The following is a 57671-nucleotide window of genomic DNA, read 5'->3' as shown; positions in this document are numbered from 1 at the left end:
ACGATGATCTTTTCGAAAATCTTCATTTTCGTGAGATTGCTCCGGGCATTTAAGTTGTCCTCCTTGGAAATATCCTGTTTCGACTGGAGTCGATAAAAAAGAATGTTCACGCTCTTGATCAGTATCCATCCTACGGTAAGGATCAGGAGGATATCATTGATATGCGAGAGTGTTTCTGCGAATGTGACATCCGACAGGAAAGAATAGGACGAGAATATCTTGAACAGTATCCAGAAACAGAGCCAAAGCAACGGGACTTTCAGTAAATCGATAATCATGTCGTCCGCCAGGCCCTTGGTTCTTTGGGCCCTTGCTTTCAACTTCCGGATAATGATTTTATAAAGGAGGTAGACGATTGCCAAAGCGGCGATAAAAAGGCCCGAGCTTAATAAGATACGTGAAAGTTCAATGTAGTAAGTATTTTCAAACATCTGCATATATTCTTTGAAGGTTTATACCGGGACTCAGATACCGATAGGCGCCGGGATAAAATTTATCCATAGGAAAAGGCAAACCCTATCTGAGCGAGCGCTATTTAGCAAGCGTTCCCTACAAAGTTAGGAAAAATGTGGGAAAATACAAATACCGGATATAAACGCAACTACTGATTCCAGATATTCCAGGCGGCAAAAGCCTGTAAAAGCAACATCTCCAGTCCGTTTTTCACGACTGCACCCCGTTCCTTCCCCTTTTTCATAAAAAGGGTTTCGTCCGGATTATAGAGCAGGTCATACAATAGATGATTCGGAGTCAATTCTTCGTAGGGAATGTTCGGAGCTTCTCCTACATTCGGATACATTCCCACAGGAGTCGTATTGACAATCACCGTATATTGGGACATGATGCGGGGAGTCAACTGCTCGTATGTAATGCAATAATCTTTCAGCTTGCGGGAGACAAAAGTCGAAGCGAGGCCTAATTGCTTCAAGCCTTGGAAGATGGCTTTCGAAGCGCCTCCGGTACCCAGAATCAACGCTTTCCGGTGGCTCTGGTTGAGCAAAGGCTCGATCGACTGCTTGAAACCGATAATGTCGGAGTTGTACCCCTTCAACTTTAACCGGCCGAACAATCCCCGTTCGAATTTGATGACGTTAACCGCACCGATCAGGCGGGCGTCATGATCCAACTCATCCAGAAAAGGGATTACCTGTGTCTTATAAGGCAGGGTAACATTCAGCCCGCAGAGACCCGGGTTCTCTCTGATCACCTTTTTTATTTCTTTAATATCCGGGATTTCAAAATTGACGTATTCCGCATCTATCTTTTCACTCTCAAACTTTTGATTAAAAAACCCCTTCGAAAAAGAGTGCCCTAACGGATAACCGATCAAACCATATTTTTTCATCTTTATTCTCCTTATTCTATTCTGCTTTTGTCCCTGTATACATGGAACAAGCGCCGAAGGTGAATGTTCGCGCCCGGGTTTCCTTAAATCCTTGGCGGGCTAACAGTTCTGTCATTTCTTTGCCTTGCGGCACCACTTTGATGGATTCAGGCAAATAGGTATAGGCCGCTTTTTCCCGCGAAAGAAAACCTCCGAGGAAAGGAATGACCGTACGTGAATAAAACCGGTACAGCGCTTTCATCGGCAAAGAGGTCGGTGTGGATAACTCGAGAATCATCACATGCCCGCCGGGTTTTAATACCCGGTACATCTCCTGCAATCCTTGTTCGATATGTTCGAAGTTGCGCACTCCGAAGGCGGCTGTTACCGCATCGAAAGAAGAATCCGGATAGGAGAGGGACATGCAGTCCTGGTACTCGAACAATACCTTGTCTCCGCATCCGGCTTCCATCGCTTTCTTCCGCCCGATCTCCATCATCCCTTCGGAAATATCGGCCCCGGTCACTTTTTCCGCCTGTAACCGTTGTTGCATCAGTATCGCCAGATCCCCCGTCCCAGAGGCGATATCCAGTATCGTCTTCGGTGCAAACGGGCGGAGAAAGGCGACTCCTTGCCGCCGCCATCCCCGGTCGAAGCCGAGGGACATCAAACGGTTCAGTTTATCATATGAATGTGCGATCGCATCAAACATCCGCCTGATTTGCGTCCCTTTATTCTCCTTTTTCTGATAAGGAAGTATCCTTTCCGAGCCTAATGCCATTCAACCGGTTATTTCTGAAGCAAATACTGGGTTACGTTCTTCTCGATACGGGAGAGCAGTTGATCCGTATCCGCCTTCACAAAAGTCTCGCCCGTAATATGTTCGAACAATTCGATATACCGGTTGCTGATGGCCTCTACGATTTCCGGCGTCATGGTCGGCACCTTCTGTCCGGCTTTTCCCTGGAATCCGTTTTCCATCAACCATTCGCGGACAAACTCTTTCGAGAGTTGTTTCTGCGGCTCCCCTTTCCTGAATCGTTCCTCGTAACCTTCCTGGTAGAAGTAACGGGAGGAGTCCGGCGTATGGATCTCATCGATCAGGTAGATTTTCCCGTCCCGGTGTCCGAATTCATATTTGGTATCGACCAGGATCAACCCGCGGGAGGCGGCAATCTCCGTACCCCGTTGGAACAATTCAGTCGTGTATTTCTCCAGCACCGCATAGTCGGCTTCCGAAACCAACCCCTGTTTCAGTATTTCTTCTTTTGAAATGTCTTCGTCATGCAATCCCTGGGCGGCCTTTGTGGTCGGGGTGATGATCGGCGTCGGGAATTTTTCGTTTTCTTTCATTCCGTCCGGTATCTTGACCCCACAAATTTCGCGTATGCCGCTTTTATAGGTCCGCCAGGCGCTTCCGCAAAGGTAACCGCGAACGATCATTTCTACCGGATAGCCCTCGCATCTTATGCCGGCCGTAACCATCGGGTCGGGGGTTGCCAACTTCCAGTTCGGGCAGATATCCGCCGTCGCATCCAGGAATTTGGCGGCAATCTGGTTCAACATCTGTCCTTTATAAGGGATGCCTTCCGGCAATATGACATCAAAAGCGGAGATACGATCTGTCGCTACCATGACCAACAGTTCGTCATTAATATTATATACATCACGCACCTTGCCGTGGTAAACATTCTTTTGCTTCGGAAAATGGAAATCCGTTTTAACTAATGCCTTTTTCATTTTAATCTTCTTTTATATCCGTTTGCTCTTTCTCTTTTTTTCTCAAAAGCCGCTCTTTCGCCTGCTTTTCGTCATTCTTTTCATAGGCTTCGACAATCCGCTGTACCAGCTTATGGCGTACGATATCCTTTTTACCGAATTTAACATACCCGATTCCCCGTACCTCTTTCAGCAGTGATATCGCGTGAACCAATCCGGATGTCGTCGCTGCCGGAAGGTCTATCTGCGTAACGTCGCCGGTGACAATCATCTTGGCGTTCATTCCCAAGCGGGTAAGGAACATCTTGATTTGCTGCGCCGTCGTGTTCTGCGCCTCGTCCAGGATGATGACCGCATCGCTTAGCGTACGTCCCCGCATATAAGCCAAAGGGGCGATCTGGATCACATTGTTTTCCATGTATTCCTTCAGCTTGACGCCGGGAATCATCTCCTGCAAAGCGTCATACAACGGCTGCAGGTAAGGGTCCAGCTTGTCTTTCATTTCGCCGGGAAGAAATCCGAGCTTCTCACCCGCTTCCACGGCCGGGCGGCTCAGGATGATTTTCTTCACCTGTTTGTTCTTCAACGCCTTTACGGCGAGCGCAATCGCCACGAATGTCTTCCCGGAGCCTGCAGGGCCTACGGCAAAGACCAGATCGTTCTCTTCAAAGGAATGCACCAGCAACTGCTGGTTTTCAGTCCGGGCGACGATCGCTTTCCCATTCATCCCGTGAATGATCAGGTTCACCTGATTCGTCCGTTTCACTTCATTTCCCTTAACCAGGTTCAAGATCACTTCTTCGGGCAATTCGTTGAATTCTTCGCAATACTTTTCAATTTCCCGTATTTTCCTGAGGAATAACTCCGATTCGTCTTCGTCGCCAATCACTTTCATTATATTTCCGCGTGCAACAATCCGCAATTTAGGAAACAGTGTTTTAATCAACTGCAGGTTGGCGTTGTTCACGCCATAGAAGATCACAGGATCTACGCTCTCAAGAATATATATTCGTTCTATCATTCATTTAATGGCATTGCTTCTCAATTCAATCTTTCTTCGGGAAAGCAAAAATACAAATATTCCCAATTTGTTGCTATCCTTTTATCCTTTTATTTCCATGGAGGGGTCATTCCGGGCCGTTGGCAAGCGGCAATGTTTTTTCCGGACGGATTCCCGGATAAAATTCCCATTTTATTGACCTTACGCATTGCCCGGAAGAAAAAAAGACGTATCTTTGCGACGCTTTTTTAAACCCAGGCATCGTGTGATGGGAAATTAGGGAGCAAACTAATTTTGAGTAACACAAATTAAAAGAAAATGAAAACATTCCAATTATCAGGAACTCCAAGAGAAGATCTTGGAAAAAAAGCGGCAAAAGCAATCCGCAAAGAGTCTCAAATCCCGGCGGTATTATACGGAAGCAGCCCGGTGGAATTACCCTATACCGGCAAGTTAAGCTCCGGCGATAAGCTGGTAGAGTTGGATCATGGAAAAGGTTTGATCGTAACCGATTTTACCATTACTTTCGACTCCATCCGCAAGTTAGTTTATTCTCCGGAAATCTTCCTCGTAGAGTTGGATTTGAAAGGAAATAAAAAAGTGAAGGCCATCGTAAAAGAGATACAGTTTCATCCGGTTTCCGATGCTATTCTGCATGTCGACTTCCTTGAAGTATTCGACGACAAACCAATCGTTATCGAAGTGCCGGTTCAGTTGGAAGGCCACTCCGAAGGCGTGAAAGCCGGCGGTAAATTAGGCCTGGAAATGAGAAAGCTGAAAGTGAAAGCGCTGAGCAGCGCCGTTCCCGAACAACTGGTTATCAACATCGATCATTTGGGATTAGGCAAGACGGTTCAGGTAGGAGAGTTGCATTTTGAAGGTTTGGAGCTGATGAATGCGAAGAATGCGGTAGTTTGCGGCGTTAAACTGACGCGTGCTGCCCGTGGAGCCGCTACCACGCCGGGCAAGTAATTCAGGCAAATCAATCATAAAAAGAAAAGGGGAAGGATGCCGTATGGGCATTCTCCCCTTTTTTATCTAATTTTGCGAGCGATGAAATATTTGATAGTTGGATTAGGAAACATCGGCCCGGAATATTTGGGAACGCGCCATAACATAGGCTTCCGCATCGTGAACGCCGTGGCGGAAGAGGGAGGCGTGTTTTTCACCGAACAGCGCTACGGCGCTACCGCCCGGCTGAGAGTGAAGAATGCGGAGTTGCTTTTGCTTAAACCGAACACGTTTATGAACCTGAGCGGACATGCCGTACGTTACTGGTTGCAAAAGGAAAATATCTCGGTAGAGAACCTGCTGGTGGCCGTGGACGACCTGGCCCTACCCTTCGGGACGCTGAGGCTGAAGCCGAAAGGCAGCCACGCCGGACATAATGGCCTGCGCAATATCGAAGAACTGTTGGGGACGCAGGAATACAATCGCCTGCGTTTCGGCATCGGCGATAATTTCCCGCGAGGAAAGCAGGTCGATTACGTGTTGAGCGCCTTTGAGCCGGAGGAATTGGCCGTGATGCCGGAGAAAATGAAACTGGCGGCGGAGATTGTTCGCAGTTTTTGCCTGGCCGGCGTGCAGATGACAATGAACCAATACAATCATAAATAAGAGATGGATGAAGTAAGGATTGACAAATGGATGTGGGCCACGCGGATTTTCAAGACACGGACGATTGCGACGGACGCTTGCAAGAAAAACCGGGTGATGATCGGAAACGTGAACGTGAAGCCTTCCCGGATGATTAAAGCCGGAGAGGTGATTCAGATCCGCAAACCTCCCGTAACTTACTCGTTTAAGGTGCTGGCTTTGACCGAACGCCGTATGGGAGCGAAGTTGGTGCCGGAATACCTGGCGAACGTGACGCCTCCCGAGCAATACGAGATATTGGAAATGAACAGGATTGCCGGTTTTGTGGATCGCCAGAAAGGCCTAGGGCGGCCGACCAAGAAAGACCGGCGCGAATTGGAGCAATTTGCCGGCGACGAGGCGCTGGAAGACGACTTCTTCTTCGATTTCGACTTCGATTCCGACACGGAGTAGGTCGGGTAGAGGCGATTCCATTCTTTTTTGTACCTTTGCATTCGCAAAATAATAGGATTTAATAGGTAGATAAGATATGATTACAGTTAGCAATCTGGATGTACAATTCGGAAAACGTGTTCTTTTTCAGGATGTCAATTTGAAATTCACGCCGGGGAACTGCTACGGCATCATTGGAGCCAATGGTGCGGGAAAGTCCACTTTCTTACGGGTGCTCAGCGGCCAGTTGGAGCCTACCCGCGGACAAGTCTCCTTCGGTCCGGGCGAACGCCTGTCCATCCTGAGCCAGGATCACTTCGCCTTCGATGAATACACGGTCATGGATACGGTCTTGATGGGGCACAACATCCTCTGGGGGATCATGGCTGAAAAGAATGCACTGTACGAGAAAGCGGATTTTACCGATGCCGACGGCATCCGGGCTTCCGAACTGGAGGAGAAATTTGCCGAGATGGAAGGTTGGAATGCCGAAAGCGATGCCGCCAGCTTATTGAGCGGTTTGGGCATCAGTGAAGACCTGCATTATAGCCGGATGAAGGACCTGAGCGGAAAGCAGAAGGTCCGGGTACTTCTGGCGCGCGCCCTGTTCGGCAAACCGGATAACCTGCTGCTGGACGAGCCGACCAATGACCTGGACCTGGATACGGTGATGTGGCTGGAAAACTATCTGGCCAGTTGCGAGCAGACGGTGCTGGTGGTGAGCCATGACCGGCACTTCCTGGATTCGGTGTGTACCCATACCGCCGATATCGATTTCGGAAAGTTCAAGTTGTTTTCCGGGAATTACAGTTTTTGGTACGAATCCAGCCAGTTAGCTTTACGCCAACAGCAACAGCAGAATAAGAAGGCGGAGGAAAAGAAGAAGGAGCTGGAAGAATTCATCCGCCGGTTTAGTGCGAATGTTGCTAAATCCAAGCAAACGACCAGTCGCAAGAAGATGCTGGAAAGACTGAATATCGAAGAGATCGAAGCCTCTTCCCGCCGCTACCCGGGCATTATCTTTACGCCGGCTCGCGAACCGGGCAACCAGATACTCGAAGTCAAAGGGCTGACGAAAAGCATCGAGGGAAAAGTCCTGTTTCAGGATTTGAACTTTAACGTGGAGAAAGGAGATAAGATCGTCTTTATCAGCCACGACCCGCGTGCGATGACGGCCCTTTTCCAGATCATTAACGGGGAGGAGCAGCCGGACTCCGGCTCATACCAGTGGGGGCAGACGATCACGACCGCTTACCTGCCGCTTGATAATGCCGGCTATTTCAATTCGGATTATAACCTGATCGAATGGCTGAGCCAGTTTGCTGCGGATACCAACGAAGTCTTCCTGAAGGGATTCCTCGGGCGTATGTTGTTTTCGGGCGAAGAGCTTTTGAAGAAGGTGAGCGTCCTTTCGGGAGGAGAAAAGATGCGTTGCATGATCTCCCGGATGATGTTGAAGGATGCTAACGTCCTTATTCTCGATACGCCGACAAACCATCTGGATATGGAATCTATCCAGGCATTTAACAATACCTTGAAAACCTACAAAGGGAATGTCCTTTTTTCCAGCCATGACCATGAGTTCATACAGACGGTAGCCAACCGGGTGATTGAACTGACGCCCAATGGAATTATAGACAAGATTATCGATTATGACGATTACATAACCGACCCTTTGGTTGCCGAACTGAGGGCAAAGCTCTACCTATAAAGAGAATACTTTTCCCAGTCCGTTCGTGAAAAGAAATTTAGAGAGATGAAACAACGGATTTTATTTGTTTTGCTGGTCTTTTTCGGGTTTCTACCGTTCTTTGTTATCCAGAAACCTCTTTTTATGTTATACAATCACGTTCTTTATGCGGATTGTTCGTGGGTAGATTATTTGCGGGTGATAGGGCATGGGCTGGTGCTCGATGCGTCGATCTCGGGATATCTGACGATCTTCCCTATCCTCTGCGCCCTGGTTTCCGTTTGGTTACCGGGGAGATACCTGTCTTTCGCACTGAAAGGATATTTTACGATCGTGGCCTTTCTGATCTCTTTTCTCTTTGTCCTGGACGAAGGCCTGTATGCTTTCTGGGGATTCCGCCTCGACACGACGGCTTTCTTTTATATGCAGTCGCCGAAGGATTCGATTGCAAGCGTTCCGGGTTGGACGTTCCTGCTTCAGTCGGTTACCTTTCTGACCTACGGTTTTGTGNCCGCCGATATCGATTTCGGAAAGTTCAAGTTGTTTTCCGGGAATTACAGTTTTTGGTACGAATCCAGCCAGTTAGCTTTACGCCAACAGCAACAGCAGAATAAGAAGGCGGAGGAAAAGAAGAAGGAGCTGGAAGAATTCATCCGCCGGTTTAGTGCGAATGTTGCTAAATCCAAGCAAACGACCAGTCGCAAGAAGATGCTGGAAAGACTGAATATCGAAGAGATCGAAGCCTCTTCCCGCCGCTACCCGGGCATTATCTTTACGCCGGCTCGCGAACCGGGCAACCAGATACTCGAAGTCAAAGGGCTGACGAAAAGCATCGAGGGAAAAGTCCTGTTTCAGGATTTGAACTTTAACGTGGAGAAAGGAGATAAGATCGTCTTTATCAGCCACGACCCGCGTGCGATGACGGCCCTTTTCCAGATCATTAACGGGGAGGAGCAGCCGGACTCCGGCTCATACCAGTGGGGGCAGACGATCACGACCGCTTACCTGCCGCTTGATAATGCCGGCTATTTCAATTCGGATTATAACCTGATCGAATGGCTGAGCCAGTTTGCTGCGGATACCAACGAAGTCTTCCTGAAGGGATTCCTCGGGCGTATGTTGTTTTCGGGCGAAGAGCTTTTGAAGAAGGTGAGCGTCCTTTCGGGAGGAGAAAAGATGCGTTGCATGATCTCCCGGATGATGTTGAAGGATGCTAACGTCCTTATTCTCGATACGCCGACAAACCATCTGGATATGGAATCTATCCAGGCATTTAACAATACCTTGAAAACCTACAAAGGGAATGTCCTTTTTTCCAGCCATGACCATGAGTTCATACAGACGGTAGCCAACCGGGTGATTGAACTGACGCCCAATGGAATTATAGACAAGATTATCGATTATGACGATTACATAACCGACCCTTTGGTTGCCGAACTGAGGGCAAAGCTCTACCTATAAAGAGAATACTTTTCCCAGTCCGTTCGTGAAAAGAAATTTAGAGAGATGAAACAACGGATTTTATTTGTTTTGCTGGTCTTTTTCGGGTTTCTACCGTTCTTTGTTATCCAGAAACCTCTTTTTATGTTATACAATCACGTTCTTTATGCGGATTGTTCGTGGGTAGATTATTTGCGGGTGATAGGGCATGGGCTGGTGCTCGATGCGTCGATCTCGGGATATCTGACGATCTTCCCTATCCTCTGCGCCCTGGTTTCCGTTTGGTTACCGGGGAGATACCTGTCTTTCGCACTGAAAGGATATTTTACGATCGTGGCCTTTCTGATCTCTTTTCTCTTTGTCCTGGACGAAGGCCTGTATGCTTTCTGGGGATTCCGCCTCGACACGACGGCTTTCTTTTATATGCAGTCGCCGAAGGATTCGATTGCAAGCGTTCCGGGTTGGACGTTCCTGCTTCAGTCGGTTACCTTTCTGACCTACGGTTTTGTGATGCAGTGGTTCTTTCGGAAATGGATCGTGCCGGTATTGCCGTCGACCCATCTGAGGAGGCGGATGCCTTGCGCCATCGCGTTGGTTTTGCTTGGTGGCCTGCTGTTCATCCCGATCCGGGGAAGCGTAACGACTTCGACGGCCAATGTGGGAATGGTTTATTTCAGTGACCGCCAGTTCCTTAACCATGCTGCAATCAATCCTTGTTTCAGCCTGCTTGCCTCCATATCCAAGCAGCAGGATTTCAGCGATCAATACGATTTCTTCCCGGAAGAGAAGCGCAAGGAGTTGTTTACGGCGTTGACAACTCCGGATCTTTCCATAAAGCCGGATACGGCCCTGTCAGGCAAGGATTCTCCCATTGGCGCCAAGGACAGCTTACCGCTTGGCCGGACGGAGGGATTGCTTCGAATCCAACGCCCGAATATTCTCCTGATCTTATTGGAAAGTTTTACGGCCAATGCGATTGAGGCGGTCGGAGGGGAGCCGGGCGTTACGCCTCATTTGAATCAGTTGGGCAAGGAAGGGATTTTGTTCATGAACTGTTATGCCAATTCATTCCGTACCGACCGCGGGTTAGTCGCCGTCCTGGATGGATATCCCGCCCAGCCTACGACTTCCATCATGAAATATCCCGCCAAGAGCCAGACGCTCCCTTCTTTGGCGAAAAGCCTGGATGCGGAAGGCTATGCATCGGATATGCTTTACGGCGGGGACATCAACTTTACCAATATGCAGAGCTATTTCTACAGTACCGGCTACAGTAAGATTACGTCCGATCGGAATTTCCCGATACAGACGCGTTTAAACAAGTGGGGGACGAATGATGACGTTACTTTCAAGTACTTATATACCGAGTTGGTGAAGCGGAAAACGGAGACTCCCTGGTTTACGACTTTCCTTACCCTGAGCAGCCATGAGCCATTCAAGGTTCCTTACCAACGCCTGACGCATCCGTTTTTAAATTCCGTCGCTTTCACCGATAGTTGCCTCGGCGATTTTATCGGAAGGCTGAAGGAGACGCCTCTTTGGGCAAACACATTAATAATCCTAGTGGCTGACCATGGTTTCCGTTATCCGGACAATTTGGAAGAATTCGAGCCGCGGAGATTCCATATCCCGATGATCTGGGCAGGCGGTGCGCTGAAAGAACCCCGTGTGATCGACACCTATATGAACCAAACCGATCTGGCGGCTACCCTGCTGAACCAATTGGGGATTCAACATCATCAATTCAGTTTCAGCAAAGATATCATGGACGGGCGTTATCCGCAGTATGCTTTCTATACTTTCCCCAACGGCTTCGGCTTTATCGATACGACAGGCGCTTCGGTCTACGACTGTACCGGTGAAAAAATTCTTTACCAGACTCCGGATACCCATTCTTCCGAACGGTTGGACAAGGGCAAGGCTCTTCTCCAAACCCTCTACGATGACCTTGGCCGGCGTTGAGCATAGAAAGGGCGCTCGTCGGATCTTTCTTTGGCAAGCTTTGTAAAATACCTACGATTTGAATGTTATCTACCGTATTTGCGTTTGAAGAGGAGGTAGGCGAGAGTAAGGGCTGCCAGGCTGAGGAAGGTATAAAGGATGCGGCTTTCGTAAAAGCAAAAGAACCCGGCGATCAGAAGCGCTTGTAACAGGGCATAAAACGACGAAACCGCCACATGGGGAATCTTCAGTTCGTTCGCCATCACCTGGTATGCATGCCGGCGGTGCGCCTTGAAGATATTTTCGTGAAGCAGCAGGCGATGGATGATGGTCAAAATGCTGTCCACCCCATACACCGCCAGAAAAAGAATATACGTCCAGTCGTTCGTCAGGAGGATCAGTTTGCCGAGGACAAAAAGCAGGATAAATGCCATGGATACCGCGCCGACATCCCCGGCGAAACATTTCGCCTTGTTGCGGAAGTTAAAGAAGTTGAACACAAGAACCGCCAGGAAAGCGATGTAAAGGAAGGGCATCTCCACAAAATGCACTATGAAATGGTTTACGTAAATCAGGTAAAACAAGATAACCAGGCTATATCCTCCGGTCATTCCGTTAATCCCGTCCATGAAATTATAGGCATTGATGATCCCCGTGCAAACGATCAGGGCAACCAGCAGGTACCACCATGGGAAATCCGAATACAGACCCCATTCATAAAAGAGTAGCAACATCGCCGTAAAATGGCAGACGATACGTACCCGGTTCGGTACGGAACGCACATCGTCCGCGAAGCTAATCCCGGCAATCAGCGTCAATCCCAGCATAAACCAGGGATAAGCAAAGCCGTTGGTCAGGAAAAAGGCCAAGGCCCCCAGATAAAAAATGATTCCGCCGCCCCGCAGCGTGATCCGAGTATGCGAACTTCGCTCATTCGGTTTATCGATAATATTGAATTTGTCCGCTATGCGAAAATAGAGAAGTTCTGCCGCAAACAATAAAACAAGAAGGATCAAATAGTAAAGCATAAGTTATAAGCTAAAAGAACGAATCGTTTTAATCAGGCCGTCCCGTGCGGTAACCGGCATTTTATCAATATCCAAGGCCGTTTTGATTTTTTTGTTGCTCACCACGTAATTTTCCGTCAGCTTCCGGAGCCGTTCCGGATTCAACGGGAGATGCAAGGCGCCTCCGGCCGAGGCCAGCCCTCTCATCCAACCTTGCGGCAATTTCCAAATATGCGCTTTGCGCTCCATCACTTCGCACATCGCCCCGATCAACTCGTTCGTCGACAACGCTTCGTCGTCCGCCATCTGGTAAATCCCCGAAGGGGCTTCACCCGCCAGCAAAAGGTCGATCACATAACAAAGGTTATCGATCGAAGTAAACGAACGCCGGTTTTCGAACGCCCCGAGCGGCCAGGGAATACCCTTCTTCACCACATTATACAGCAGGTTCAGATTCCCTTTGTTTCCCGGCCCGTGAATCATACAGGGACGCAAGATATAAACCAGTTGATGCTTAGCAGACGAATGCCCCTGCAGGTATTCTTCCGCCCGGATCTTACTCTCTCCGTAAGGCCCTACCGGATCCGGCGCCACCTCTTCCGTCAGCACCTCGCCGGGTACCGAGTCGGCGGCGGCCTTCACCGAACTGAAAAAGATAAATTTCTCCGCTCCCGAAAGAAGGAAACGATCGTAAATCCGCTGTGTTAAGCCCGTATTGATATCGAAATATGTTTTCGCCTCGCTTTGGTTTTTCGTATCATGCGCCTTGCCGGCCAGATGAATTACTCCGTCCACCTGTTCCCAAGGCAACGACTCCGCCTGTCGCCACGAAAAATAACGCGCGTACAGTCCGGGCACACGGTCCTCCACATCCAACGCCCAAAGCGTATACCTATCTTTCAGATAAGCCGCCAGATTAGAGCCCACGAACCCGTAAGCCCCCGTAATTAAAATTGTTGGCAAGAAAGATGCCGTTTTTAGCTCAAAATGCTTCATTGACTAAAATTTAAACAGTTACTATGACAGACATATCAAAATTCTTACAGGGACTCTTTCTTAAAAAAATCGGTATAATATTCCATATCTTCTTCAATGTAACAGACAATGGTAACTTTTAACTTTCTTTCGTGGTCACGGAGAAAAGCTGAAATTGTATGTAGGGCAATGCAAGCAGCTTCAGCCTTTGGAAAACGATAAACGCCAGTGCTAATACAAGGGAAAGCAATTGTTTCAAGCCCGTTATCGAGAGCTAATTGCAGAGCTGTTTCGTAACACGAAGCCAATAAGCGCTCCTCGTGATGCTTACCGCTTCTCCATACGGGACCGACCGTATGAATGATTTTTTTGCAAGGCAAGTTATAAGCATCCGTCATTTTACTCTGACCGGTCTCACACCCTCCTAATGTTTCACATTCCTGAAGCAATTTCCTACCGGCGGCCCGGTGGATAGCTCCATCCACACCTCCACCTCCCAATAAACTTGTATTAGCTGCATTAACGATGGCATCCCCCTTAAACCGCGTGATGTCACCTGTAATAATATTAATATAGTCTTTATAGGTTTCCATATCGAATGCTTTCATTCCCAGTGCAAACGCATTTAAACACCTGTTATGTTCGGCGGAAGCTGATTCCCGGTACTTCATCATCCAGTAGCTCCTCCAATTTAAACTCTTGTTATGTTCGGCGGAAGCTCCAGCTTCCGTCGGTGATAAAAGCGAGGCTCCCGCCTCGCAATGATTCTCCTTTTTTAAGGATAGGCAAAGCAGGAGCTTTGCTTCCAACACGACGGAGTAAAGGCACTCCGCCGAACAAATGGGTAAAAGAGAATTGCCCTGTTTCATTTCTTATCCGCATCGTCACAAAATCGAAAGGCAGTATTAAGGCATATTATAATTAGGATCTTCATCCCGTGGAATGAAAAAAGCTTTAATGCAATTTGGATTTCTAACGCATATTTGAATATGATTTTTTTCTTTGAAACCAGCATTCGGCTATAAATCATTACCTCCCCAAAATACTCCTCTTACCGAGTCGAAAGCCTGTTTTCCCTGATCCTTGCTAATCTGATGTAATGTTTCAATGACTGCACAATCTAAATTTCTCAACAATAAATCATGTTGGCCGTTTGTTCCAAGGAATATATTTTTAACGAGAACGATATGAAAGTTTATTGATTTCCTTATAAGGTTTTGCCAAGTTTCCTTTTTTGTCGATAATACCGGCCCCTCTTAAAAAGGTACGGGAAGCATCAGCCGTTAATGTTACCTCCCTACGATGAGCCTTTATATCATCAAGTGATATCCGATTATTTTTATTTTTCTTATCCATAGAACTATGTTTTATGTACTACAAATGTAACAAAAACAGAATAGTTTCCCTAAACTTTTATTCAATCATTTATTATGCTTATTTTTTATGCCCACTCCATACTATCATCTATCCTTATCTGGCTAAGCGTTCAGGTTTAGTTACTTATTTTATTTTGATTTTTAGTCTTTTCTTATCAGTTCTGTTATTTTATAAAAATACTTCAACATCAGCATCGGCAGGTTGGTATAGATGCCGTTTTCCCGGCAAGCACGGACGATCTCCCGGTTAAGGAGGAGGTGGCTCTTCCACGACCGGGTACTTTCGCCCCCCGTCCGCATCGTCACAAAATCGAACGGCATGTATTTCGTGCGCAATCCATGCCTATATAAGAAACGGGTCAACAACTCAAAGTCGGCGGCAATCCGGTAATCCGTCTTGTAAAGGCCGAACCGCTCGTAATATTTCCGGAACGTATAGAAAGAAGGGTGAGCGGGCATAAAACCGAACCGGAATAGCCTCCGAGAGAAGATCCGGGAAGAATAATATCGTACCGTCCGCTTCAGATCATCCGGTAAGACAAAACGTACATCCCCGTAGACCGCTTGTAAGAACGGATCATAATCAAAAGCTTTTACTATCTGTGTGATGACCTCCTTATCCGAGAAGAAACTGTCTGAATTGAGGATACCGACGAGATCGCCGGTCGCCATCCGGATTCCCTTGTTCATCGCGTCATACATCCCCTTATCCGGTTCGCTGATCCATTTCAAACGGCCGTCGAAACGAGGTTCATACTCTTTGATCATTTCCACTGAAGCATCCTTCGACGCCCCGTCTACAATGATATACTCAATGTCCGTATATGTTTGCGAGAGAACCGACTCGATCGTATCTCTCAACGTTCCGGCCGCATTATAGCAAACCGTGATAATGGATGTTTTCATTCTTGTCTGCCTTTATGATTAGAGTTAAAATACTTGATTATTAAGTGGACGAATACCATCGATAGGTTCTTCCTTCCCATTTCAGCCAGCTTGTGGAGATCCTTCCGGCAGATTAGAAAACGGATTTCACCCGAATCTCATCTTTCAAGAGCCAGCCAGGGATTTAAACCGGCCTTTTTAGACGAATGATAATGCTTTTAAGAAACGGAAATAATCACCATCAAAGGGACAATTAATAAAAACATTTTTCTCAAACATTACTTTTAACAGCGACCTCTGCCTTTTCCCCTGTTTAATTGAACCGTCTTCCCGATGAATGCAAAGGTCGGATAACTATTTCTCAAACGAAAGATATGATAATTGGATACTTACCAGTGTTTACCTCGATCATAACCTAAAACATTATCTTCCTATCTGTGAGGTAATAGAGCTTGAATTATGAATTTAATGAAAAGTCAAAGAGCTAAGATAGTCGCTAGCTTCCGATATCGAAGAAAACTCAATAACCGAATCAGCATCATTTTTTTTAGTTGTTGCTTTAGGTTTCCGTTGTGTGGATTTTACGGCTTTGAACATGGCCTCTATTTCAGGAGAAACATTGAGCAATTCGGTTTTAATATCAGGGTTGTTGATAAAAACATTGTAAAACTCATCGATAAAACTTCGAGTTGCAAAATCCACATTACCAAAATCAATCTTCACGTATCTCTTATCATGATTGGATATAAAGTTATAAAGATGGCTTACCGTGATTCTGGATTTCAAATCGCGGCCTGCAAATGTAGTAATATCAATAATTCTGTTACTCATAGCACAAATTTAATCTATTGTTTTCATTCAACAAAATTGATGTAACTGAATTTTTCGTTTACATAAGGAATGCGCATCGCTACTATAGTCCCCTGCCATGTGGCTGCTTTGGGTAAAGAAATGAATTGATCGACTGTCTTCGACTTTAAATATAAGGCATTGCCCGAAAGCATCACATAATTCCCCGATAGCCCTTCCACAAGCATCTTTTTGGATGTTCTTATGCCATATCCCCGATTCTCGGCATTGGGTAGATTTTTTGTAGAAATACCTTCATTGGCTGCCCGTATAGCCATCAAATGATCTGTATATTTATTATTCCCCATTTTATGATAACTCCCTAATAATGTTATTCCATTGTCTGCAATGCAAATATCCAGATATCTTTTCGTAGGATACGATTGACTGAAAATATAACCTCTTTCCGAGTCGGAATGTTCTATAATATTGTCTACACTTTCACCGATCAGGTATTTCAATCCCACTATAATGTTGCGTTGTAACTTAAGTTGGGCTGATAATAGATTTTCTACAGCACTTAAAATATCATTTCTTTCATCGGTGTATTGGGAATTCGCCCGGAAACTTACAATAGGGATGTATGTTTTAGTAGAACATTTTCGTAGTAAATCTTGAAAGGCTATAAATTCTATTAATTCCGGCTTTAAGCTACCATCATCAAAATGGATTGTATTCAAATAACTACTATTGTTTTGGAAGCGAATTCTTTTTTTGCAACCATTCACATATACCAATAAAGGAAGAATGAATAATGGCGTTACAAAAATATTCTCTTGGAAAATCAATACATCCTCTTCATCTTTGCTTTCGTTTATATGTTCTATAATAGTTAGTACTTCCTTTATCCCATCTAACAGATGTTTATCTCGAATATTTATTAATACATTTATTTCCATTTATAAATATTTTTCTGACTTTTATTGCTTGTTTCCTTAATTAATTACCCCGTTTGTTTCCGAATTCCCTTATCCGGCTCGCTGATCCATTTCAGGCGCCCCCCGAAACGAGGTTCATACTCTTTGATCATTTCCACTGAAGCATCCTTCGACGCCCCGTCTACAATGATATACTCAATGTCCGTATATGTTTGCGAGAGAACCGACTCGATCGTATCTCTCAACGTTCCAGCCGCATTATAGCAAACCGTGATAATGGATGTTTTCATTGTTGTAATGCTTTAAGTTTTCATTAAAATCTTCGTTTTTTGCATTTATTATAGGATTTCTTTCTTCTTACATAAAGAATCCCACGGAATTATTGATATCTGCTCAGATGAGGTTAGCCGCAATAAGGTTTCATTTACTGAGATATTTGTCTTTTCCTATACCGGATGTTCTGGTTTTACATACTCAATTTGTTTGTTCGGCCTATTCGATTTATTATTTCACCTTGATGGGCCTGCAGGCCCGCCTGGGTTAGTCACCAGGCCCACCTTGGTGGGCCACCAGGTTCACCAAGGTAAAAAAGAAAAACGAGTATATAAAAAAACAGAATCGAGTCTTTTGTCTGACTACTTTGAATAGGCCTATTTATCCCGAAGTATCTTATCTTCCCAACCTCTAATAATCTGCGTCACCATTATAGCAGACGTGGTTCCCGTGATTAAATCTTTATTCTCCCGGATTGAATGATACGCTTCTGGATGGAATAATTTCAAAGCCTCCAATATACACAAATCAGACAGGTTCATCTCGCCATAGACCAAAAGAAGAATAAAAGAAAGAGAATTCGTATATAGATAAATTTCCCTTGCCGTAGAAAAAAAGTGCCTGTTTATCTATATTTTATATTTGATATAAAGATTTCTATTTTCTCAATTTTGTTTCATTCTTCATTTTATGAGATGATAAAAAATCAATAATAAAAAGATAGGGAAATTGGATTAAAACATTATACAATCTTTTCCATGTCTCTTTTTCTTTATACAGCCTGTAAAAAGCTCGTAAATGAAATTTATTAGTCCAAAAAGGAAAATAGAAAATCCCCCTGGAAGATTGCCTTATATATCCTCCACAGGTAAAAGCTATCCCTTTAAAACCATTTACTTTTAGCCTATTTATAAAGTCCTCTTGCTTAATAGCACCCATCCCCACAACGACAAAATCAGGTAAAAAATCTATGATTTGTTTTATGCTTTGATCCATCTCATCAAGATCTTTAAAATAACCATTTCTATATCCTATAATGTTCAAATTTGAATAATTCATTTTGTACTGTTTTACAGAACGATCTATTTCTTCTTGTTTTGCACCAATAAAATAAATTGACTCACCTGTATCGTTGATTCTATCGAATAAATCTTGTGCAACGGTCGTCATGTCAAAACTCCTTCGCGTGATTTTTTTACCATAGAATATCCGATACAAAAGACATAACAATATTCCATCAAAAAATAAACCATCTAAATTATTAAAAACAGTTTGATTCTTTCTCATTAAGTGATATCCATATGGATTAAGAAAAGAGTATATTTTCCCTTTCTTCTCAAATATATTTACATAATCCAATTCAGTTAACTCTGCTTTTTTCAAAATAGATTTAATACTCATAATTTATCCGTTTAATAAATCAATGATATTCTGTGGACTATCAATAATCCACGAGGTGTTGATTTGGTTTATAAGCAACATTTTTTTATTTATATCTTCAATGGTTATATTTTTAATGAATAGATCAATATTTTCCTCTGACGAAGCGTCAATTGCATACCCACAATTGAATTTTCTTACTTGTTTTGCTAAAAAAGTATTGTCAGAAACGATTATGGGCTTATTAAAATACATTGATTCGTATAATTTATTCGGTTCTGCAACTCTTTCATTAAAGGTTGTTGTGTCGTAACACGCAACAATTATATCAATATTACTATATATAGCCGGGAGATCTTCCGGATTCTTAAATTTCCCATGAAAGAAAACATTCTTATATTGGTCTGCGATTAATGACACTTTATCCCTAATGTTACTATCTCCATAAAAGTGGAATGAGTGTTGAGGGTATTTTTCCCCGATTAATTTTGCGAATTTGAATATAGTATTAGGATAACGCAAAAAACCAATGAAAGAAAAACGTAATGAATCCTTCTTTACATATTCTATTAACCTCTGCTTATCCTTAAAAAACTCATTTAATTTATTAGGTTGTACTACAACGTTGTTTTTGACTGTATTTTTGTAAAAAAACTCATAAAAGCCTTGAGAGGTCAGAACTGTTAGTTTGGAACGTTTTATGATAAAAAGATCTATGGCTTTGAATATATTGCGTAAAAATGAATACCGGAAATAGCCATAAATTAAGTCTGAGATTTCATAAATGTAACTACATTTACGATGTGTTGAAAAAATCAATGTAGGTATAAATCCGAAAACATAGAATAGAATAGAATCTTCTTTTCCGTATTGTTCGATTATCGGTGTAATTCTTTTTCGGTTTAGCAAAAAACTATCGAAATAATTTTTCCCATTTTCAATATATCCCCAATTCACAATAGGAATATCATCAGGTAAATTGTTTGCATGCTGAAATGTACCCCTGTCAAACCCATATACTTTGATTTGAAATCCTCTCTCGTAAAATGATTGTATTCTTTTTATCACTCTCGGCTGATGTAGATTTCCTGTAATAAATATTATTTTAAATTTCATTTATAAGTTTTTGTTGATCTATAATATATTAATATGAGTGGTATCAATGCATTTAATAATTGATTGTAATAAAATGCCCCTGATACCATATTAAAAATAACTTGCTGAATAAATACTAAACCAATCCAATAAATAGAATCTCGATTCTTTATTAACCGGTATGAATATAAAGCCGATTTCCATAAAAAATATATCATACAAATTCCTCCAATAATACCCAATCCCATAAATACGTCTGTAATTAGATTATGAGAATAGATAAATGTGCCATCGGGTTTAAAAAGAGCAAACTGTCCGCCCAATATTGGATGGTCGAAGAATATTTGCCAAGCTTCATCGTATAGTAAATCTCTACCCGTAATATTCCCTTCAAAAATTGCACTTCTTAATCTGGTTTCCAATAATGGAGCTATATTGCCGATGAAACCCAATATTGGATCAATAAACAATATTGTTACCCCGGATATGATAATTAGACTCAATATACCTAGTAAAACATTTTTACCATGTGCAAAAAACCAAAAAAGAATTACTGCAAAAAGTGCAAGTATCGGGCCTCTACTACCAGCTCTTAATGTCGCATATATAGATATAAATATAACCAAAAGTGTGATGATTTTAGTTAAGATAGAGTTGTTTTTCTTTTGGAAAATAAATAAAGATAAAATTATGCCCATTACGCCAAGGTGGCCGTAAGCAATTGTTTGCAAGCCAACATTCGCATTTAAGCGTGCATCTTCTGTTTCAGCAAATAAAGTTTGATTGGAAAACAAACTAAGTAATAAAGTAATTACCACACCTGTATAAATCCACACTAAAGCTTTCTTTAGATTTATTTCTTGATAGCTTCTTATAATTGAAAAGATGGCGGGTAAACATATACCGAATATATAAAGCCAGAGTTGGGACGTTCCACTTAGTTGTATGTCTGTACGTATCTCTGTATCATAAAATATCCGAATAATTAAAAGCAACCAGTAAAATAAAAATACTTTTAAAGAAATACCTATTTCTTTAAAAGGTTCCTTAATATTAAGAAGAATAACCAATAAAGATATTAATAATGTAAATGCTCTATAAGGAATGGTTACGGATCTTGTTACTCCCTCAATATCTGATGATATTGGCAGGAATAAACTAGTCGTTAATTGATATCCAACGAAGAACAGGACAAAATTCAACGTTGAAAAAAAAGTATTAATTTTTTTTTGATTCATATATATATATATGTATATTACAAAGATAAAAGAGCTTGGTTCAGGATTTTTAGATATGTCTTGTGATACTCTATTTTTGTTTTATTATTTCTCATTTTCTCAATAATAATCCATGTTTTTTCATCAAGTATTTTATATTTCAATGTTTTTCTTTTATCTATCTTATTCTTTTCACAGAAAAGTAAGTTAGACCGGATCATTTTTGGTATGGCTCCATTTGATAAAGGACGATCATCAATCAAATGGACGTATTTTAAGTTTTTGTCATATATAAACTTAACATTATTTGCTGATGATAATAATCTATGATGAACGTCATTTTCCTCTCCGTACATGAAAATATTTTCATCAAATAAACCAATCTTCTTGAAAGCACTTTTTCGAATAAAAAAGCATGCTCCGGCAAAATACATTAACGGTTGGATATACCATTGAATTTTATTACACAAGAAATTTAAGAGGACACTGATAATTGGGATAAAGTTTAATTTAACAGAGAATGATACACCTGCCTTATCTTTCGAAACCAATTGTCTCATCCCGATCATTGCTACACTCATGTCTGAGAAATACGAGATTACTCTCTTGAAAATTGGTGATATCAAAATAACATCAGGGTTCATTATCATTATTATAGGTGCTGATGCTTGAAGAATTCCAACATTGTTCCCTTGCCCATAACCTCCATTTTTATTATTCTTTATCAACAAAACCCTTTCTCCATATTTATTTTTCAGTGAAGAGAACATCCTATTGACATTCTTACTCCGATTGTCTACAACGATAACTTCTAGTTCCTCCCCTAAATCATTATTATTAAAAATTGAATCAAGACATTGTCCAATTAAATCCTCGGAATTATATGTTACAATAACTATTGAAATCTTTTTCATTATAATATTATTTAGATGTAAAAAACAGAATGAATAGTTGCTTGAAATCATATACTTTAGTCAAGTATAAAGACAAAATAAACAAGCAATCCCATAACAAAATCTTCAATATAATTTGAAATATTATTAAATTAAGATGAATATCAAGTATCCATACTATTAGGTAACAAATAGCTCCATAGATTGTCGGTACTGCGAATGATTTAAAAACTTTTTGAGGTCTCAATCCTAATACCTTGTTATTGAAATAGAAATAATAAAAAGACATCTGAATAATAATATAAATCATATACCCTAATACAGCAGAACCTGCCCCATAAATGTTGCATAATAAGATATTAATAATTACAGAGACTGTTGCTGCTAATGCTGAACTATACACCAACATTCTCGTTTTGCCAGTAGCTAAAACTAAACTTGCGACAGGGGTATTATGTAAAAATAATAATAATGTGCACAACCATAATGCCAACCATACGGATAAATGAGAATAGGCATTACCCACATAAAGAAAAAGAATCTCAGAACTAACAAGAATAAGAGGAAAGCAAAGCATTGAAGTTAAAATACTCGTAATCCTTGTGCCTTGATATGCTATTTTTTCAATGCTAGCCCGATTATTATCTTGAATTGCTTTTGCTGTTTTGGGTAATAATATAGTCGTAAGAATTCCACCAATAGAAATAACAAACATAGGGAAGACTTCAATAATCCTGTATTCGGTAACCACCCCGACTCCTTGATTCGAAAATGCTCCTAAAATAAGAGGTCGTGACTGGGTAGATATTGTTTGGAAAACGCTCATCATAAAAATAGCCAAACTATATTTAAAAACAACTGCAAATTCTTTCCAATAAAATGCCGGTATTAAAGAGGTTATTAATCCACTTTTCAGACATGCATAAGAATACGGAATTATTATTATTGAATTTGCAAGTAAACTTATAGTAAAATAATCGAGGATGGACCATTTGAATATAATAGTAAAAAATACAACAATCAATCCTAATACGCTTCTAATAGAAAGCATCTGTTCCGTAAAGCCAATTCTTTCATCAGCAATTAACAACTGCTGCAAAGCCAAAATCACCCAATTCACAATTCCGAAAATGGCAAGTATTATCAACATATAGCTAAAAGTCCCTTGCTGGTTATTTGCAATATTAAATAATCCGTTTCCCGCAAAAGCCAGAATGACTAACGCTACGCCGTTTATTATTCCTATTAAAGTGTAAAATGTAAGATTGGTACGAGAAACTTTATCTACCAAGTCATATTTTTCTGCTGATATCCATTGTGAAAAGAACTTTACAATCCCTGTATTCATTCCCATATTCAATATCTGCATAAATGCATTCGTTGATAGTGCTAATGCAAGTAGTCCGTAATTATCTTTGCCTAAATAATTGATTAAAAGTGGGATTGTCGCAAATTTTACCCCAGCATCTAGTATTTTGGCAATTGTACTCCAAACAAAAGATTTTAAAACATACGTTTGTGCATTATCCATTGTTCTTTATTTTCTTCTCGTATTCAAAATTTCTCTAAATTCATTTATTCTCAATATAAGTTCGTTCTTACTCAGATCCCACCATTGAGATTTTTCCAGTTTTTCAATGACGTCATTGTTAAACCTAAGTCCTATAATTTTAGCAGGATTCCCGGCCACAATAGTGTATGGAACAACATTTTTTGTAACAACACTACCAGCTCCAATAATTGCACCATTCCCAATAAAAGAGACACTTGGCAAAATAATGCTCCATTCACCAATCCATACGTCATGGCCAATTTTCAAGTGAGGCCTGACTAATTTATCATTCTTAACATATCCAGCAACTGGATTGTATAAAATAGGATGAGTGGTGAATAAGTCTTTGGGGTGATTTGCTCTAAAAATTCTTATATTTTGTGCTACTGAACAATAATTACCAAAAGATACATTGGATGGAATTGATGAACTAAAACAACCTCCATATGTACCATAACCAATTTCGATACCCTTCTCCTTATATATTTTTCGGATTGTAGTAGAATACATAGGGCCTCCTTCCATCTTTAAAATAAAAAAAACAATCAGTTTATTTAATTTACGAGGAAATGCAAAATATAATCGAAAAAGTATTTTACTTAATAAATCTTTTATGTATATTTTCATTATGTTCTTTTTATTGTACCTTTGAATTGATTAAAAAAACGACGAGGGCTAATTGTTAATACATTGTACAGAAGTTTCATATTTTTGAAGTTTAATATTATTCTTTTCTTAATCAATAAAGCGCCTAGCCTTGCAAGAACTATTTTCCTTCTATCAAATTGAGTAGGTTGAATTTTTTTAAGTTTGTCTATTGAAATCTCTTCCGTAATAATTTTTCCAGATGCTTCGATGGTATTTAGTAAAGTAAATCCAATGATATTTCTGGCAATAATTAAACTTTTTCCTTCTTTTTCCGTAAAATCGGGATAACCATCGACTGTTTCCCAAGCATCACCCACAACAATATCAGCCTGTAATCCTATCCCATCAGGACATATTTTGCAACGATAATGAATATGTTTTCCTAAAATATTACCCCAAGATTCCTTATAACTCATTTGATAAGTTTTGCCTGTGTTATCTTTGAAGGAAAAATATCCAGGCCACCCATTTCCCCTGTAATACAGGTTATATACAGGTTTTTCTGCATTTAATATATTGATCGCTTTTTCTGTTCCATTGAAGGAGGGCATACCAGCACAAAAAAAAGCTATTTTATATTTGATTTTAATTTTATATTGAGGAAATTTCTTTAAGATATTATTTAAAGCTGCAACATCACAAGGTTTACCAATAAAGCAGTATTTTTCATCGTTATTTTTAAGGATATCAAATATTTCATTAAAAACCAATGCCGGTGCATACCTGGAAGATGCACAATTTAAAACATCCTCTCTGTTCCTTGATATTTTTAGCTTATTCTGTGTGTAATCTGTAATGTTAGAGCCAACTTGGAGTATACCATCCACGATCTTATTTTCTAATAAATAGATAGCAATTGCACTAATAACTCCACCTGAAGACCCTCTCTCCCTTATGTCATTTTCTGTAGAATAGCCTGTTGATAATTTGAGTATTTTGCCCCATATATTATCTTTTATCCCAAATTTATTTTGATTTATAATATTGGTTCCAGGGCAAAGGTTTGTGATGATATTTTGCTTTTCATTACTTAGTGATTGAATTACAGGGTGATAGAATCCATCATCTTGTAATTTCATTGAAATTGATTTGCGTCCTGCCAAACTTTCACAAATGCCACATCCTAAACAAAGATTATTTTTATCTATAGTCTTTATGTCCATTATTTATATTTTTAGCGAATTTGCAATTATCAATTTTATTTCTTCAATTCGTTCTTTTACGATTGTTTTATTTGATTTAATCGTTGCTCTTTTCAGCATCTCTCTATTTTGAAATGCATTTTGGAGATTATGTATTATATCATTCTTATCTTCATTTGTGCAATCAGCCATCCATTGATATTGTAAAGTATCTTTAAACAACCCGTTAAATTTCCTACTATAGGCTAATGGATATGTCGCCACTCCTGATGAAAAAGCGCCAATGCATGAATGCATGCGGGCACCTGTAAAGAAGTCCATTCCGCTAATATAATTTTTAGCATCTATAGGGTTGTTAAATTTAGGAGCAATAAGTGCATTTGGATATTCCTTTTTTAATAATTCACAAATAGTATAATCATCTTCAAGTCCAGGATTGTTATGATGAATAACATGCCCAATGAAATGTAGCTGAATATCTTTATTTGAATAAAATAAAGATATTATACTTCGCATTAAATCCTTATAATCGATTTTTAAATTGAATTGATTATTTTCAGTATACCCACCGTTCCAAAGTAGTCCGGATAGATTAATTCCCACGTGTATCTTATTTCTATCAAAAGTTATTGGTGTATAGGGTAAATAGAACGCTAAATCAATACATTCTTGCAATTTATCATTTGGTATAAAATTCTCACAATAATCATAACTTTGTTTATCCCTGCACATAATAAAAGATAATTTCTTCATAGTATTAAATGCTGCTTTTTCAATTTTGGGGTCATTAAAAGGGCCTATTGTTTGAGGTAATAGCACTTGCCTTTTTCCAAGAAAATGAAAAATTTTTTTTGAGAACAAAATTCGCTGAAAACGCTTTACTCCATATATATCAGAGAAACTATCACCTGCTGCAATATCAAATACTATATTTAATTTCAGAATCTTACGTAATAACTGATGCTTTGTAATAGCACTGAAATCAGAAATAAAATTAATCGTAGCAATATTGTCTATCTCGTGAGTTTTATTGCCAATCGATATAAAATCTTTACCCCATCTAGATGTACCTATAAAAACAAATGTAGCTTTTTGTTTTTTCTCTTTTAAAACATCATCAATTAGAGCGATAGTAGAGTAAGCTAAAGCAGAAACCCCTAAATTTGTCGCGTATGGGGTTGCCCAAATAATTCCTATTTGCATTTTTATAATATATGAGAATTATAGAATTGAAAACTCGTATCTAAATTTATTTGATATTTTTATAATCAGTAAAAACCGTAATTTCAGTTACTCAATTATCCAGGAAAATTTTGGAAGAAAATATCTGATAATAATTTTAAATAGATTCCAGAAATATAAAGCTGAAAATTAATTTAAATGGTTTTTATATATGGGTTTCGCCGAAAAATGAATATTGCTATATGTTTGTCTTCGATCTAAAGTTTATCTTATTGCAAGATAATTGTTTTAGTGAGATTAAAAAATAACTAATAAGCTATTAGCAGTAGAATCCTAATAGATTCTATGAAAATTTTACTGCGAAATGGCAAATCTCTCAATGCACTTCTTTACTAGTTCCAAATGTAGGTGAGCCTTTTCTTATGTCTACTGCAATATCCAAACCTTTTACTATCCATATTAGCTTTGATTGTACATAAGGTGTCTTTTAAAATTGTAATCCTCTTAATACTCCATAACTGGATTTCGATTCATCGTCCTGTATAAATATAGCCTTAACATACTTTTTCTTCATAATCTTTTAGAAAATAAGATTCAAAGAAATATCTCTGATCGTCAGAAAATATCTTAGAGGCAATAATGGCAATGCTTTCTATTTTGTCGTCATTATATTCATATACTCGAAAACCACTAATATCTTTATAATTCGTTACCTTTCTATATACATTTCTTCATAATACTTTTGATAGTTTCCATTGATTATACTATTCAAGCATTCTGAATTCTCCAATTACCATTTGACTGTTTTTCGATTCTCTCTTCAAATTTCAGTGATGGTTTCCATCCCAATTCATTTTTAAATTTATTAGAATTAATGGCATATCGAAGGTCATTTCCCTTCCGATCTGTTACATAATTGATTAATTGCTCGGATGCACCTTCTTGTCGACCTAATAACCGGTCAACTGTTTTAATAAGTACTTTAATAAGGTCTATATTTTTCCATTCATTGAAACCTCCGATATTATATGTATCTCCTATTTTGTCTTTATGAAAAATCATATCAATAGCCCGAACATGGGGCTTCGACAAACTATCAATCCTTTACGTTTTCTCCTTTTCCATACACGGGAGTGGTTTATGGTTCCTGATATTATTGATAAATAGAGGTATTAATTTTTCAGGAAACTGATGACTCCCATAATTATTGGAACAATTGGATATAACTACTGGCAAACCGTAGGTGTCATGATAAGTCCGTACGAAATGATCAGAAGAAGCTTTCGAAGCAGAGAGGACTATGCGGATCGTAACGGGTTTCTTCAGTGAAGAATGTGCCATCGAAATCCAATGCCCCATATACTTCATCTGTAGAAACATGATAAAATAACTTATTTGAATAATCATCTACCCAATTTTCCTTAGCTGTTTGCAATAAATTCAGAGTACCCATTATATTCGTTTTTGCAAATAAAAAAGGATCTGTGATAGATCGATCTACGTGGCTTTGGGTTGCCAAATGAATAACTCCGTCAACCGAATGCTCTTAAAGATATCCCCCTTTACAAACACGTAATTCGGCTTATCCTCTACATCTTTTAAATTTACCAAATTGGCGGCATACGTCAGTTTATCTAAATTGATGATCCGATAGTGTGGATATTTATTCACAAATAAGCGTACAAGATGGCTACCAATAAAATCTGCACCACCTGTAATTAAAATATTTCTTTTATTCATTCTTGAAATATTTAGGAGTACACCTATTTATTCGCCAATTTTATAACAGATACTGACCGTATTCATTTTTTTCATGGGTTCTGCTAATCGACGTAAATCATCATTGTTTATCCAACCATTACGCCACGCAATTTCCTCAATGTACGATATTTAATCCTTGCCTTTTCTCAATGACTTCTACAAATGTGGACACTTCCGACAATGATTCGTGAGTACCGGTATCCAGCCATGCAAAACCTCGTCCAAAAAGTTGTACTTTCAATGCTTCGTCTTTCAAAAAAAACTGATTCACAGTAGTGATTTCGAGTTCTCCTCGTTCCAAAGGCTTACTGTTTTTTGCAATATCTACAACATTATTCGGGTAAAAATAAAGTCCTACTATTGTATAGTTGGATTTAGGATAAGCTGGCTTTTCTTCAAGACTCAGCACATTGCCTTGCTTATCAAACTTGGTTACTACCTTTCCGATCATTCACATAGTATCCGAAAACGGTAGCTTTGCTATTCTTTTCTGCATCTTTTACCGCTTGTCGAAGCATGGAAGGAAAGCTTTGTCCGTAGAAAATATTATCGCCCAGTGCCAGACATGCAGCATTTTTCCCAATAAATATTTCTCCGAAGATAAACGCTTGTGCCAAACCATCAAGTCTCGGTTGTTCGGCATATTCGAAATGTACTCCAATATCTGAATTGTCTCCTAATAATCGCTTGAATCAGGGTAAGTCCAAAGGGGTAGATATGATAAGAATTTCATGAATACCTGCCAACATTAATGCCGAAATGGGATAAATAAATCATCGGCTTATCCTAGATGGGCAATAATTGCTTACTAACGCCTTTAGTTATCGGGTAAAGCCTCGTTCCGGATCCTCCTGCAAGTACAATCCCTTTCATAAATACTATTTTATGAATTCAATAATTCTTTCGCAAGCCTTTCCATCCCCATACGGGTTATTGGCTTGCGCCATGGTGTCGTAATAGGCTTGATCGTCTAACAGTTTTGCAACTTCCGAAATGATCAGGTCATAATTCGTGCCTACGAGTTTTACGGTTCCGGCTTCCAAGGCTTCGGGACGTTCGGTGGTGTCGCGCATCACCAATACGGGTTTGCCTAATCCGGGGGCTTCTTCCTGAATGCCTCCGCTATCGGTTAAGACCACGGTGCTTTGCTCCATTAGGTAGACAAATGGCAGGTATTCCAGGGGTTCAATAAAGAAAATATTTGAACGTTCTTCTTCTCCAAAGACTTCCTTGATAGGTTTACGTACGTTGGGATTCAAATGCATGGGATAAACGAAATCTACGTCCGGATATTTCTCCGTGAGGGTTTTAATAGCCTTGCACATCTGGATAAAGCCTTCTCCGAAGTTTTCCCGGCGATGGCCGGTAATCAAAACTAACTTTTTGCCGGATTTCAAACGAGGGATGTCGTATCCGGCGCTTTTCAGTTGCTTCTTCAATGATTCGGAAAGGGATTTGTCGTTTTTGATTTTTTCTACGACTAAGTAAAGGGCGTCAATAACCGTGTTTCCGGTGACCGTGATGCTTTGTTCTTTTACGTCTTCCGCCAGCAGGTTTTGTTTGCTGAGAGGGGTGGGCGCTAAGTTGTATGTGGCAATGCGACCGGTGATTTGTCGGTTCATCTCTTCCGGCCAGGGACTGTAAATGTTGTGGGTACGTAGTCCTGCTTCGACATGGGCGACCGGTATTTGTTGATAGAAGGCAGCCAAGGCTGCAGCCATCGAGGTAGTCGTGTCGCCATGTACAAAGACGATGTCCGGTTTCGTGTCTTTCAACACATCACGCAGCCCTAAGAGCACTTTGGAAGTTATATCGTAAAGATCCTGATTGGGAGCCATAATATTTAAATCGTAATCCGGTTTAATTTCAAAAACTTCCAACACTTGGTCCAACATCTGTCGATGCTGTCCAGTTACACAAATCTTAGTCTCGAATTGTTCCGGATGTTTCTGAAATTCTTTTACCAAAGGAGCCATCTTAATGGCTTCGGGGCGAGTCCCGAAAACCAACAATATTTTCTTCTTCATTATGCCATCTTTCTATTTCTACTTTCTTATGCCACAAAAGTCCAATTCTATCTTCTCGACTTGGGGTATTATGGTCAAAAACTCTTTGTGTTTGACTAACCAAACGACGATGTCTGCTTTATCGTAGGCCTCCTGGTAATTTGTTAATACAAAGCTCTTATGCATGGTAACATTAGGTTCTACCACCAATACTTCCGCGTTGGATTCGGCAATGATACGGGAAGTGATATATTTGGCAGGCGATTCCCTCAAGTCGTCGATGTCCGGCTTGAAGGCCAATCCCATACAGGCAATGACCGGAATACGGTCGGTCCGATTCTCAAAGGCCTGGGCAGCTTCCAAAACTTGATTGGCGCACCAGTCGGCCTTGTAATCATTTGTCTCACGCGCCCGTTTAATAATCTGCGCCTGTTCGGTAAAATCGGAAACGATAAACCATGGATCTACGGCGATACAATGGCCTCCGACTCCGCATCCGGGCTGAAGTATATTGACACGCGGATGCTTGTTAGCCAATGTAATCAATTCCCAGACATTGATGCCGGCTTTACTGCAAATCATAGAAAGTTCATTGGCAAAAGCTATTTGCACGTCACGGGAAGAGTTTTCCGTCAGTTTACACATCTCGGCCGTACGGGCGTTCGTAGCATGCAAATCTCCTTTGACGAAATAACGGTAGAACGCCTGGGCTTTTTCAGTTGACTCTGCATCGATACCGCCGATCACCCGGTCGTTATGTTCCAATTCGTAAATGACATTACCGGGAAGTACCCGCTCCGGACAGTAGGCGATAGATAGTTTGCCTTTCAGCTCGGGACGTTCTTTCCAGATCAGCTCGGTCATTTTTTCGGTAGTTCCTACCGGGGATGTCGACTCGATAATATACAAATCACCGACTTTCAGATAGGGAATCACGGCGCGGGTGGCCGATTCTACGTAAGAGATGTCCGGGCGGTGGTTTTGCCGGAATGGAGTAGGAACCACAATCAGGAAAGTGTCAGCTTCTTCGGGTTTCAACTGAGCCTTCAATTGTCCGCTTTCCACTACTTGCTTTACAACTTTGTCCAACTCCGGTTCTACGATATGGATTTTTCCGGCATTAATAGTATCAACTACTTCGGGATTGACATCGACCCCAATTACTTCCACCCCTTTACTTGCCGCGATGGCTGCGGAAGGCAGGCCGATATATCCTAATCCCATAAATACTGCTTTCATCTTATATTGGTATTTATTTATACTTATTTCTTAGAGGAAAAGACTCGAAACGCATAAAACTTTGCGTCTTTAAAATTCATTAAACATTGATAATCAACTCCGTTCTCATGATTTATATCGGAAAATCCGTTTTTTACCGTAAGCGTACTGCATCCTTTCCCAATGAATTTTAGATATCTGATAAGCCGTTTTCAGTTTGTCTTTTTCTTTGTGTAAAATCATGGTAGGTCTTTATAGTTCGGTTATTCGTATACGATTATTGATAATTGAGCGGTAAAAATTTTGTTTCGAGCGAGTCTGTGCGTTATCGAATACGATATCGATTTTCCGATCGCCCAATGCCCTTTTAAGTTCTGCCAGGTATAATCCTTATGTTTCGGTGAAGCGTATGACTGATCCGGAGTCTATTTGATTTTCGTATTCCCGATCGCTTAGTGGGTGTTATTGTTTTCCACGGGTACCGGGACGGGTATGGGGATGGGAGCGGGGATATTATCCAACGTCTCGAACTTGGAATTCTGCGAAATAAACTCGGGGACGATCCGCTTCATCAACTGTACCGTCGGGAGAATCTCGACATTGCGCGAGAGTTGCTCGAATTGTTTGAAGCTGTTTTGGATATCGAAATAATTATATTCGCGTACTTTGGCAATAAGGATCTTCTCATTCCGCGTGGGGACGGTGTTCTCTTTGTTGCTCAGCATCTCTTCATAGAGCTTTTCGCCGGGACGAAGACCAGTGAATGTGATCTTGATGTCCTTTCCGGGAACCAGTCCCCCCAGTTCGATCATCCGCGTGGCCAGGTCTACGATCTTCACCGGTTTCCCCATTTTGAAGACGAAGATTTCGTTGCTTTCTCCCATGGAGGCGGCGATCATCACGAGCCGGCAGGCTTCAGGGATGGTCATGAAGAAACGGATGATGTCGGGATGGGTCACCGTGACCGGCCCGCCGTTCGCAATCTGTTCACGGAAATGGGGGATCACGCTGCCGTTGCTTCCCAGGACGTTGCCGAAGCGGGTAGTAATGAATTGCGTCGTTCCCTTGATGGAACCTTTCTTGACGGCGTTACCGAGACTTTGCACGTAGATCTCGGCCAACCGCTTTGAAGCGCCCATTACGTTGGTGGGGTTCACCGCCTTGTCCGTGGAGATCATGATCATCTTCTCCGCCTTGTATTTCAGCGCCATGTCGGCTACCTGACGAGTGCCGATTACGTTGACAAGCACTGCTTCGCACGGATTTTCCTCCATCAGCGGCACATGTTTGTAAGCCGCTGCATGAAAGACAATCTGCGGCTGGTATTTCTCAAAGAGCATATGCACCCTTTCCAGGACACGTACGTCGCCGATGACCGCCTCAAAATCCAGTTCCGGAAATTTCCGGCGGAACTCGAGCCGCACGTTATGCAGCGGCGTTTCGGCCGAATCGAAGAGAATCAACCGCTTCACGTCCATAAGGGCCAACTGGCGGCAGAGTTCGCTGCCTATGCTGCCCGCTGCGCCGGTGACCAGTACCGTCTTGCCGGCGAATTCCGGCGCAATCTCGTCCATGTCGATGTCGATTTCTTCGCGTCCGAGCAGGTCTTCGATATGTATCTGGGGCAAGTTGCGGTTGATTATCTTTCCGTCCTTTAGTTCATCTATGGAAGGCAGCATCAGCATTCCCACCTTCATCCGTTCACAGAAGCGAATGATCCGCTCCTGTTCGTTTTCGACGTCCCGGCGATTGATGAACAGGACATTCTTGATCCGCATATGGGTGACAAGAAGTTTGAACTGGTTGAATTCTTTGACAAAATAGACTTTATATTCGCCTATGCGCATTCTTTTCCTTTTTCCCACGCGCAAATAGCCTTCGACCTGGTATTTGCTGTTTTTGAAAAACGGTGCAGTATCCGTATCCCGGTCGTCGTCGCCCGTAAAAATCAGGAGTCGGTCGTAGTTATTGGCGAAACTGTTCTTTACCACGTGGTAAAGCATGACGATGGTGATACGGGAGGAGTTGAGGATAAGGAAGGTGAACAGGCCGTCCATCACCGCTTCGATCGTACGGATATGGAGGGAAATGTCTTTTAAGACGAACGAAGCGAAGACAAAAATGGACAGCGCTTTCATTAATGAAGCCAGGCCGAGGCGTCCGGCTTCGGAGAGGGTGGAATGGCGGATGATCCCTTTATAAGTGCCGCAGGCTAGAAAAGAGATTCCACTGCAAACGAGCGAAAGCGACAGGTATTTTACGCTGGTAAGCAGCGGAAACGAGTTGCCGCGCAGGAAATGCAAGAAAAATAATGTACATAGGGTTGCCGCTAACGAAAGAAACGAGTCTCCTATGAATACAATCCACCTGTTCAAATAGGGGGATTGAGTAAGCCTTCTTAAGTGTGTATATATTCCCATAGTAATTAATGATGGACGAAAATATGAAAACAATAAAAATGCAGTCTATTTCAACCTTACCCTTAGACACACTACGTTTCGTCAGTCCCATTTCCAGGGTGACGAAAAAAGCGTGCTGTACATTTATATTCTCTTATAAAATAGCCGATTGCAATGAGAATATCAGGCAATCGGTTCTATGTTTTCCTTCAATTTCGGAATTCTTTTCAAGCGCTGTTTCCAGACGCCTTTTTCCCGGGTTCTCTCTTCGGTAAATAGCAACCGTACAATCTGACGGCGCCGGTTTGCCGGAGTAATCCGACGGTACCGTTCATAGTAAGCAGGGCTTGAAGAATGAACGGCAAGGAGAACCGAGAGTAAATTCCTTCATTTCAAATTTCGTCTAATATCAATTTGTATTATTCTTGCAATGATAAGGTTTATTTAAGAAATAGAGGGCTCTAAAATTGATGAATATCGGTAGCCCAATAATCTATAAAAGATTTTATATTGACAATTTGTCTTGATTCGTGTTTTTATAGGTTATTTATTCGATAATAGTTTGTATTAAAGTATAGATGTCTGTTTTCGTTTCCGTTTTTTCTGTAATCCCGCCGAATTGTATCGATTATTGAAAGTCCGTTACTCCCGCTTTGCAAACAGCTTTTATATGCCTTACCACTCATTTTTACCCTTTAGCAGAGCTCCCCGTTCCTCTTTCATCGTTCATTACATTTCATCGATATCATTCAAAGTCACTTTCTTATACAACGTGATAAGCTCGTCCGAATCGGGGCGGGCATAGCGAATGCGGTCGGCAAGGTATTTCATTTTCAGGTTGCAGGCAAAGCCAAGTGACAGGGCGAAAGCTATCCTTTGCGGGGAGACCGACCGGGAGCCGGCGGTCTGCCAATACAGGTTGATGAGTTTGATGAACCAGTCCTTGTCGGGGAGGGTATAGAGTAAGGCTCCTAGCGGTGTGTTTTCCCGGAGGAAGTCGAGGAACTGCTGGCGGGTGCTGCAGACCAGGTTGACGAAGAACCGGCGGTATTTCAGGGGCCATTTGCGCCAGAGGCGGAATCCTTTCAGGTAGATCCCGAACAGGAACGTTTGTTGTTTCCCGGGAGAGATGTGTTCTTCCATATAGTGATTAAAAAGGGTGATGGATGGGTCTTTGTAATGAAAGATATCCTCCATGGGTTCCGGGTCTTCCTCGGACGACAAATCACTTCTCGTATTCATTCGGTTTTTCATATTAATGGTAATAGATATAGTAACTGTTTAAATTTTCCGAAAGCATTTATAAGAAAGACAATTTCGTTAGATGATTATCCGCCTCGTGTCCTACGTGAAAAATCGAGTATACTGAGTGAATAAATCGAGTATACTCGATTTTATAATTCAGTATACTGAATGGATGCATTGAGTGCACTGATTTTTTTCAGGGATTTAAATACCTCTGCCAGGACAAAATTTACACCGTTACTAAGCCGAAAGGTAGAGATTGTGCAGGGAAAAACCACAGGATTCAGGCAAAACTTAAACAGGCTCCCAGCAAATGGGTAGAAACGGTCTATGCATCCGGCGGCAGGCGGTAGGCTATCTCTTTGACATAGGCGGCCCATCCCTGGGAAGTCCGGGAAGAATTGAACGTTTGCCAAGGGATGGGATCACCGATATAGAGGGTGAAAATTTTCCCCCTTTGCTTGAACATTTCGTTGGGTAGGAAGAGGGTCTCGAAGCTGATTCTGGAACGAATGAGCATCCGGAACCGTTCGAGCCGGTAATAGAAGGAAGAGTTACGCGCTTCGAAATAGAGGGGAACCACATCGCGCTTATATTCCACCGCCTTTTTTATGAAATTACCGTGCCAATCCACGTCGACTATCTTCTTTCCATGCAGTCGGGAAGTGATGCCTGCCGGAAAGGAAATCAGGTGTTGGGCGGACTCGTAGAACTCCTGGATCAGCCGGATGTTTTCCCTGCTTTGATGGCGGCGTTTGTAAATAGGAAGGAACAGGTCTTTTAACGGTTCGATATGGCGGAGAAACTCGTTGGCGTAAAACTTGATCTTCCCGTTATAGCGATGCCCCAGGATGTGGGCGATCGATATCGCTTCCAGCGCCCCCAGAGGGTGGTTGCTGACGAAGATGAGAGGGCGGTCACCGGCAGGAAGGCGTTCCGCACCGGCGACGCGGCATGAAATATTGAAGTATTTCATGCTTGCATCCACGAAGTCGATATCCTTTTTTCCGGGGGCTCCGGCAAAGAGTTCGTTTATGTCATCTACATGTGCGATTTTACACAAAATCCGCAGGATGAACTTTGGTATTTCGACTCCCGGGAAAAGACTTGCGGCTATTTTATCTGTATCTAACTTGGCTATTTCGTTCTCAGACATTTGAAATCCAACTCATGAGTTTGGCGGGAGATAGGGGACGGTCATTTCTTAAAACAAGCGACTTTCCCCGTTCCCGGCTGGCGGTTTTGTTTTCTCCGGCCAGATTTTCGATATCCTTGAAGTAAGCATCGGCCAGTCGTTCCCAACTGAGGCCTGAGGTATACCGATAGCCGGAAGATTGCATTCTTTCCTTGAGTTTTTTATCGTTCAATAACCGGAGGATCTTGGTCAGGTAATCTTTCGGATCTTCCGCATCACATAAAAATCCGTTTTCTCCGTTTTCCACCAGGGACTGGGAACCGCCCCCGCGGGCGATCACGGGAACGCATCCGCTGGCCATGGCTTCCACCACGACATTTCCGTAGGTTTCCGAAACGGAGGTGAAAACAAACAGGTCACAGGAGGCATATACCCTGGCTAATGTTTCGGGATCGACAAATCCGAGGAAGACGGCCTTTTTCATTCTTTTCCGGGCCTCTTCTTCGGCGGCTCCACTTCCGGCAATAATGAAATTGAGATCTAACTGCAAGGCTTCCGCTTCTTCATAGATACGGAACAGAGTCTCCACATTCTTTTCCCAGACGAGCCTCGAAGCAAAAAGGAGGCAAGGCCTGTCATTTCCGGTAAGGCTTTTGATGAAGAGCTCATCCCTTTTCCCCGGATTGAATAAGCGTAGGTTCAGCCCGCGTTGCCATAATTTCAATAGTTTTCCCGAAATGCCGCATTCTTTCAATTCTTCTGTGATATAGGCCGTCGGCGTGTAGACCAAGTCACATTGGTTGTAAAATTTCCGGTACATCTTTTTGACAAACGCCTCCGTCCAGGGAATAAGGAACGGCAATCCTCTGAAATAATATTGCATATAGGAGAGGAAATGAGTATGGTAGATCGACAAGACCGGAATATGATACTTCTTCGCATAATCCAGGGCGAAAAAGCCCAGGGGGGAAGGGGTGGAGATATGGATCACATCCGGCTGAAAGCGGGCCAGGGCCTCGGTCAGCCGGCGTCTTCCGTATTCCGGCAGAACAACCTTATAGTTGATATTGAATGGGGTTGAAACTGCCGGAACTTGTATGACTTCCTGCTTCAGCGTTTCCTTGGGAAGGACACCGCTGAAAAACAGGTATTCGAAGCGCTCCTCCGGGATCCGGTCTATCAACTGGTACATTGTTTTTATAGCGCCGTCGAAATCCCTTAAAAGGATATCGGTGAAAAAGGCGACCTTCACTTTCGGGTTTATCCGGGTCCCTTCCCCGTTAAAGTGAATAACTTTACCCGGAATGCTTTTTAACTTGATAACCACGTTTTTACTTTCATTCATAGGACAAAACTTTTAGAATTGCCTTCTCTTATTCTTAATGAAAAGCAAATGTTTATTATTTTTGTTACAAACAGGTTTCGTTTTTGTTACCCGATTTTGAAGATTTAAAAAAATCAATACATTGTATTGTTATTAAATAGCCCGCTATTCTCACTTCACAAATCAATCAACTGCCCTAAAAACAGAGCTAAACAATGAACGAGCAAAATTTAAACAGGCTAATTTAAAAAGAACCATTATCGTACTATTTTTTATATTACCTTTGTGTCCGGATATTATTCGGACAAATGTCTATCAATAGTTGTTACTCGTTTGTTGCTTAGTATTCACTTCCTGATATTAAATGATTGCATATCAGAAGGTAATAAGTATGGGGCTGACCGGTTTTGACAGCGGGCAGAAGTGGTTTGTAAGCATGCAGTGCGTCGTTGCCCGGCACTATAATCTCGGATGACAAAACATTAACTGGCGAAAATAATTACGCTCTCGCTGCTTGATCGAAGCACAGTAGATCAATAGCTTAATCCTTGCACCAGGTGCTTGGACGAGATATCACCCGGAAGCTCTGGCTTCGAAGCAATCCGAAATAGGTGGTACAGCAATATCGGAGATAGTCTGAAGCAGGTCTCGGGCTTCGGATGAAATTAAGAGAATAAGGATAGGATGGGTGGCTTCGGTCTTGTCCTGTCCCGACAATGAAGGCGAAGATAAGCATGTAGAAAGCAGATTAATTCCTCGTTTGGACGAGAGTTCGAATCTCTCCAGCTCCACAATAAAGCCTGAATTTCAGGCTTTTGTTGTTTTTGTACCCAATTATACACCCTTAATTTGATTTTGGGTGTTTTTTATTTTCGATGAAGGGCAAACAGTTGTTTCATTCAATGGTTTTCAAAAGAAGACTCAAAAGACACCGACAGGAGAAATAGAAAAAGCATTTAAAATAAAGAAGCAGATGTTCTCCTAATTATTTCCAGTTTATTTTTCTAAGATAGGCGGCTAAACCTGGCCTATTTATGATTTTTGTTGTCGTTTTAGTTGCCCGATCTCCTTTAAGACCTTTGCCATTTCGTCCGATTTACCCGTTCCGATCAGTATCTTCTTTTGGTTTGTAAATTCCAACTGCAAACCTTTGCCGCCCGAAACATTGAATGCTTTCCCTTTGCCGAATAATCCCAGTCTTACTCCCCAGCCTCCATATTCGGTTATGGGGGAGTATTTTCTTATATAACATTCCCGCAAAGAATCCCAGGGGTAATGTTTATAGGAAAGATGGAATGGAAAGAAACGAACGTAAATTCCGTCTTTCTTTATTTTTGTGTCGAGACGCAAAAAGATGAATAAAAGGGTCAGTATAATTGCTAAGCTTGTCATTAGGATAAGTCCCGTGTCGTTCATCGGTTTGTTGCCAAAAGGTTCTTCCAGAAAGAGTTGTTTGTATGAGCCATAAAGAAACAACCCATCGATAGCGAGCAGGATAATCCAAATCCACCATTGCTTGAAGCTCTGTCTTTCGCTGAATAAAATGCCATTTTCCATAGAATGTTTATCTATTGATATCGGTGCTAATATAGTCTAAAAATAAGAATCTACGTAAAAAAATTACAAGAATCTTATTAAAATTATATATGTGCAGTTCATCCTCTTTTGTCGTATAAAGGGAAGGGGAAAAGTCATCAATCCCATCCAATTTGACTCAAACTTATCGGGAGAAGAAATTGATCGAATTGAAACTATTATAGCTAAAATAGCGTCACTTTCTGCAGTTAATCTTTCATGTTGGATACCTTAGGCCGGAGATAGAGCAGTTGAATACAAAGAACAAAGAATACCAAAATACTTAACATTGCAAAATCGCTACCAAGTTTTCCGGAATCCGTAGAGCGTCCTAAAAGGTCGGTAATAAATGCTCCGGCAAAAACACCTGTCATATTCATTAGTCCATAGACAGTGGCTCTGTATTTAGATGAAACGAACTGACACAGGATAGGCATATTATTGGCATCGAACATACCATATCCTAACCCGAAACAAAGCGCGCCCCCGATTACCGTAGGGAAGCTGTTTCCAAAGCCCAATAGCAATAAGGACGGTATAATCAGTCCGAGCCCTATAGCTCCGGTATAGATACGCCCTCTCAGATTTTTCTGAATCCATTTGTCTGAAATAATACCGCCAATAATAACCCCGATAAACGACGATACTGCAATAGTAATAGTAGAGAGTGGTCCGGCTTGTGCCATATCTATCGAAAGATTGGATGAAAATAGAGTTGGCAGCCAGTTTTTGGTCGCCCATCCCGGTAAACTTGGCGTTGCGAAGTACAATAGGATAACCCAAAACCAAATATTGGCAGCAAGCATAACAAACCCCTTGAGTACAGAACCTTTTTCTTTTGACTTATTTAAATCCTTAATTATGACAGGCATTCTTTTTTCTCTCAGAAAGAGAATCAATATAATACTGTATATAATTCCGATAATTCCAAACCAATGGAAAGTTGCTTTCCAAGAATAGGCTGCAGCCACCGTTGCTCCAAAACCGCCGATAGCCTGTCCTGTATATAAGCCGGTCATATGGATACCAACTGCCAGAGAACGGGTTTTATTGGTATGATAATCTGCAATTAAGGATAGTCCGGCAGGAATATATAAGGCTTCGCTTATCCCCATCAATGCGCGAAGAACATACAGTTGACTAAAAGAAGAGGAGTATCCCATTAATAAAGTAACTGTTGACCATATAAAAAGACTACCTACAATCAGCCATTTCCGGTTCAATCTGTCTGCTATAATCCCTGCAACGGGGCTCATAAATCCGTATATCCATAAGAATATGGCCATTAAGTGCCCAAAATTTGCGGCAGATTCCAATTCGGCAATGTCTATCATCATTGAATCACGCATTGTCGATAACATTTGCCTATCCATATAGTTTAATAAAGCTACCATCCATAATAAACCAACCACCACCCATGGATATATTTTCTTTTCTTCTAATTTCATGTTCTTGATATTATTAAAGCTAAAAGTATTCAGTAAGTAATAAAATGTTTATTGTACAATCAGGCTGTTGACTTTTGCCGATCTAACTCCGGGCTTCAATTCGCCACAAACGATATATAGTTTATCATTCCATAGGATTACTCCAGCGCCTGCCCTAGCTAACTCAGGGTAATCGCCAAATGAATGCCAGCAGCCAGTCCGTACGTCGAAAAACGTCAAATCCTTTTTGAACTTATACCATTCCGGATTTTGACTCATGTATTCTTTTCCTACTTCCTTTAGTGTAGAGGCGAGTTGATTCTCTTCCGACTTGATGGCTTCTTGCATCTTTTTTATTCTTTTAAGGGCAGAGTCGAAACGTTCGTAATCAACTCCTCCTGTAAATAATATTTTATCTGTTCCAAAAGGGACTCCGTATGCACCGACAAAAGTTTTTAAGTCTCCGCCATCAGGCTCTATGTTTGAAAATTTTATCCATTGATTCGATTTGAAATCAAACTTCATAACATCTGTAAAAACTTTAGGAGTTTGTTCGTCATATCCTCCGGCAAGAAATAAACATCCTTCCTGGGCCACTAATACAGGCTGTTGTCTTTCATATTTATAAGGAGAATCAATTCTTCTCCAACCGGATATTTTGTTTTTCAAATCAAGGTAATAAATCACCCCTTTATTTTTGTCTGAAGATATGCCTCCTGCAACGTATATGATATTGTCTAGTATGGTAGCACTTCCGTTGAAATGATTTACAGGAAGCGATGGCAAGCGTTTATATTGAAGGTTTTTAGCATTATTGTCATATTGTATTAATATAACATCGGACAATGCTGATGTTTTGTTCTGACCGCCAATGCAGATTATTCCTTCATCTGTACTTACGGCTGTGCCATAAGCCACTTTATGAGGGAACGGCAAGCACTTTACCCACTTTTTATTATCTGAAGCTTCAGAAATATCAAGTAAATAGACATCATCATAGAACATCTTTTCTCCTCCTGCCTTTGCCGGTTTATCGGAGAAATTACATCCTCCTACAATAATCAGTTTATCGTGATGCACACCTATAAAAACCCCGGATACCCCTCCTTCGACAGGATAATCGGGCAAAGATTCGCAACGCACTTTTTCTTTAATATCTTTCATTGTCTTTTCTTCTGTTTTAAATGTTGAGGCCGGCAGATTAGCTCTATTTACCAGATTAGCTCGTGTAAAAGGCTGCCAGCCATACCTCACGTACCTTGGATTTTTCACTTTTTCAGAGGATACTTTTACTTTATCATTTACCACTTCTGCTTTTGCCGGGTGATATAGTCCATCGATTTCGGCCAATTCAAACCCGATTATATCTTCTCTTATGGATGCATGCATGCCTTGCGAATAATCGAATGAAATCAGAACATTGTTTCTTCTATATTCTGCCGAACGATACAAAGGTCCAGAGGGAATAATATGATTTTTGTCGTATTCTTTATTCAAAGCCCAGAAAGCTAAACGTTCTCCGATATCTTTCTTATAATATGGATGAACATCCAATGAGTCTCCCTTATCGCTTGAAACAGTCATATAGATATCGGGGATCTTATCCATCAATTTTCGTTGTGAATCTCTAAACCATGTCCATGACGGGCGGTTCAGGCTGGAAAGCTGAACATAAAGAAAAGGCAATCTCGGCATATTCCAGTAACTTCTCCAACTGGAAACAAATAAAGGGAACAGCCGTTCGAAGGCTTCAATATTATGAGCATTCGATTCTCCTTGATACCAGATAACACCATTGATTGGATATTCTTTTAGCGACAATATACCGGACTCAAATAAATAGGCAGGTTCGTACGGATGGCGTTGATCGGGGTCGGCCGACTTTCTTATATTTAAGATGGCCCTGCCCCTTACCCAATCCTGTATGAAATCATTTTTCATCCAATCTTTCAGTATTTCCGGGAAATTGAATTCCAAAGTTTTTCTATCTATCCAGGATTCTATCGGTGCGCCTCCGACAGCGTTATGAATCAATCCGATTGGTACATCAAGGCTGTCGGCCAGCATGCGTCCAAAGTAATAGCCAACGGCGGAGAATTGTGCGGCAGAGCCAGGTGTACATTCAGTCCATGATGCATCTTCAAAATATTGTAACCGGTTTAAAGACTTAAGGGCTATACTATCCCATTCCACAGCATTTGTTTCCCATTTGGGTTTCATATCGAAGAAACGGATGTTTTTATTGTTCAATTTACGGTCGTTTTTCTTAAAATCAGCATCATTATTAAGGTAGAATGCCATGTTAGATTGTCCGGAACATAACCAAACCTCCCCGACAACTACATTATTGTATTTTAAAGTTTTATTCTTTGTCGAAATTTTTAAAGTATAAGTTTCGCCTGTTGACAAAGGGTCTAACGTCACTTCCCATTTGCCATTAATTTTAGCAACAGTTGCATGTTTCTGTACTCCTATTTCTACCGTTACTTCTTCTTTACTATTTGCAATTCCTTGTACCTTTAAATACCGATTTCTTTGCAGTACCATATTGTCTGTATAAAGAACAGACATTCGCAATCCTCCGTAATTACCTGTTAAGGTACTATATACCGTCTCGGCCAATGCTTTAGCGCCTTCTGCATTAGGATGTAAGGCATCAGGCAAAAGATCGGGGCGATGGAAGAGCTTTTCCTCAAAATCTATCAGTCCTACATGAGCATAGTCTGCAACCAGTTCTATCTTCTTTTGAATCTCGGCATACCAGTCACGTGTGCCGGATATAAACCGAGTATGCTTATATGTAATCGGGCTCATTCGGCAAATCCATATTTCACATTTCGGATTTACTTTTCGAAAAGAGTCTATCAGGTTTAGATAATCTATAAAAAAGTCATCCTTGTAATTTGGCCAATTTCGGGGATCGGTATCGTTTAATCCTAAATGAATAATAACAATGTCAGCAGCATAATTCAGAGCTGCTATATATTCTTCTTGTTCTATATATGGCCTATGTCCTTTTGACAAAAGAGTAGCTCCGCTTTTGCCGAAGTTTTTAACGTCATAATCATTTCCTAATAGCTTTTGCAGTTGTGAAGGATAGCAGGCTTTCTCTCTATCGGGAAGTAAATAACCGAAGGTCACGCTATTCCCGAGACAGGCTATTTTTGTTTTCTTTTGAGCTGATACACAAACCGGAAATATTAATAATAGAATAAACACTTTTCTCATATCAATCTACTTTTCTTCAACATATGGCATAAGAATATCTCTCCATAAAAAATAGCCCGTTCCCATAAGATGTAATCCGTCATTTGTATATTTTGGATTTAGTTTATTTGTCCCTGTAGTTACAAACCTCGAATACAAGTCTATATACCGTAAAGAATATTCTTCAGTTATACTTTTTAATTTCTCATTTAAATTCTTTATTGAATCCGATTTCATATGTCCTGCAAACGTACCGAAGTCAGAATTGACAGGCAATACACTTTGCAAGTACAACTTTGTTTTCGGAGTTACTGATTGAATTTTAGAAATAATAGACTTGATATTTTGAACTGTAGAGTCGACAGATATATTTCGTGCAATATCGTTTATTCCGATCAGCAGAAATATCTTTTTGGGTTTTCCTCTCAGGATATTATCCAGGCGATCGAGTATCCCTTCGGAAATATCTCCGCTAATACCTCTGTTTTTTATATGGATATTATTGAATAGCTCACCCCATTCATTTCCGTTGGTAATACTATTTCCTAGAAATATAATGTCGTCGGAAGAAATAGAAAGCAGTTCAAACAGACTATTTCTTTGCTCATAGAATGTTGAATGCTTTAGCTGTTGAGCAGAAATAAATAAAGGGAATACAAATAGAATCAATAAAAATGCTCGTTTCATATTCATCTTATTTTGTCCGGAGAGTATATGAGTTTTTCAATTTGATTTCCGTCAGGAGTTACAAAAACACAGGTAAACATCCATTTTACCAACCGAATTTCATTTATACTAAATTGTCCGACCGGTAATTTTAGTAAAACTTTATTCCATCCTTTATTTAATCTCACAGGAATTGGAGCGCGTGCCTGAAAATTCTCATTTGTCAATGGTATCTCACTCGATTGGATTGTATGGGATGATTCCCAAACAGGAGGTTCTATCTCTCTATCGTTGATCCAAATCTTACTTTCTTTATAGTCCCATTTTCCTTGTCGAGGAGGTAAATCCTTTTCTGAACGGGAATAGTCCTGTGTGGAAAACCACAAACCTACATCTTGATTTTTAGAAGAATATACATAGGTATATGCATAAGCTGTGTGATTGGGTTCTGGATTCTTATAAAATCCGGGAACAAATGTTCCCCATACATGTCTTAAATAGATTCCTGCACCTATAGCATCTTTTGTATTGTACGCTTTCTCATCATAGCTGTAAGATGTTTCTATTTTATATTCGGGCGGAAAAGATGTTGCTAAATCGCCATTGTTGGGAAAAGCTTCCGTTATTCTCCATTTTACGCCGGTTTGCCTGACATAAGCAAAGGGGTATCCCTGTAAATTGTTTTCTTTATGCCACAACAGTCTGTTTTCAAATTCTTTGAAATTCTTAAAATCCGAAGATCCTTCTTCGGGAAGCATCGTACCTCTAACATCGAAATATTCCGTTCCCCCTCCTTGCCATGTACGCTCAGCCAAAGTTAACATTACCGGATAAAAGTTATTCTGTTTCAGAATATTCTGTTCTTCTTTCACATATCTGTCGTGCCACATTCCGATAATACATCCAGCATGGCTTTCACTGCCTTGGCTGACATTCAAGATACGGCTGTTGTACAATGCAACCAGATCGGCAAAAGCATCGAAATGATTGATATAGTGGAACTTTGAATCTATTGCAGGTATCCATTCCTGAGCTTTCCCTCTATAACTCCATAGTTGGGTCATATCTATTTCTCCCGCTTGGTATTTCCATCCGGGATTCCATGATATGACCTTTTTACCTTTTCCTCTTATATAATTTACCATCTGGGGTATAAATTCCGGATTTGTAAACTGTACTTCATCTGTGCCAATATGAATATATGGAACATCAAATGTATCACATATCTCATCTATCAGAAGCTTCAATATAGTCATTCCTTCTTTGCTTTGCATATCGTGCCTGAATGCCTTCCTGAAAGCAAGGCTGTGTCCCGGCATATCGATTTCCGGTATCAGCAGGACGTTACGTTTTTTGCAGAAATCGACTAACTCTTTAGCCTCTTCCAATGTATAATATTTACCGGGATGTCTTATGTAATTTATACTATCATTCAATATTGGAAATATTTTACTCTCAAGACGCCATCCTAAATCTTCGGTAAGATGCCAGTGAAAAGTATTTATTTTGTATTGTGACAGTACATCTATTTCTCTTTTAAGTTCTTCTAAAGAAATATATGTCCGACCAACATCCTGCATAAATCCTCTTATCCTAAAAGCCGGAAAATCTGTAATTTCACAACCTTCCATGTAGTACTTCGATCCTCTTTTTACCTTAAGTTGTTTCAACGTTTGCATAGCCCAGTAGATCCCTTCTTGGCCTATAGCTTTCACATATATACGATTCCTTGTAATGGAAAGCGTATAGGCTTCCTGCTGGTTCAAATCCACACCATCAAGGTTATCGACAAGGGTTACTATTATTTCAGCCTTTGCCGACCGGCTAACCTTACCTCCTGTGCTTGTTATCAAATCCGACCATTCTTTCTCAAAGACAGAAGTAGAGAGCTTAACTTTATCTAAAGGAAAAAATAGCCCATTCTTTTTTACTTGTTGCGGCATGGGTAAAAGATCACCTACTCCCGCAAATATAAAGGATGAGTAAGATAATAGGAATATGAGAATAGAGTATTTCATCTCACGGCTTTTTGATTATATCAGTTAATTTGAAAGCCTGATAGGTCATATGGGCGACACTGGATTCGTAGAGTATACCGACAGTTTCTTTATCTACTTGCGACAGGCACGAATAACCCCATCCATGTTCTTCATCTATCAGCAATTGATTTTCGGGAAGCCATGTCAGTCCGCCATCCATACTGGCCTTTATGGTAATATTTTTTCTTTCTTTTATTGTATTGGGATTAGAGAATAATAAAATGTCTTTTCTGAAAATATTATCCTTTGCTGCTATTTTTATTAGGCTCGCCATACAAACCGGCTCTTGTAACGCTGTACGGGAAGATTCGTGCTCATTCCATGTTTTACCTAAATCTGTAGTCGTATAGACAGCACGGCTACCACCTCTATTGTCTCTCATATTTAACATTAAAACACCTTTACTTACTTCTGCAACCTGAGCTTCGGTGGTATTGCAGCGGGCATAATTATGAGTGTGCCATGTTTTTCCATGGTCTTTGCTATACATAATTCCGGCATTGGGTATTCCGTCTGCTCCAATAAATTGATTGGCAAAGACAATTGTTCCGTCTTCCATCGTAATACCATTTCCGGGACCCTGCAGCAAAAAGGACCATTCAGGCTGTTTTAGCTGTTCGGTAATATTAATAGGTTCAGACCATGTTTTACCATCATCATCACTCTTAGCCATTACCAATTGTGCGGTTTTATCTATAGTCATCCCTTGTTGAGAATTGAACCATGCGCGGCCATTTCCCATGCCGTGTGTCCATACGGCAACAATCCAGATTGTCCCGCTTTTTTTATCCACCAGTATTGCTGGATCTCCAACTCCATTTTGTGCTTTTGGCAACCCTCCATATTCCTCAAATTTTATTGGTATACGCATAGGCTCCCATGTTTGACCTCCATCGGTACTTCTGCTCAAGCCTATGTCGATATATTCCTGTAAATCAGAGCTATTATTATACCTCGCATCGTAAACTGCCAGTAATGTGCCTTTGTTAGATGTCGCCATGCCCGGTATACGATATGCTGCAACCCCGTCATCTCCTGCGTGACGAACACCTACACCAAGATAATAGGTTGTCTTTTTATCCGGTCGATTTAAAACAGGTTTTCCATCTATAATTATTTCTTTTATCTGTGCTCTTATCTGAGAATGTATTGAGGCTTGAGGATGCATTTCGATACTGATCCAGAAATAGTTTATACCGCCTATCATGTTTTGATCGGCTGATAATGTTATTTCGTTTTTTATAGAGGTAACCTCTGATTTTTTTATTGAATAAGAAGTGTTAGCCGCCAATGTCTTACCAGGTATATCTCTAGATATATATTGTACAGGAGAAAAATATTCTTTCCCTTTTCTTTGCACGTTTTCAATGCCACTGTAATATAGTTTTACCGCTTTTATTTCATTAGGATTTATTTCCTTATCGAAGCTTACTGTCACATTATTCAATATCTTGCTGTTCAGTATATCCGTGTTTACACGCAGATAAAACAATATGTTATCCTGCCTGTCGATAAGGATGGGAAGCCGAGGGTGCTTTATCTGTACAATTTCTTGGGCTCCGATGTATGTAACAAATATAAGTAGTAAATAAAAACAAGATATTAGTTTTCTCATGATATTAATCGGTATTTCTATTTTGATTCTATAAAAATAAAACTCTTTATGGAAATTAAGTGGGAATCAGATGTAGTAAAAGACTTTTTGAATAGACTTCTACTACATTCTGATTATTTAACAGCCAAGAATCGGTTTATATTCCCAACAAATATGTTTTAATATCCCGGTGTTTGCTTGAGCAGTGGGTTTACATTTAATGTGCTTGCATCTACAGGCCAAAGCAATTTATAGGCCTCATCTTGATTTAGCAGAGGAGAAGTTGAAGGATAATTACCGCTATTCGAAAAAGCCAGTGATTTATTATTTGAATCGTGCATACGTACAACATCGAACCAACGTTTACCTTCCCAAACGAATTCTTTATCCCGTTCATGTAAAATGGCCAATTCGTTTTCTGCGTATGTGCCTTCTGTATATTCATGCCCGGGATAATTACTTCCGTAGGCACGTTGACGTATTTGATTAATATAGGAGGCACAAGGATTACCCAAGCCATTCTCACACTCGGCCATCATTAATAAAGCATCTGCATAGCGGTAAATAATAATATCACTATCGTAGATATGATTGTTGTTAGAGTTTATTGAACCAACTCCTTTTAACATAACGCAACCGAAATTACTCAACTCTCCCGAACTGCTTTTACTTTGATAATACTCAAGGAATGTCGCGTCCCGACGAGTATCTTCCGCATCATATGTTTTCCAGAAATCTTCAACATATTCATGGCGGAATACACCTCCTGTACCTTTCAGATTGAGACTATCTCCTGTGATCTTTTCTCCATTTCTCCCATATACCTGATTAATAAACACAGCATCCTGATACAAGAACATCCCTCCCCAGTTAGTTGCTTCATTATCTGCAAAATGTAAAGTGAAAATAACTTCTGAGCTTTCTTTGTTAGAAGTAGAGAAAATGCTTTCAAAATTACTTAATAGACTAAATTTTCCGATTATCTCATTCAAAGCAGTTTTGGCAATAGACAAGTCCGCCTGCCCGGTAGCAGTATAATCGGTGATAGAAACCTTAGCAGCCCACATATAGATTTCTGCTTTCAACATCAATGTCGCATATTTAGACCATTTATTCTTATTAATTGTTACATTTGATCCAAAGTAACTTTCCGATTTTGCTATATCTTCTTTTAGAAAACTCATTGTAGCCTGAGGAGTTGCCCTTTCTACATAGAACTTCTCGGCTGTAACTTTTCCGTTTAATATTTCTACTTCGGTGACGATTGGAACGCCTCCGTAGGTTCTATATAGCATAAAGTAATGCAGGGCTCTTAAACCGTAAGCTTGGCCTAGGTAGTAATTTTTTTCGCTTTCGCTGAGAAAATTAGTTTCTTTTTCCAATTCCGAAATAGCTAAATTTATGCGCATAATAGATGAGTATAACCCGTTCCAATTACTTATCCCTGTATTATCCTTAGTAAGTAGTTGCGAACGAATGACAGAATAATCCAAACTGGTATTCAACGAAGAGGTACCGATACGCTGGTTTCCTCCACGAAGTTCACCCAAGACATAAAACATACTGTAATTGCTTCTCAAATAAGAATTCAACCCATTCATATATCCATCTACCTGTGATGTGTTTTTCCAAAAATTTCCACTACCATAGTAATCTTCCGGTGATAGGTCCAAGGCATCACATGATGTAAAAATAAGACCTACTATCATGGAAAGGCTATATAATATCTTTTTCATATTTTATCAATTTAGAAAGTTACGTTTAAACCGAAAATAATAGTACGTGGCAATGGATATCCACCATTGTTACTAGATTGTTCCGGAGAGAATAAGTGCTTGGCTGCAGTCAGATAACCCAAATTTTGTCCTGTAACAGATACTTCAACATTTGATAGTTTAGCTTTTTGTATCCATTGAGAAGGAAGTTTATATGACAAGCTAACTTCACGGAAAGCCAAATAATCTCCTCTATAAGCAAAAATAGATGACTCACGGCAATAATTTCTTTTTCCTAATTGGTCAGCCCATACATAAGTTGGAAATTTTGCATCTGGATTATCAATACTCCATGTATCAAATGTTTCGGATATTGTATTGTAGGTTCCTTGAGCACAAGACATTATCCACATGGTTTTATAATCTATAGCCCAAAATCCCAAGGCATAATCGAATCGGGCAGATAAACTTAGGTCTTTCCAACGTACATTAGTATTGAATCCTCCTGTAAACTTCGGTCTAAGGTTGCCGATCTTTACCATATCATAATTATCTATAACTCCGTCTCCATTCACATCTTTCCATTTTACATCACCGGGCTCTATTTTCAATGCGTTTGCTTTCTGTGTAGCAGTCAATTTATTATAGCCCGCTGTGCCTCCGTACAAAGGTCGTCCACTAGAACCGTTGTTTCCACTTGTGATGTCTATTAAACCATCAGGTATTTCATCTTCCGATTTGTATATACCCTCAGCTATAAACATATAAATATCGCCGGGGCGTTGCCCTTCCTGATATCCGCCTACCCAGATTAATTCATCACCATTACCGCTGTATACTTGGTAAGCACTTTGACGGTTGTTAGACAATCCATTGTAAGGTAAAGATATAACCTTGCTGCTTGCAACGGCGCCATTCCAATTGATATTCCATTTCCAATCTTTTCTGTCAAGAACTTTGAAGCCTAATTCAAATTCAAATCCCTGATTCTGATACTCTCCATTATTAGAAGTAATAGAGCTTACTCCCGAAGTAGACGGTACAGTAATACTGGCATACTTATCACTTGTCAAGCGTGTGTAATAACCCAGATTAGCCGTGATGCGATTGTTGAGAAATCCCATATCCAAGCCAACTTCTGTGGTTTTCGATTTTTCCCATTTCAAGTAAGGATTTGGGATGCTACCCAGCCCCAAAGCAAGAGCTCCATCATAGTTGGTTGTAGTTCCGTAAGAACCCTGTATGGTATAATTGCCTACCCAACTCGGGTTAACATTCCCATTCAGTCCAAAGCTGGCTCGGAGTTTTGCAAAAGAAACCACATCTTTCATCTTTTCCATAAAATTCTCCTTACTAAACACCCAGCCTGCCGATATTCCGGGAAATACACCCCAGCGATTATCTTCCGCTAATTTTGAATATCCATCTTTTCTGACAACAAACGAAAGCAAGTATTTGGCCTGGTAATCGTAATTTATCCGGCCAAAAAAAGACATGATACGCTGGCGCGAATGCCATGAGTCGATACTACGTTTTCCTTCTTCCGTAGAAGTATATTCCAGATCCATAAAATCCTCAAGAGGGGAACCCGAACCTGATGCAGAAAAACCTTTGTCATAAGAGTCGTAATATTCAAAACCAGCCATGGCATCCAGATAATGATTCTCATTAATCTGATTCTTGTAGTTTAATACAGCGTTATAAGTCTGATCTAAAACCCGGTCGAAATAAGCAGAAGTATTATGTGCGGTATTATAATTACCGGGAGAAGTCATATAATCTTTATTGAACGATTCCTGCTTATCTTCTGCAAAATACCAGATGGTTCCCAGCTTCAATGAAAGGTCTTTCATAAAGTTTATAGTAAAAGACTGGTTCATAGTAAACTTATCTGTATTCAGGTCACGATGGAAAGCATCAAGATTATATTGCTGATTCCCGTCACCTGAATTATTACCTAACAGCATTTCACCATTAGCATTGTAGCCCCGAAATGTAGGAGGAAGAGATAATACCCGTGAAAAATAGTTAGCTTCCGCGGTTTGAGTGGGCGATAGCCCATACCATTTAGCGTCTGCAAAATTGAAATTAGAGGATGAAGTCAACCATTCTTTTAACTTATAATCGGCATTGAAAGTGAATGTAACGCGCTGATACCAGTTGCCAACAGCTGTTCCTTCGCTACGATTATATCCTAATCCTGCATAATAATGCCCTTTTTCATTGCCTCCATTTACACTCAGGTTGTAATCCTGAGAAAGAGTCGGAGTCTCAATATTAAAATCAGCAATACTTGTGTTTTTGAAAATCAGTTTATCTCCATATACGGGGTCTATCATTGTTTCCCAACCCTGATTAAGAAGAAATGCCAGATCGTCACTATATTTCATGGTGCTCCAGATCGCAGAACTGCTTTTATTTCCATCCAAAGGGATGGTTTTAGCAGCATCAGCCCAATATAAATTACCTGTTCCGTATGGGGTTGCCGTAGTAAGACCGCTCAAACTAGACCATTGCTTTACAGCAGAGCCATCCGGATGGGTTTTGTTTCCTGTGTATGCATTCATATAGCCTGTGCGCATCCAATAGATATAGTCACGTGCATTCATAAAATCATAAGAGTCATGAAAATAATTCAATCCAACCTTGGTTTTTAGGTTAACCTCTGTCTGACCTGCTTTTCCTCGTTTGGTAGTGACTAATACGACCCCATTGTTTGCCCGTGCACCATAAATAGCGGTAGCTCCTGCGTCTTTCAAGACCTCCATGGATTCTATATCATCTGGATTGATATCGCTCAAGGAACTGCGGACTTGTCCGTCTATTAAAATCAGAGGAGAACCAGAGCCATCAAAGTTAGTACCTCCTCGTAGAACTAATGTTGGAGTACTTCCAGGATTACCAGATGTTTGGCTTACAGATAAGCCGGCAACAGCTCCAGATAGAGCTTGAGCCGGATTGGAAAAAAGACCTTGTTTTAGCGTTTCATCTTTTACTTTTGCTATGGAATTTGTCACTTTGGTGCGCAACTGTGATCCTCCATAACCAGTTACAACAATTTCGTCTAGCACTCTGGAATCTTCTTCCAGTTGGATTCTAAACTCTTTTTTTGTTCCAACAGTAATAATCTGTTCTTTAAAGCCAATAAATGACACACTAATTTTACTGTTTTCTCCTTTTAGAGTTAATGAGAATGAGCCATCGACATCAACCATCGTTCCATTGATTGTGCCAACCTCTTTGACACTTGCTCCAACCGAAGGTTCGTTTTTATTATCAAATACGAAACCTGTGATTGTTTTGTTTTGCCCCAGCGCACATATCGATATGCTGAGAATAACTAATACAAGTAACAGTTTTTGCATAAATTAAAATTTTAATGAAGTTAAACAATAATAAGGGTAAAAAACTTATAGCTATAGTAATATTGATTGATATATTTAATGATCTATCTTGGAAATCGGTTAACTGTTTTTTCTTATGTCATTCTTTTTATTATTTCATTACATATCATGTATGATTTTATCATCATACGAGGGATGTGAAAAGGTCCTTTGAAAAGATTTCCTTTTGCAGATTGGGAAACGCTGCCATCAAAATGTAGATAACCATACCATTCTCCATATTCTTTGTCGGGAAAATGTTTGTACGTATATTCGCTTATTTGCTGATGCATAGCTAAGTACTTTTCATCTCTTGTTGCTTCAAAAGCATAGAGAGTGGCAATAATAGCCTCTGTATGAGGCCACCAGAATTTCATATCATGAGAATAATCCTGGGCTGGAAAGTTCTTGCAATCTCTAAAATTATTTATTCCTCCATATTTTTTGTCCCAACCCCAGTCCCAAGACCATTCAAGTATTGTAGTACCTAATTCAATTAGTTTCTTATCCCAATTTCTATATTTTGCTTCTTCCAGAATAAACCATGCTGTTTCAATACAATGTCCAGGATTAATAGTTCTGCCCATTATGGTATCAACAAATCCACCGTTTATATTTACAGTTTCGAGTAAAGCTTTGAATTCCACATGTAAAAAGTCATTTTTAATTGATTGTATCGACTCTTCAATTTGTATATCTAAAACCGGATCTTTTATTGCTGCACGTATCCGACTGGCCGTATTGATCAAAATCATCGTCAACGAATGTCCTTTTAGTTTTAGATTCTGAGTATATTTATCCGGCAACATTCCTGGTGTTGTTATGAAAGATTGCGTTCTCTTGAAGAGTTCTAACGCTTTTTTTGCATAGGTCCTATCTCCCGAAGCGATTGCATATTCAGCCATCGCAATGATCGCGAATGTTTCGGAAAATATATAGCGTCTTTTTCTTAATGGAATTCCTGTCGCTGTAACTTCGAAAAACATTCGACCATCAGTATCAAAACAGTATTTTTCGATAAATTCGATAGTTTGATGGGCTGCTGATAACCATTCCGCTTTCTTTTCAATGTTATTATAGGCAAAAGCACAGACAAACGCAAATCGCCCCTGAAACCAGACTGATTTTGTACTGTCCATAAGCTGTCCCTTGTGGTCAAGGCATGTATATATACCTCCGTTTATCTGATCCAAACCATATTTCATCCAAAATGGCAAAATATCACTTACCAAATCCTGTCGATATTTTTCTGCCCATTCTTTTAAATATTTTCTTGTTTTCATGCTTGTTGTTAGATATTTAATAAGGGTATAATTTTTATCAGTAGCGATGATTAGAATTTATTGCATCTTTCAAAAAAACCTATTTTTAACAAATCATTTTTTAAGTTTTTTTCTTCATCTTCAGTTAGGTTTGGGTAAGGAATCCGGTTTTTCCCCATGTCTAATCCTATTAGCTTCATTATTCTTTTTCCTCCAACAATATTTCCCCGGTATTTACAAATAATATTGATTACTTCCTGTGAAAAATTTTGTCGCTCTTTTGCAAGCTCTATATTTCCGGTTTTCCATGCTTCTACAATGCCTACTAGCTCTTTTCCATTATAATTTGTTGTCCCCCCAATACATCCTTGGGCGCCACCCATAACCAAAGCAGAAAGAATAGTTTCATCTTGTCCGTGCAACATATCATATTTCCCATTTTTGTAAAGCATGCATTGGTTATATTCGTAAAGACTTTCATAGGTATATTTTATTCCTGCAAAATTAGGAATGCGCCCATCTACTGCTTCCAGAAAAGGTAACATAGGAAGATACACATCATTAAGAGATGGTATATAATAAAAATAAAATGGCAGAAGGGGTGCGCTCGCCGCTATTTCTGCACAATAATCTGCCAATTCCTGAACTCTCCCTATTTTCGGGAACGGAGTAGCCATAGAGCCTATGGCATAAGCTCCTATCTCCTGAGCATGTTTTGCCAATTTCTTGCTTTGTTCTAAGCAAGTGCTGCCAACATGTACAATTACCAAGAAGTTTTTTGAACTAATCGAAACCCATTTTTCGGCAATTTTCATTCTTTCCTTTTCGGTTAACAAAAAACCTTCACCTGACGACCCGTTAATAAAGACACCTTTTAATCCATTATTTACTAATAGTTTTGCATACTTGTCAATTATTTCATAATTCACTTCATTATTCTTATTGAATGGAGTAAAAGGCGCATTAATTAATCCTGTTATTTTTTCCATCTTATTTTATTATGTATTATATATTTTGCGCAAGATAATTGTTTTTTATTTATTATATAATACATAATAATGGTAAATATATTACATATGTTGTAAAACATACTATTTATATATATTATGTAGTATATAATATCGTGATTGAGTCTTTAATATTATATAATATGTATAAAAGCACTCATTTTATGGATATTTAATTCTATTTTTGTTGTGTAATTATAGAATATGTATGAAATAAATAAAGCTATAGTATTGAATGGAAAATAGAAATAAAAAAGAGATTTCTTTAGTCGAAAACATCCAACAGCAGATATTAGATTATGTAACAAAAGATGGTTATCGCGCTAACATGGCCTTACCAAAAGAGAATGAGTTATCCGAACTTTTAGGGGTCAGCAGAGTGGTTGTCCGCGAAGCTCTAAGTAGCTTGAGAGCTTTAGGATTCCTTGAAACAAAGAAAAAGAAAGGCTCTGTCATGGTCTCTCCTGAGCCTTTTGATTTGTTCAAAATGATAATACGCTCAGGAACATTAAGCGAAAATACGGTTAGTGATTTGTATGAGCTCAGACTTATGCTCGAGGTCGGATTAGCCGATTTCTTGTTTGACAGAAAAACGGACGAAGACATGTTGCAACTTATGAGAATAATAGAAGAGGAGGAAAGCTGTGAAGACGCCTATAAATTGACAGAATTGGATATAGAATTTCACTCCAAATTATACAATATAGCAAATAGCAGCGCTTTATCAAGTTTTCAGAGCCTGTTAGGAAAAATATTCACTATATATCCATATAAAGGGAAAAAAGAGAGGCTACCAGAGATAATAACTCACCGTAGTTTATATCATATATTGGAGACTGGTAATCCTGATTCATTCCGCTCAGCGATGAGATTGCATCTCACTTATCAGTTTGAAAATAAAGAAAAATACCTGAATGAGTATTATAATAAGATGCTCCGGTAGAACTTGGGCAAGGGTTTTTCTTTACATTCTTGAAGAGAAAATTATAAGTGAGCAAATGCTTTTTCTGGCTGAAATGAATAAGATTGTAGAAGAAGGAATTTCTACAGATAGAAATGGAATAAGTGACTTAATTCTTATGTGAGTAAGCGAGCAGGATAATCTAAATCCACCATTGCTTGAAGTTCTGTCTTTCGCTGAATAAAATGTCATTTTCCATAGGATGCTTTTTTATATTGATAATGATGCTAAGAGCCTGTTAAATTTTCCACAAGAATTTTATTAGAATCAGACTTGTACGGCAATTGTTTGCACCAAGACGTGTCTTCCTGTAATCGGGATGGCGGAGTTATATATAATATTCCGCTTCGTCGATGATACCGGCGCGGAGGGCGTATTTGGTGGCTTCGTGTACGTTGTTGACGTTTAGCTTCCGGAAAATGTTCTTCCGGTGGGTCGCAATGGTATGAATGCTGGAGAAGCGTTCGGCAGCAATCTCTTTTGTCGTTTTGCCCAAGGCAATCAGCTTCAGGATGTCCTTTTCGGTTGCGGTCAGCGCTTCCACACTACTTTGCTCGGCCGTAGGACGCTTGCTGAGCAGAAGGCTGGTGATCTGCTGGCAAATAAACCGTTCGGATTGAAGAACATATTGGACGGCCGTCCGTATTTCTTCCAGTGAGGAGGATTTCATCACAATGCTCGTTGTCTCGCTACTGTAGAGTACGCGCCGGATGAATTCCTCACTTAATTGTTCGCTGAAAAGAAGCCAGTCGGAGAGCGGATAACGCTCTTGTAGAATGACTAAATCCTCCGGACCCGTAAAATCAAAGAGCGTGTAGTCTAAAATAACAACCGCATTGGGGGAGGCCGCAAGCAAACGGAGAAGTGTCTCCCTGTTTTTGGCTTCCTGAAAACGGATGCTTCCTTCGACCTGCTTGCAGATGAATTGAAGACCTGCTCTTGTGATATCCTGGTTGTCGGATAAAATAGTCGTTCTCATTAGGTTAATGCTTGTTTAATATCGTTATAGAGATCATCTGCCGTCTCCAGCCCTATAGAGAGGCGAATCGTCTGTTGGCTGATATCCATATTTTTCCGTTGTTTTTCGGAGAACCCTCCGAAAATCGTACTGGCCGGATGGATTGCCAAAGTCTTGTTATCAAATAGATTGGTGGCCCGGCGGATAAGTTTCAACCGGTTCATAAAAGAGAAGCAGGCGGCACGCGAGGCCAGGTCGAACGTCAGCATGGCTCCCGGATACTTTCCGAACTGGG

Annotated in this window: 45 protein-coding genes, 1 other RNA gene and 5 pseudogenes (2 of these 51 running past the window's edge); 9 read left to right on the top strand and 42 right to left on the bottom strand. The window is 40.5% G+C overall.

All coding sequences use genetic code 11. The annotated features are described in order from the left end of the window. The 5 genes from BQ8014_RS16190 to BQ8014_RS16170 form a co-directional block, all read right to left on the bottom strand. Positions 1-431: the beginning of a mechanosensitive ion channel family protein gene (locus tag BQ8014_RS16190; protein WP_087880559.1), read on the bottom strand. It extends 640 nt beyond the left edge of the window; 431 of the gene's 1071 nt are visible here — the first part of the coding sequence; its start codon is at positions 429-431; its stop codon lies beyond the left edge, outside the window. 170 nt (positions 432-601) lie between these two features. Continuing rightward, positions 602-1345 carry a shikimate dehydrogenase family protein gene (locus tag BQ8014_RS16185; RefSeq protein ID WP_080905264.1) on the bottom strand — a complete coding sequence of 248 codons (744 nt, stop codon included), beginning with the start codon at positions 1343-1345 and terminating at the stop codon, positions 602-604. A gap of 16 nt (positions 1346-1361) precedes the next feature. Continuing rightward, complete coding sequence (gene ubiE, locus BQ8014_RS16180; RefSeq protein ID WP_080905263.1) at positions 1362-2105, bottom strand: bifunctional demethylmenaquinone methyltransferase/2-methoxy-6-polyprenyl-1,4-benzoquinol methylase UbiE; 744 nt, start codon at positions 2103-2105, stop codon at positions 1362-1364. Between the two features lie 8 nt (positions 2106-2113). Next, the gene (locus BQ8014_RS16175) at positions 2114-3064 is read right to left on the bottom strand and encodes a phosphoribosylaminoimidazolesuccinocarboxamide synthase (protein ID WP_080905262.1); all 951 of its coding nucleotides are present in this window, start codon (positions 3062-3064) and stop codon (positions 2114-2116) included. A gap of 1 nt (position 3065) precedes the next feature. Then, positions 3066-4064, bottom strand: coding sequence for a PhoH family protein (locus BQ8014_RS16170; RefSeq protein ID WP_080905261.1), 999 nt, complete (start codon positions 4062-4064; stop codon positions 3066-3068). 297 nt (positions 4065-4361) lie between these two features. Between BQ8014_RS16170 and BQ8014_RS16165 the strand changes: the two genes are divergently transcribed. The 6 genes from BQ8014_RS16165 (at position 4362) to BQ8014_RS16140 (ending at position 11163) form a co-directional block, all read left to right on the top strand. After that, positions 4362-5015 carry a 50S ribosomal protein L25/general stress protein Ctc gene (locus BQ8014_RS16165; protein WP_080905260.1) on the top strand — a complete coding sequence of 218 codons (654 nt, stop codon included), beginning with the start codon at positions 4362-4364 and terminating at the stop codon, positions 5013-5015. Between the two features lie 81 nt (positions 5016-5096). Further along, the gene (pth, locus tag BQ8014_RS16160) at positions 5097-5660 is read left to right on the top strand and encodes an aminoacyl-tRNA hydrolase (protein WP_080905259.1); all 564 of its coding nucleotides are present in this window, start codon (positions 5097-5099) and stop codon (positions 5658-5660) included. A 3-nt stretch (positions 5661-5663) separates the two neighbouring features. After that, entirely contained in the window at positions 5664-6092 is a 429-nt protein-coding gene (locus tag BQ8014_RS16155; RefSeq protein ID WP_080905258.1) for an RNA-binding S4 domain-containing protein, read from the top strand. 76 nt (positions 6093-6168) lie between these two features. After that, positions 6169-7782, top strand: a complete 1614-nt coding sequence (locus tag BQ8014_RS16150; RefSeq protein WP_080905257.1) for an ABC-F family ATP-binding cassette domain-containing protein — start codon at positions 6169-6171, stop codon at positions 7780-7782. 45 nt (positions 7783-7827) lie between these two features. After that, the gene (locus BQ8014_RS16145; protein ID WP_234998069.1) at positions 7828-9222 is read left to right on the top strand and encodes an ATP-binding cassette domain-containing protein; all 1395 of its coding nucleotides are present in this window, start codon (positions 7828-7830) and stop codon (positions 9220-9222) included. A gap of 45 nt (positions 9223-9267) precedes the next feature. Beyond that, on the top strand, positions 9268-11163 hold the full coding sequence (locus tag BQ8014_RS16140; RefSeq protein WP_080905256.1) for an LTA synthase family protein: 1896 nt from the start codon (positions 9268-9270) through the stop codon (positions 11161-11163). Between the two features lie 65 nt (positions 11164-11228). Here BQ8014_RS16140 and BQ8014_RS16135 read toward each other — a convergent pair whose 3' ends face one another. From BQ8014_RS16135 to BQ8014_RS16015, 25 genes and pseudogenes are all read right to left on the bottom strand, one after another. Continuing rightward, the gene (locus BQ8014_RS16135) at positions 11229-12170 is read right to left on the bottom strand and encodes an MraY family glycosyltransferase (protein WP_080905255.1); all 942 of its coding nucleotides are present in this window, start codon (positions 12168-12170) and stop codon (positions 11229-11231) included. Between the two features lie 3 nt (positions 12171-12173). After that, positions 12174-13145 carry an NAD-dependent epimerase/dehydratase family protein gene (locus tag BQ8014_RS16130; RefSeq protein ID WP_080905254.1) on the bottom strand — a complete coding sequence of 324 codons (972 nt, stop codon included), beginning with the start codon at positions 13143-13145 and terminating at the stop codon, positions 12174-12176. 44 nt (positions 13146-13189) lie between these two features. Next, a complete protein-coding gene (locus tag BQ8014_RS16125) occupies positions 13190-13717 on the bottom strand; it encodes an O-acetyl-ADP-ribose deacetylase (RefSeq protein WP_080906006.1) in 528 nt (175 codons plus the stop codon). Between the two features lie 580 nt (positions 13718-14297). Next, on the bottom strand, positions 14298-14480 hold the full coding sequence (locus BQ8014_RS16120; RefSeq protein WP_080905253.1) for a hypothetical protein: 183 nt from the start codon (positions 14478-14480) through the stop codon (positions 14298-14300). 161 nt (positions 14481-14641) lie between these two features. Then, the gene (locus BQ8014_RS16115) at positions 14642-15406 is read right to left on the bottom strand and encodes a glycosyltransferase family 2 protein (protein WP_080905252.1); all 765 of its coding nucleotides are present in this window, start codon (positions 15404-15406) and stop codon (positions 14642-14644) included. A 444-nt stretch (positions 15407-15850) separates the two neighbouring features. After that, positions 15851-16216: a hypothetical protein gene (locus tag BQ8014_RS16110; RefSeq protein WP_080905251.1), complete on the bottom strand. Its 366-nt coding sequence runs from the start codon at positions 16214-16216 to the stop codon at positions 15851-15853. Between the two features lie 23 nt (positions 16217-16239). Further along, complete coding sequence (locus BQ8014_RS16105) at positions 16240-17133, bottom strand: hypothetical protein (protein WP_080905250.1); 894 nt, start codon at positions 17131-17133, stop codon at positions 16240-16242. A gap of 62 nt (positions 17134-17195) precedes the next feature. Continuing rightward, a pseudogene (locus BQ8014_RS16100) lies at positions 17196-17402 on the bottom strand (glycosyltransferase); the annotation flags it as partial. Positions 17403-18042: 640 nt separating this feature from the next. Further along, positions 18043-18786 carry a WecB/TagA/CpsF family glycosyltransferase gene (locus BQ8014_RS16095; RefSeq protein WP_080905248.1) on the bottom strand — a complete coding sequence of 248 codons (744 nt, stop codon included), beginning with the start codon at positions 18784-18786 and terminating at the stop codon, positions 18043-18045. Positions 18787-18789: 3 nt separating this feature from the next. Then, on the bottom strand, positions 18790-19881 hold the full coding sequence (locus BQ8014_RS16090) for a glycosyltransferase (protein ID WP_080905247.1): 1092 nt from the start codon (positions 19879-19881) through the stop codon (positions 18790-18792). Further along, entirely contained in the window at positions 19878-21098 is a 1221-nt protein-coding gene (locus tag BQ8014_RS16085) for an O-antigen ligase family protein (protein WP_080905246.1), read from the bottom strand. Before BQ8014_RS16085 ends, BQ8014_RS16090 begins: the two co-directional genes overlap by 4 nt. 17 nt (positions 21099-21115) lie before the next feature. Beyond that, positions 21116-21991 (bottom strand): glycosyltransferase family 2 protein, encoded by an 876-nt coding sequence (locus BQ8014_RS16080; protein WP_160150109.1) that lies wholly within the window; start codon positions 21989-21991, stop codon positions 21116-21118. Positions 21992-21998: 7 nt separating this feature from the next. Continuing rightward, complete coding sequence (locus tag BQ8014_RS16075; RefSeq protein ID WP_080905244.1) at positions 21999-23501, bottom strand: lipopolysaccharide biosynthesis protein; 1503 nt, start codon at positions 23499-23501, stop codon at positions 21999-22001. A gap of 6 nt (positions 23502-23507) precedes the next feature. After that, complete coding sequence (locus tag BQ8014_RS16070) at positions 23508-24149, bottom strand: CatB-related O-acetyltransferase (RefSeq protein ID WP_080905243.1); 642 nt, start codon at positions 24147-24149, stop codon at positions 23508-23510. Next, entirely contained in the window at positions 24149-25333 is a 1185-nt protein-coding gene (locus BQ8014_RS16065; protein WP_080905242.1) for a Coenzyme F420 hydrogenase/dehydrogenase, beta subunit C-terminal domain, read from the bottom strand. Before BQ8014_RS16065 ends, BQ8014_RS16070 begins: the two co-directional genes overlap by 1 nt. A 3-nt stretch (positions 25334-25336) precedes the next feature. After that, positions 25337-26515 (bottom strand): polysaccharide pyruvyl transferase family protein, encoded by a 1179-nt coding sequence (locus BQ8014_RS16060; protein WP_080905241.1) that lies wholly within the window; start codon positions 26513-26515, stop codon positions 25337-25339. A 376-nt stretch (positions 26516-26891) separates the two neighbouring features. Further along, positions 26892-27170, bottom strand: a pseudogene (locus BQ8014_RS16055) (dTDP-4-dehydrorhamnose 3,5-epimerase family protein); the annotation flags it as partial. Between the two features lie 33 nt (positions 27171-27203). Beyond that, positions 27204-28234 (bottom strand): annotated as a pseudogene (rfbB, locus tag BQ8014_RS16050) (dTDP-glucose 4,6-dehydratase). Between the two features lie 40 nt (positions 28235-28274). Then, a pseudogene (gene rfbA / locus BQ8014_RS16045) lies at positions 28275-29128 on the bottom strand (glucose-1-phosphate thymidylyltransferase RfbA). Positions 29129-29133: 5 nt separating this feature from the next. Next, positions 29134-30282 (bottom strand): non-hydrolyzing UDP-N-acetylglucosamine 2-epimerase, encoded by a 1149-nt coding sequence (wecB, locus tag BQ8014_RS16040; protein ID WP_080905240.1) that lies wholly within the window; start codon positions 30280-30282, stop codon positions 29134-29136. Positions 30283-30300: 18 nt separating this feature from the next. Continuing rightward, complete coding sequence (gene wecC / locus BQ8014_RS16035) at positions 30301-31500, bottom strand: UDP-N-acetyl-D-mannosamine dehydrogenase (RefSeq protein ID WP_080905239.1); 1200 nt, start codon at positions 31498-31500, stop codon at positions 30301-30303. Between the two features lie 431 nt (positions 31501-31931). Next, entirely contained in the window at positions 31932-33899 is a 1968-nt protein-coding gene (locus BQ8014_RS16030; RefSeq protein WP_080905238.1) for a UDP-N-acetylglucosamine 4,6-dehydratase family protein, read from the bottom strand. A 708-nt stretch (positions 33900-34607) separates the two neighbouring features. Beyond that, positions 34608-35120, bottom strand: a complete 513-nt coding sequence (locus tag BQ8014_RS16025; protein WP_139785141.1) for a hypothetical protein — start codon at positions 35118-35120, stop codon at positions 34608-34610. Positions 35121-35451: 331 nt separating this feature from the next. After that, positions 35452-36279, bottom strand: coding sequence for a hypothetical protein (locus BQ8014_RS16020; RefSeq protein WP_080905236.1), 828 nt, complete (start codon positions 36277-36279; stop codon positions 35452-35454). Then, entirely contained in the window at positions 36272-37603 is a 1332-nt protein-coding gene (locus BQ8014_RS16015) for a glycosyltransferase family 4 protein (RefSeq protein ID WP_080905235.1), read from the bottom strand. The genes BQ8014_RS16020 and BQ8014_RS16015 overlap by 8 nt, the downstream gene beginning before the upstream one ends. Positions 37604-37975: 372 nt before the next feature. On the opposite strand from BQ8014_RS16015, the gene ssrA reads away from it, so the two are divergent. Together ssrA and BQ8014_RS16005 are read left to right on the top strand one after the other, a co-directional pair. Further along, positions 37976-38376, top strand: a transfer-messenger RNA (tmRNA) gene (gene ssrA / locus BQ8014_RS16010). A gap of 65 nt (positions 38377-38441) precedes the next feature. Further along, positions 38442-38567, top strand: a pseudogene (locus tag BQ8014_RS16005) (type II toxin-antitoxin system RelE/ParE family toxin); the annotation flags it as partial. 47 nt (positions 38568-38614) lie between these two features. Here BQ8014_RS16005 and BQ8014_RS16000 read toward each other — a convergent pair. The 10 genes from BQ8014_RS16000 to BQ8014_RS15955 form a co-directional block, all read right to left on the bottom strand. Continuing rightward, positions 38615-39139, bottom strand: a complete 525-nt coding sequence (locus BQ8014_RS16000; protein WP_080905233.1) for a DUF6141 family protein — start codon at positions 39137-39139, stop codon at positions 38615-38617. Between the two features lie 227 nt (positions 39140-39366). Continuing rightward, the gene (locus BQ8014_RS15995; protein WP_080905232.1) at positions 39367-40605 is read right to left on the bottom strand and encodes an MFS transporter; all 1239 of its coding nucleotides are present in this window, start codon (positions 40603-40605) and stop codon (positions 39367-39369) included. 48 nt (positions 40606-40653) lie between these two features. Continuing rightward, positions 40654-43812: a cyclically-permuted mutarotase family protein gene (locus tag BQ8014_RS15990; protein ID WP_080905231.1), complete on the bottom strand. Its 3159-nt coding sequence runs from the start codon at positions 43810-43812 to the stop codon at positions 40654-40656. A 6-nt stretch (positions 43813-43818) separates the two neighbouring features. Next, positions 43819-44478, bottom strand: a complete 660-nt coding sequence (locus BQ8014_RS15985; RefSeq protein WP_080906005.1) for a GDSL-type esterase/lipase family protein — start codon at positions 44476-44478, stop codon at positions 43819-43821. Between the two features lie 2 nt (positions 44479-44480). Further along, on the bottom strand, positions 44481-46475 hold the full coding sequence (locus BQ8014_RS15980) for a family 20 glycosylhydrolase (RefSeq protein WP_080905230.1): 1995 nt from the start codon (positions 46473-46475) through the stop codon (positions 44481-44483). Between the two features lies 1 nt (position 46476). Then, positions 46477-48111, bottom strand: coding sequence for a sialidase family protein (locus BQ8014_RS15975; protein WP_080905229.1), 1635 nt, complete (start codon positions 48109-48111; stop codon positions 46477-46479). A 158-nt stretch (positions 48112-48269) separates the two neighbouring features. After that, entirely contained in the window at positions 48270-49826 is a 1557-nt protein-coding gene (locus BQ8014_RS15970) for a RagB/SusD family nutrient uptake outer membrane protein (protein WP_080905228.1), read from the bottom strand. A gap of 11 nt (positions 49827-49837) precedes the next feature. Continuing rightward, positions 49838-53170, bottom strand: coding sequence for a SusC/RagA family TonB-linked outer membrane protein (locus BQ8014_RS15965; RefSeq protein WP_080905227.1), 3333 nt, complete (start codon positions 53168-53170; stop codon positions 49838-49840). Positions 53171-53283: 113 nt separating this feature from the next. Next, positions 53284-54471, bottom strand: a complete 1188-nt coding sequence (locus BQ8014_RS15960; RefSeq protein ID WP_080905226.1) for an AGE family epimerase/isomerase — start codon at positions 54469-54471, stop codon at positions 53284-53286. 50 nt (positions 54472-54521) lie between these two features. After that, a complete protein-coding gene (locus BQ8014_RS15955) occupies positions 54522-55439 on the bottom strand; it encodes a dihydrodipicolinate synthase family protein (protein ID WP_080905225.1) in 918 nt (305 codons plus the stop codon). 253 nt (positions 55440-55692) lie between these two features. Here BQ8014_RS15955 and BQ8014_RS15950 point away from each other — a divergent pair, with 253 nt between their 5' ends. Next, on the top strand, positions 55693-56400 hold the full coding sequence (locus tag BQ8014_RS15950) for a FadR/GntR family transcriptional regulator (RefSeq protein WP_080905224.1): 708 nt from the start codon (positions 55693-55695) through the stop codon (positions 56398-56400). A gap of 346 nt (positions 56401-56746) precedes the next feature. On the opposite strand, the gene BQ8014_RS15945 is transcribed toward BQ8014_RS15950, so the two are convergent. Beyond that, positions 56747-57397, bottom strand: coding sequence for a response regulator transcription factor (locus BQ8014_RS15945; RefSeq protein ID WP_080905223.1), 651 nt, complete (start codon positions 57395-57397; stop codon positions 56747-56749). Further along, positions 57397-57671 carry the 3' end of a PLP-dependent transferase gene (locus tag BQ8014_RS15940; RefSeq protein ID WP_080905222.1) on the bottom strand. It continues 961 nt past the right edge of the window, so the window shows 275 of its 1236 coding nt (coding positions 962-1236); its start codon lies beyond the right edge, outside the window; the stop codon is at positions 57397-57399. Before BQ8014_RS15940 ends, BQ8014_RS15945 begins: the two co-directional genes overlap by 1 nt.

It is taken from the genome of Parabacteroides sp. Marseille-P3160 (assembly GCF_900162725.1).
In the GTDB taxonomy this organism is placed as follows: domain Bacteria; phylum Bacteroidota; class Bacteroidia; order Bacteroidales; family Tannerellaceae; genus Marseille-P3160.
Note: the sequence above shows the minus strand (reverse complement) of the source record. Positions and strands in the feature narration are given on the sequence as shown.

Bases quoted from the DNA above. Each gene is read 5' to 3' on its own strand.
- BQ8014_RS16185 (WP_080905264.1), bottom strand. From the start codon at position 1,345: ATGAAAAAATATGGTTTGATCGGTTATCCGTTAGGGCACTCTTTTTCG.
- ubiE (WP_080905263.1), bottom strand. From the start codon at position 2,105: ATGGCATTAGGCTCGGAAAGGATACTTCCTTATCAGAAAAAGGAGAAT.
- BQ8014_RS16175 (WP_080905262.1), bottom strand. From the start codon at position 3,064: ATGAAAAAGGCATTAGTTAAAACGGATTTCCATTTTCCGAAGCAAAAG.
- BQ8014_RS16170 (WP_080905261.1), bottom strand. From the start codon at position 4,064: ATGATAGAACGAATATATATTCTTGAGAGCGTAGATCCTGTGATCTTC.
- BQ8014_RS16165 (WP_080905260.1), top strand. From the start codon at position 4,362: ATGAAAACATTCCAATTATCAGGAACTCCAAGAGAAGATCTTGGAAAA.
- pth (WP_080905259.1), top strand. From the start codon at position 5,097: ATGAAATATTTGATAGTTGGATTAGGAAACATCGGCCCGGAATATTTG.
- BQ8014_RS16155 (WP_080905258.1), top strand. From the start codon at position 5,664: ATGGATGAAGTAAGGATTGACAAATGGATGTGGGCCACGCGGATTTTC.
- BQ8014_RS16150 (WP_080905257.1), top strand. From the start codon at position 6,169: ATGATTACAGTTAGCAATCTGGATGTACAATTCGGAAAACGTGTTCTT.
- BQ8014_RS16140 (WP_080905256.1), top strand. From the start codon at position 9,268: ATGAAACAACGGATTTTATTTGTTTTGCTGGTCTTTTTCGGGTTTCTA.
- BQ8014_RS16135 (WP_080905255.1), bottom strand. From the start codon at position 12,170: ATGCTTTACTATTTGATCCTTCTTGTTTTATTGTTTGCGGCAGAACTT.
- BQ8014_RS16130 (WP_080905254.1), bottom strand. From the start codon at position 13,145: ATGAAGCATTTTGAGCTAAAAACGGCATCTTTCTTGCCAACAATTTTA.
- BQ8014_RS16125 (WP_080906006.1), bottom strand. From the start codon at position 13,717: ATGGAAACCTATAAAGACTATATTAATATTATTACAGGTGACATCACG.
- BQ8014_RS16120 (WP_080905253.1), bottom strand. From the start codon at position 14,480: ATGGATAAGAAAAATAAAAATAATCGGATATCACTTGATGATATAAAG.
- BQ8014_RS16115 (WP_080905252.1), bottom strand. From the start codon at position 15,406: ATGAAAACATCCATTATCACGGTTTGCTATAATGCGGCCGGAACGTTG.
- BQ8014_RS16110 (WP_080905251.1), bottom strand. From the start codon at position 16,216: ATGAGTAACAGAATTATTGATATTACTACATTTGCAGGCCGCGATTTG.
- BQ8014_RS16105 (WP_080905250.1), bottom strand. From the start codon at position 17,133: ATGGAAATAAATGTATTAATAAATATTCGAGATAAACATCTGTTAGAT.
- BQ8014_RS16095 (WP_080905248.1), bottom strand. From the start codon at position 18,786: ATGAGTATTAAATCTATTTTGAAAAAAGCAGAGTTAACTGAATTGGAT.
- BQ8014_RS16090 (WP_080905247.1), bottom strand. From the start codon at position 19,881: ATGAAATTTAAAATAATATTTATTACAGGAAATCTACATCAGCCGAGA.
- BQ8014_RS16085 (WP_080905246.1), bottom strand. From the start codon at position 21,098: ATGAATCAAAAAAAAATTAATACTTTTTTTTCAACGTTGAATTTTGTC.
- BQ8014_RS16080 (WP_160150109.1), bottom strand. From the start codon at position 21,991: ATGAAAAAGATTTCAATAGTTATTGTAACATATAATTCCGAGGATTTA.
- BQ8014_RS16075 (WP_080905244.1), bottom strand. From the start codon at position 23,501: ATGGATAATGCACAAACGTATGTTTTAAAATCTTTTGTTTGGAGTACA.
- BQ8014_RS16070 (WP_080905243.1), bottom strand. From the start codon at position 24,149: ATGAAAATATACATAAAAGATTTATTAAGTAAAATACTTTTTCGATTA.
- BQ8014_RS16065 (WP_080905242.1), bottom strand. From the start codon at position 25,333: ATGGACATAAAGACTATAGATAAAAATAATCTTTGTTTAGGATGTGGC.
- BQ8014_RS16060 (WP_080905241.1), bottom strand. From the start codon at position 26,515: ATGCAAATAGGAATTATTTGGGCAACCCCATACGCGACAAATTTAGGG.
- wecB (WP_080905240.1), bottom strand. From the start codon at position 30,282: ATGAAGAAGAAAATATTGTTGGTTTTCGGGACTCGCCCCGAAGCCATT.
- wecC (WP_080905239.1), bottom strand. From the start codon at position 31,500: ATGAAAGCAGTATTTATGGGATTAGGATATATCGGCCTGCCTTCCGCA.
- BQ8014_RS16030 (WP_080905238.1), bottom strand. From the start codon at position 33,899: ATGGGAATATATACACACTTAAGAAGGCTTACTCAATCCCCCTATTTG.
- BQ8014_RS16025 (WP_139785141.1), bottom strand. From the start codon at position 35,120: ATGAATACGAGAAGTGATTTGTCGTCCGAGGAAGACCCGGAACCCATG.
- BQ8014_RS16020 (WP_080905236.1), bottom strand. From the start codon at position 36,279: ATGTCTGAGAACGAAATAGCCAAGTTAGATACAGATAAAATAGCCGCA.
- BQ8014_RS16015 (WP_080905235.1), bottom strand. From the start codon at position 37,603: ATGAATGAAAGTAAAAACGTGGTTATCAAGTTAAAAAGCATTCCGGGT.
- BQ8014_RS16000 (WP_080905233.1), bottom strand. From the start codon at position 39,139: ATGGAAAATGGCATTTTATTCAGCGAAAGACAGAGCTTCAAGCAATGG.
- BQ8014_RS15995 (WP_080905232.1), bottom strand. From the start codon at position 40,605: ATGAAATTAGAAGAAAAGAAAATATATCCATGGGTGGTGGTTGGTTTA.
- BQ8014_RS15990 (WP_080905231.1), bottom strand. From the start codon at position 43,812: ATGAGAAAAGTGTTTATTCTATTATTAATATTTCCGGTTTGTGTATCA.
- BQ8014_RS15985 (WP_080906005.1), bottom strand. From the start codon at position 44,478: ATGAAACGAGCATTTTTATTGATTCTATTTGTATTCCCTTTATTTATT.
- BQ8014_RS15980 (WP_080905230.1), bottom strand. From the start codon at position 46,475: ATGAAATACTCTATTCTCATATTCCTATTATCTTACTCATCCTTTATA.
- BQ8014_RS15975 (WP_080905229.1), bottom strand. From the start codon at position 48,111: ATGAGAAAACTAATATCTTGTTTTTATTTACTACTTATATTTGTTACA.
- BQ8014_RS15970 (WP_080905228.1), bottom strand. From the start codon at position 49,826: ATGAAAAAGATATTATATAGCCTTTCCATGATAGTAGGTCTTATTTTT.
- BQ8014_RS15965 (WP_080905227.1), bottom strand. From the start codon at position 53,170: ATGCAAAAACTGTTACTTGTATTAGTTATTCTCAGCATATCGATATGT.
- BQ8014_RS15960 (WP_080905226.1), bottom strand. From the start codon at position 54,471: ATGAAAACAAGAAAATATTTAAAAGAATGGGCAGAAAAATATCGACAG.
- BQ8014_RS15955 (WP_080905225.1), bottom strand. From the start codon at position 55,439: ATGGAAAAAATAACAGGATTAATTAATGCGCCTTTTACTCCATTCAAT.
- BQ8014_RS15950 (WP_080905224.1), top strand. From the start codon at position 55,693: ATGGAAAATAGAAATAAAAAAGAGATTTCTTTAGTCGAAAACATCCAA.
- BQ8014_RS15945 (WP_080905223.1), bottom strand. From the start codon at position 57,397: ATGAGAACGACTATTTTATCCGACAACCAGGATATCACAAGAGCAGGT.